Here is a 57671-nt window from a genome sequence, read left to right on the forward strand (position 1 = left end):
GTTGTCGATATATTATTTCTAGAGTTGTAGTCTTACCATTTCTAGAGGCCGCTGACAGACCAATTATAAATTTCAAGGGTACTGTCTGTTCATCAGGATAATACTATAGGATGCAGGAAAATCCACCACAATGGTCTACTTACAGATATTCATTATATCTTCTTATGATAAGATCTGGAGAAGTCGCAAGTCAGCGAGCGCATCCATAACGACGGGACGAGAGAGGAAACAAGGCTGCGTGGTCCTTGTGGAGGTCAGGATCAGGGAGGCCAACACCACGTTATCTAATCAACTAGGGCTATGCTTTTCTTCCTCGTGATAGGTAAGGAGTGTCTATCTTGAGCTTGTCAAGGTTTGGTTTCTGTTCACGTTTTTAATGGAAAGTATTAGAAGAATTACTTAATTATTTTAATACACACCAAAGTACTTGAGATTAACGTGACCTACAAAGATGAATACAATAAAGGAAGTTTTAAAATATTGGTCCAGCGTCGTTCTCTTCTGCAATTTCATACAAAACAGTTAACTAAACTATAAAATATAAATTTATATTTATATAACCATATATAAAATATTTTTATATATTATATTTATAAATTTTATTCAACTATTTATTTTATTAATTTTTCATGAAGGATATAATCATTCTATGAACTGTCCAATTATAATACTTGCCCAACAATTAATCCGTATTCCTTCTATTAGTCCAAATGATGCTGGTTGTCAAGATTTACTAATTGCACATTTAAAAAATATAGATTTTAAAATAGAATTAATGAATTTTAATAATATTCAGAATATATGGGCAACACGTGGTGAAGGTAAAACGTTAGCATTTGCTGGACATACTGATGTTGTACCTCCTGGTGATATTAGTTGTTGGATGTATCCTCCGTTTCAAGCCACTATTTATAATGGTAAATTGTTTGGTCGAGGTAGTGCTGATATGAAAGGTTCTCTAGCTGCCATGATCATAGCCACTGAACGTTTTGTTGCAACTTATCCTAACCATAAAGGACGTATAGCATTTTTAATTACATCTGATGAAGAAACTAATGCAACAAATGGTACGTTAAAAGTAGTAGAAACACTAATGAAACGTAATGAACAATTAGATTATTGCTTAATAGGCGAACCATCTAGTAGTAAAATAATTGGAGATGTAATAAAAAATGGACGCCGAGGATCAATAACAGGCAATTTAACTGTACATGGAATACAAGGTCATGTAGCTTATCCTCATTTAATAGATAATCCCATTCATCGTACTATACCAGCTTTAAATGAACTTTTAGCAACCGAATGGGATAAAGGAAATAATTTTTTTCCACCTACTAGTATGCAAATTGTTAATTTACAGTCAGGAATATTCGATATACATAACGTTACACCTAATAAACTATTTGTACAATTTAACTTTAGGTTCAGTAATGAGTTAAGTGATAGTTTAATCAAAACTAGAGTAACTAATATATTAAATCAATATCAATTATGTTTTTCGTTAACATGGAATATTTCCGCTCAACCATTTTTAACAACTCAAGGTCTGTTAACTGATACTGTAATTAATTCAGTTAGACATTTTAGTAAAGTAAAACCTATATTATCAACTACCGGTGGTACTTCTGATGGTAGATTCATTACACATATGGGAGCGCAAATTGTAGAATTAGGTCCAGTTAACAATACTATTCATAAGATTAATGAATTTGTAAAAATATCAGATTTACAGATACTAAGTCGTATATATGAAAATATTTTACAGCAATTGATTGCTTAATATAAGTATAAAAATTTAAATATAAACTCATTTAAGTTTTCAATATAAACAAATAATACAATGTATCGATTATTAATTAATATATTTAAGATTTAAATCTTATTCATAAAATAAAATTTAAATTTAATTAATTTTTAATCCTAATCGACAAGAAATTTCTTCGTATGATTCAATTAATCCATCCATATTATGACGAAAAAGATCTTTATCCATTTTCTTCATAGTAGCTTTATCCCATAAACGTGCAACATCTGGCGAAAATTCATCACCTAATACTAAATAATCTTTAAATAAACCAAACTCTAACTTAAAATCTACTAACATTAGATTAGCTTCATCAAATATTTTACTTAAAATTATATTAATTTTATTACATAATTTATGTATTTGTATCAAATTTTGCTTACTTATCCAGCCAAATGTTTCACAATAAGATGAATTAATCATTGGATCATGTTCTTTATCATTTTTTAAAAAAAATTCAAATATTGGAGGATTAAGTGATAATCCTTCTTGTATATTTAACCGTTTTAATAGCGAACCTGCAGCATAATTTCTTATTACAAACTCTATCGGTATCATTTCTAATTTTTGTACTAAACTTGTATTATCTGATATAAGGGAGTTAATATGTGTGCTAATACCTGTTTGTTGTAGTTTATTCATAATAAAATAATTAAATTTATTATTTAAAATACCTTTACGAGCAAATTGTGAGATTTTCTCACCGTTTCCCATCGATGTATCATCACGAAATTCAAGAACTAATAATTCTGGATTATCAGTATAATATAGAGTTTTCGCTTTTCCACGATATAACTCAGTTCTTTTTTCCATCTTCTATACTCCATATATTTTATAACTTTATTTTATCATTGCTATATAATGTTACTTTGAAAGTACATTATATACATATAAATATAGGAATTAATTCATTTATTATAAATTATAATAATACATTTAATCAGATAATATCATTTATATCTAAGTGAAACTATACAAGTTGATTACGAATTTTATTACTTTTTATGTATTTATATATTTAAGCATGTATCACTACATTATATATAAACGTTAACAGATACATGCCATAATATTAATTATTTATTTTAACTCTTATTTTATGATAAATATCAATTTGTAACATTATTTTATAAATTAATCTTTTATCTTGATAAAATTAAATTTATTTAAACCAACAATTATATTATTTAACATATAAACAGTATAAAAATGAGTTTTCACTGGAGAATTAATTATTTTATCTGCTTGTTTAAGTTCTAATAAATATATTTTTAGAACTTGATAATTAACATAATTTTTTAAAATTATTTTATAACGTCCTTGATATGGTTCATTTTCATCAGCACGATTCCATAATATCCAATCAGTAATTAATTCTTTTGATATCTTATTACATTTTATTAGCGGTAATTTATAGTAATTTATTACTTTAAGTACTTCTATCCAAAGATTATTTTTAGAATTTCTAATTGTAAGTTTTTCAATATTATTAGTTACTTTAATAGCATAACCATTTATTATTGATAATGGTTGTATGGGTGGGCGAATATCTAATTTTTTACCTATTTCACCATTAATATAATTATGATAAATATCTCTATATTTATCTTTAATTGGTAGAACTATGTCACTAGGAGATTTTAAATGATAAAGTGTAGAATTTTTTAAATATACTTCATCACCATTAGCTTGATGTTTGTAGTTTTGTCTATAAGTACATGCTGATATCATCAGCATAAACGTCCCAAATATAAAAAATAATGTATGCTTTGTCAAATAACTCATTAATACTCCTTTTTTACATATAACCCTGCTTTAATAATTGCTTGAATCATTTTATTCTGGCCTTTTTTTGTTAAAGGTGTCATTGGTAAACGTAATGTATCTTCTATTATTAATCCTAGATATTTTGCAGCCCATTTTACGGGTATAGGGTTAGTTTCACAAAATAATGTTTGATGTAAAAGCATCAAGCGTTGATTTAAACGACGTGCTTCAAAAAACTTTCCCTGTTGCGCTAATATACAAAGTGTAACCATTTCACGTGCTGCAATATTAGCTGTAACTGAAATTATACCTGTGCTACCTAATTGCATTGAATCTAAAGCAGTAATATCATCACCACTTATTAATATAAAATCTTTATTAACTAAATCTCGAATTTGGCTAATACGTGATAAATCTCCTGTAGCTTCTTTAATCCCTATAATATTTTTGATTTTGGATAAACGTGCAATAGTTTTTGGCAATATATCGCAACCTGTACGTGATGGAACATTATAAATAATCTGTGGTAAATCAGTACTTTCTGCAATAATTTTAAAATGTTGATACAATCCTTCTTGTGTTGGCCTATTATAATAAGGAGTAACAGTTAAACAACCTATCACACCCGTATTAGTAAGACGTTTTGTGAGTAATACTCCTTCAGCAGTAGCATTTGCGCCAGTTCCAGCAATTATTGGAATACGACCGTCTGCTAAATCTAATGTCATTAAAATTACATCGCTATGTTCTGAATGACTCAAAGTTGCAGACTCTCCGGTAGTACCGACAGAAACAATAGCTGAAGTACCACTATACACGTGATAATCAATTAGTTTTTTTAAACTTTTACGACAAACATTACCTTGATAATTCATTGGTGTAATGAGTGCAACAATACTTCCAGTAAACATAAGTTACTCCATTAATAAATAAGTGTCTTATGTTACTTTTTAATTCAAAAGAAAATCAAGCTAACTAAATTGTTATAATGCTTATTAGCAATTTTTGTACTTTTAAAATTAATTGACTATTTTTTAAGTAAAATATTATGTTTCTATTATTATATTAAATTATTATAATGTAGTTTTTTAAAAAACGATATAAGATATTAATTTATATAAAATAATATGATATAATGAGATTATTTGTATTTAAATACATTTATTAAAATAATATTTATTTAATAGTTGCACTGTAAATATAGATATAGTTTGTATAAGGTATTTGTCTTATATTTAATGCAAAAAATTTTTTTAACATGACTAATTGTAGTTTAAAATAATTTATTAAAATAGAACTTATCTGATTTATAAATAAAATGATATTAATCAAACTAATAATAAATTGATAGTATCTATATCATATGGACGGGGAATTAATATGATTAATTTATTAAAAATAGGCGACATTGCACCTAAATTTAGTTTACCAGATCAAGATGGTGAACAAGTAAGTTTAACGGATTTTATAGGGCAACGTGTAATAATCTATTTTTATCCTAAAGCTATGACACCTGGCTGTACTATTCAAGCCTGTGGATTACGTGATAATATAGATAAACTTAGAAAAGCAAAGGTAGAAGTATTAGGAATTAGTACAGATAATCCGGAAAAATTATTAAAATTTGCTGAAAAAGAATTATTAAATTTTACATTATTATCAGATAAAGATCATAAAGTATCTAAACAATTTGGAGTTTGGGGCAAAAAAACTTTTATGGGTAAGAGCTATGAAGGTATCCATCGTATTACTTTTTTAATTGATCAAAAAGGTCATATAGAGAAAATATTCGATAACTTTAAAACAGTTAATCATCATAATATTATTTTAGATTATTTATCTATCTTATAGATATAACAATATTATAATCATTAATATAATGATATGTTAAATATCACTTATTGTGATTAACTAATTGAATATTATATAAATATTTACTTTGATATTTATCAATTGATCTTAAATATCATACTTTTATAGATTAAATTAATAATTTAATAATAAATATTTTTTCTAAAAAATTAAATTTTTGATAAAATCAATATGTTAAATTTTCATGTTTTGGATATTTAAAACCTTATAATTTGTGATTTAATCTTCGATTTTTATATTATTTTCTTTAACTTATTATTATAATTATTGAATGTATAGTAATTTAAATTTTAGATTAATACCTAATAATTTTAGATTGAATTCAATATTTACTATTAAAATTATTAGATATTAATAATTAATTTCTAATATATAATGTAACATTATATATTTAGGATGACTATTTATAAATCAATATTTAATTTAATGTATTATCTTATTATATATCAAATCAACAGTTTTAATTAATTCTAAACTTTTAAAAATAAATTATAAATATTTCTATATCAGATAGTTAATTGACTCATATAAATAATAATACATGTATAACCAATATCTACAAAGATACATAATTTTTCTAAATTCAAGCTACAGTTAACTAACTTCGTAAATATTAATAAAAGATTATTTATAAAGAACAAATAAAGAGCAATCTTATTCAAAATAAACTATCTAAATTTTATTTTTTTTTCTAAATAGAATTTAGAATCAATTTGTATTAACATATTTATAAATATCTTATAAAATCATATAACCTTACACAAGGTTATATGATTTTAAATATTTATTAACTTAATTTTATTACCATTATTATGACTAATTAACTGTATTAATTTAATAATTGTTATTAATGATTTTATAGATCGATCATATAGTTAATGTTAATTTATTATTTTTAATTTTCTTATTAAAAATAAATTAATCATTATTAAATAATTTTAATATAAATTATTTAATAATTTTAAGTATCTTAATAAGTATTATTGTATATAATAATGTATACTAGATATGAATATTTTATTTTTTAATACATTATGATTTTTATATCATTATTTTGTTTCTAAAGATTTCTAAAATTTGATTTTTTACTCACTAATTTTAAAAATTAAATTTATGTATTAAATTAAATTAAATTTATCTTTAGTACTATCTATAACTAAATAGGAATTTTAGTAGTGATCTATAAGCACTATTTAAGCTATAAAGACGCAGGTGTCAATATAAGCAATAGCAATATCTTAATTAATAATATAAAGAATATAGCAAGAAAAACTTATCGAACAGAATTAATCAATAATCTAAATGATTTTAGTGCACTTTTTGCCATACCTCAAAAATATAGAGAACCAATATTAGTTTCTAGCACCGATGGGGTAGGAACTAAATTAAGGTTGGTAATAGATTTTAAACGTCATGTAAGTATTGGTATTGATTTAGTCGCAATGTGTGTTAATGATATAATTACACAAGGTGCTGAACCAATTTTCTTTCTTGATTATTATGCTAGTAACAAAATAAATATTGATGTAGCTTCATCGGTAATTAATGGTATTGCTAATGGTTGTTTGCAAGCCGGTTGTGCCTTGATAGGAGGTGAAGTTGCCGAAATGCCAGATATGTATAAAAATGGAGATTATGATATAGTAGGGTTTTGTGTAGGTATAGTGGAAAAATCAAAAATCATAAGTAGTTCTCAAGTACGAGAAGGTGATGTATTAATTGCATTAGGATCTAGTGGCTTACACTCAAATGGATACTCACTAGTACGTAAAATAATTGAAATAAATCAAATTGATGTTAAGACAGAAGTATTAGATCATCAAACACTTATTGATAATCTATTAATGCCTACTCGAATTTATGTAAAAAATATATTACAATTAATTGAAAAAATAGATATACATGCTATTGCACATATAACCGGTGGTGGTTTTTGGGATAATATTCCAAGAATTTTACCAAAAGGTACACAAGCAATATTAGACGAAACTAGTTGGCAATGGCCATCTATATTTAAGTGGATACAAAAAATGGCTAACGTAAGCTACTATGAAATGTATCATACTTTTAACTGTGGAGTAGGAATGATTCTTGCTTTAAGTCAGCAAAATGCGAATCAAGCTATTCATTTTATGAAAAATGTAGGTGAAGAAGCATGGGAAATAGGAAAAATAAAAAGATCTACTAATACAGAAATAAAAAATAATGTAATTTTTACTTCATGAAAAAATTAGTTGTATTAATATCCGGAAATGGTACTAATCTTAAATCCATTCTTGTGGCGTGTGAAAATAAGTATATTAATGGCAATGTTGTTGCTGTATTTAGTAATACACCTAAAGCTTATGGTTTAATTTATGCAATAAGAGCAAATGTTCCTTATCATATTTTGACCATTAAAGATTTTGTTAATCGTAAAAAGTTTGATCAACAGTTAATTAAAAAAATTGATTTTTATTCACCTGATTTAGTAGTGCTTGCAGGATATATGTTAATTTTGAGTAAAGAATTTGTTGAACATTATTATAAACGTTTAATAAATATACATCCGTCTTTACTTCCTAAGTATCCTGGTCTTTATACTCATCGCCAGGTTTTACAAAATGGCGATAATGAACATGGCGCTACTGTACATTTTGTAACTGATAAATTAGATAGTGGCCCAATTATTTTGCAAACTAGAATACCTATATTAACAGGTGATACAGAAATAGAAATTATTAAAAAAGTACAACATAAAGAGCATATTATCTATCCTTTAGTAATTAAATGGTTTACAGAAGAACGTCTAAAAATGCATAAAAACAAAATCTGGTTAGATGATCTGATTATTCCTATTACTGGACTGGTTATATAATATTGATATAATTTATTGTTTAAATTGATTTAATCATTTATTATAACTTTAATGTAATTAAAGCTCAAAACTATGATGTATATATTATGTTTATTCGATTAAAATCATAAGGATTCTATTTTTCATCATTGCTCTTTGATAAAAATTTTAAAATAAAAGCTATGTAATATATTACAATTGATTATATAGGGAACAATTAAGGTATTTTATAAAAAATACCCTGAAATATACTTAATAACTTCTTTAATAATATAATATATACATGTTTTTAAACATTGTTATTAATTCACTCCCACTCAATTGTTGCTGGAGGTTTACCAGAAATATCATAAACTACTCTAGAAATACCATTGACTTCATTAATAATACGGTTTGAAACAAGTTCTAAAAAATTATAAGGTAAACGAGCCCACTGTGCTGTCATAAAATCAATAGTTTCAATAGCACGTAATGCAATAACCCAATCATATTTACGACTATCGCCCATAATTCCAACAGAACGTATCGGTAAAAATACAGCAAACGCTTGATTTATCTTATTATATAAATCTGCTTTATGCAATTCTTCTATAAAAATAGCATCAGCATAACGTAATAGATCACAATACTCTTTTTTTACTTCACCTACTATACGTACAGATAATCCTGGTCCTGGAAAAGGATGACGATATAAAATGTGATATGGCAAACCTAATTCTAATCCAATTTTATATACTTCATCTTTGAATAGTTCTTTTAAAGGTTCGACTAATCCTAATTTCATCTCTTTAGGTAAACCACCAACATTATGATGTGATTTAATCAAATGTGCATTCCCAATAGTACATGCTGCAGATTCAATAATATCTGGATAAGTAGTGCCTTGAGCTAACCATTTAACATCAATTAGCTTATTAGCTTCTTCATTGAAGATATCAATAAAAATGCGTCCAATGATTTTGCGTTTAATTTCTGGATCATGTTTGTTTGCTAATGCATCAAGGAAACGATTTTCTGATGAAATATGTAATATATTAATATCAAAATATTCATTAAACATATTCATAATGTGCTTAGCTTCGTTTAAACGAAGTAGGCCATTATCTATAAAAATACAAGTTAATTGATTACCAATAGCACAATGCAGTAAGGCTGCAGTTACTGAAGAATCTATTCCTCCTGATAATCCAAGAATCACGTTATCATTTCCTACCTGTTCACGAATACGATTAATTGTATAATCAATGATTTTAATAGGAGTCCAAAGAGATTTACATTTACAAATATTCTGTACAAAACGTTTAAGTATATATACTCCTTGCGTTGTATGTGTTACTTCTGGATGAAATTGTACACCATAAAAGTGTTTTTTTTCATTAGCTATAATTGCAAAAGGACAATTTTGAGTACGAGCTACGTTAACGAAATGCAATGGAATTGCAGTAACTTTATCACCATGGCTCATCCATACATCTAATAATGGTGAACCATTAGAGCTAACTGTATCTTTAATATCAGTAATTAGCATACTTTGATTAATAATTTCTACTTGAGTGTATCCAAATTCGCGTTTATTAGACTTTTCTACTTGGCCACCTAATTGCATCACCATAGTTTGCATACCGTAGCATATACCTAATACAGGTACACCTGCATTAAATACATACTCTGGTGCATTAGGACTATTTACTTTAGTAGTGCTTTCTGGACCTCCAGAAAGAATGATACCATTAGGGGAAAATTCACGAATTTGATTTTCATTAACTTTCCAACTAAAAAGTTGGCAATAGATACCTAGTTCACGTATATGACGTGCTACTAATTGTGTATATTGAGAACCAAAATCGATTATTAAAATACGATATTGATTAATATCTTCGATCGTCATAAACATTTTTCCAAACAATTGATTAAACCTATGAAAACTTATTTTATATTTAAATAAGTTTTAAATAATATTAAAGTTTTATAAGAAATAGTTAGGTGATTCTTTAGTAATAGTTACATCATGCACATGACTCTCATTAATACCAGCACTACTAATATGAACAAATTCTGCCTTAGTACGTAATTCATTAATGGTTGGACAACCTGTTAATCCCATACAGGAACGTAATCCTCCCATTTGTTGATAAATAATTTCTTTTAAATGACCCTTATATGCTACACGTCCTTCAATCCCTTCTGGTACTAACTTGTCAGTACTATTATTACCTTGAAAATAGCGTTCACAAGAACCTTTAGACATCGCACTTAAAGATCCCATACCACGATATGATTTAAATGCACGTCCTCGATAAAATTCAATTTCACCGGGTGATTCTTCAGTTCCTGCTAACATTGATCCTACCATGACAGCTACAGCACCAGCTGCAATTGCTTTTGCTATATCACCTGAAAAACGGATACCACCATCAGCAATAACTGGAACACCAGTACCTTCTAGTGCTGTCACTGCATCAGATATAGCGGTAATTTGAGGTACACCTACACCAGTAACAATACGAGTAGTACAAATAGAACCTGGACCTATGCCGACTTTAACAACACTTACTCCAGCTCTTGCTAATGCAAGAGCGCCTGCACCAGTAGCTACATTACCACCAACAATTCCTAAATTAGGATATTTACTACGAGTTGTACGAATAAATTTAAGAATATTTTCTGAATGACCATGTGATGAATCTATTAGTAGCAAATCAATTCCGGTTGCAACTAGTACATCAACTCTTTCAATGTTATCTTTTCCAGCACCTACTGCAGCTCCAACACATAATCTTCCTTGAATATCTTTACAGGCATTAGGCTTTTGTTTGGATTTTTGAAAATCTTTAACCGTAATCATGCCTAATAAATGAAAACTATTATTTACAACCAATGCTTTTTCAACACGATTTTCGTGCATTTTTTGCAAGACAACTTCACGCTCTTCATTTTCTTTAACTGTTACTAAACGTTCTCTTGGTGTCATTACCGCAGAAACGAACTTTGTTAAATCAGTTACAAAACGAACATCACGACTCGTGACAATACCTACTAATTTTTTGCTTATGTCAACTACTGGATAACCTGCAAAACCGTTACGTTTAGTTAGTTCTTTAACTTCTTTTAAAGTAGTAGTTGGTAATACAGTTTGAGGTTCAGTTACTACACCACTTTCATATTTTTTTACTTTACGAACTTCATCTGCTTGTTGCTCAATGGACATATTCTTATGAATAAAACCTAAACCTCCTTCTTGAGCTAATGCAATAGCTAGATTAGATTCAGTAACTGTATCCATAGCAGCAGACAGCATAGGAATACTTAGACGAATATCTTTTGTTAGCTGAGTACTAAGATCTACTATATTAGGCAAAGTAGTCGAATAGGCTGGAACGAGCAAAACATCATCAAATGTAAGTGCTTTTTTTATTATTCGTAACATGACAATATCTCAATTTAATTTCAATAAAAACATATGAATATTGCTACTGTATTGTGCAAATAGTAGCTAAAATTCTATTTTTTTTAAAAATTTTATTTTTTATCTAAAATATTAGAGTAATTAATTATATAATTTGTTTATAATTATTCAGTTTGAACTACGAATTATCACTTTTATATTGAAAAATAAAATACGAAAATATATTTAAAAAAATTAAAAGTATTGAATTTGAATAATCATCCAATTTAATATGTAATAAATTTAAAATTTATTATATATTTATATAACAATAAAATTCTATAATTTATCTTTAATAAAGATTATATAGATAATATCTAAATCTAGATAATTGCAATCTAATTTATTAGTAATTAATATATTTAAATTAAAACGAATAAAACTTAATTTCAGTAATGTACTACTTTACTTAATAAAATTGATAGTTTACATTATATTGAAATGTTTATTGTTATATAAATAGTTAATTAATTTGCTTTATAAAAAATAAAGTAACATTTATATTGTCTTATTTTTTATAAAAAATCTTACTTACCATTTTTTTTATGTATAATAAATTTATTATGTTTATGTTGATGCGTATGTTTTAATATATGATTCCTATTAATATAAGGATTTTTGCTCTCTTTAAAATTTATATAGATAGGAGTACCTTTAATATTTAGAGAACGACGAAAATAATTTATTAAAAAACGTTTATAAATTATGGGTATCTTTTTTACTTGATTTCCATGAATGATAATAATAGGTGGATTATGACCACCTATATGTGCGTATTTTAGTTTGATACGATGACCATGTATTAGAGGTGGCTGATGACTTTCTACAGCTAATTTCATTATTCTTGTTAACATCCCAGTATTCAAAGACTTGGTAGAATGTTGATAGCATTCAAGAATCGATTTAAATATTTTATCTACACATTGTTCATATAAAGCAGAAATAAAATGTACTTGTACGAAATCAAAGGAGCTTAAACGATAACTTATTGATTCTTTTATCTTAATTTTATTTTCTTTCGATACATCATCCCATTTATTAACTAGAATTACTAGAGAACGTCCATTATATAAAATAAAACTTAATAAAGATAAATCTTGGTCAACAATACCATTTAATGCATCAAGCATTAATATAACTACATTAGCATCTTTAATTGCTTGTAAAGTTTTTATGACTGAATTTTTTTCAATAGAACTCGTAATTCTGCTACGTTTACGTATACCAGCAGTATCTATAAGAATATATTGCCTACCGTGATATTTCATTGGTATATATATACTATCCCGTGTTGTACCTGGCATATCATAAACTACCATGCGATTTTCTCCAAGAAAACGATTGATAAGAGTTGACTTACCTACATTAGGTCGGCCAATAACTGCTAACTTAATTGGTATATTGTTTTGATTAATATCTTCTTTTTTAAGAAGAAAATATTTTTCTTTTTCCTTATTATTTTTATTTATTTCTAATTTCTTACTTATAGCAATATTTTCTTTTGTTTTTATCCATGGTAAGAGTACTACTTCCATTAAAGTAATTACTCCACTCCCATGTGATGCTGCAATTTGATAACATTTATTCAATCCTAGAGCATAAAATTCTAGACTAGCTATATTTTGATTTATTCCATCAGTTTTATTTACAACTAAAAAAATAGATTTATTAAGTGTTCTTAAATAATTAGCAATCTTTTGATCTTCTGGCATTAAACCATCTTTCGCATCTACCATAAACAGAACTACATCAGATTCTTTAATTGCTAATAAAGATTGATTTATACTATGTTTTTCTATATCTTTTCCATTATCACGAATACCAGCAGTATCAATAATAATAAATTCACATCCCTTTATATTAGCGCAACCATATTGACGATCACGAGTTAATCCTGGAAAATTTGCTACTAGAGCATTAGAGGTACATGTTAATCTATTAAAAAGAGTAGACTTTCCAACATTAGGACGTCCAACAATAACAATTATTGGTAACAACATGCACTTTTCCTTATTTTAAAATTAACACTTTAAATATAAGCTATATTTATTAGCTAAATAAACTAATAAATTATATTTACTATATAAAATAATTACTTATAAAATATATACAATTATATAAGTTATTTATCAGTAATAGCATAGAGCTTACCGTTCTTTGATTGTATAATGATTTTATCATCAACTACTAGTGCTTCACTATGAAATCCATTTTTGTCAAATTTTTGACTTAATATATACTTTCCATTATATTTATTAAACCAATATAGATAACCTTTTGTATCACCAAATATTAAGTAATTATGCATTAATACTGGAGCAGTTAATTGCCGATGAATTAATTTATTTTGTTGCCATAGAGTTAAACCGTCATTAATATTCAATGCTATTATATGATCATATTGATCAGTTAAATAAATATTGTCTGAATCGATAATTAAAGATTTTGCACCATCTATTTTTTTTTGCCATATGATTTTGCCATTAAGCAAATTTAAAGCTGCTAAATTTCCATTATAAGTTACTGCGTAAACTATTCCATTGATAATAATTGGATTTACATCAACATCTTTTATATAGTTATTCTCGGTGGAAGTCATTGAATTAGAAATATCTTGTTGCCAAATAAGCTGACCTTGCTTAATACCAACCAAATTTACACGACCCTTATCATCACCAATAATTATACAATCAAAAGCTACTACTGGAGCCGATTCACCACGCAATGATAACTGAGGCATACCAAGATCAACACTCCATTGAGTTTTACCATTAATTTGATTTAATCCTTGTAGCATTCCATTACTAGTATGTAGTACTACCATTTCATCGCTGACAGCGGGATCTGATAAAATTTCACCGCTTAATTGTGTTTTCCAAGCGATACTACCATCTTTTATATTAAGAGCGTAAATTCGACCTCTTTCGCTACCAATATAAAGATGATCACCATTAATAGTAATGCCACCAGACAATAATGCAGATATACTTTTTGAGAAAAAATTATTTTTTTCCGCAAGATTAATACTCCATTTTTCTTTTCCATCATATTCAGATAATGCTTTTACTATCCCAAATCTATCGGCTGCATATATAATGTTATTATGACAAATAGGATGTAAATTTGAGTCAAAATCACCTATACCTTTTCCTATAGAAGTAACCCATATAGTTTTAGGTGACAGATCATTTTTTAAGTTTGACGATGGAGTAATTTGTTCTATACTTTCTTCACTTCTAAGTAATGAACAGCCACTTATAAATATTAATAAAATTAAATTAAGTAATTTATAATTACGTAATTGCATGTGAGCTCTCTTAATTAATTGAATTTAAATTTATATATTTGTTAAATTGTTATGTACTATGAAAAAGTAAGCAATAAATTGACCATTTTTAAATAAAATATAAGATATAATATGGTGTTTTTATATTGGCTAAATTACCTTAAAAGTAAGGTAAATCCTATAGCGTAAATATACCTTAATACGTTATTTATCTTGTTTTAAATAAATTAATATATAAATATTATTCCTCTATATATAACTAAATATATATACAAGATGTCAAATCTTATTAATTTATATTTATAGTTATGTTATGAATAATTCATTTCTATGTAACTATGTTTATATAAATACTTTATAGATTATTTAATATTAAATAGGGTATGATCTAATAATATTTTTAAAACATTAATGTCTAGATCATTGTTTATTAAAATATTATAGTAATATACGTAAATTTGTTAAAAGATCTCGTTGATTAACGGTCTGTTGAAAACCGGTAAGCATATTTTTTATCAAAATTTGCTCTTTTTTAATTTCATTTTCACCTAAAATTAACACAATTCGTGCACCATATTTATTTGCATTGGAAAATTGTTTTTTTAACTTTCCACCCTCTAAATTAACTATAAGTTTTAATGTAGGCTCAGCATCACGTAATTTTTCTACAAGCTGTATTGCAATAGATTGCATCTTTTGATTTAAAATAATAAAATATATATCAATATTACTTATTAGATTAATGTTTGGTTTGATGATTTTTATGAGTAATACTAAACGTTCTAGTCCCATAGCAAATCCTATAGAATATGTTGTTCTTCCTCCTAATTGTTTTACTAAACCATCATAACGTCCTCCTCCACAAATAGTATGTTGAGATCCAAGCTTTGTAGTAACCCATTCAAATACAGTACGATTGTAGTAATCTAGACCACGTACTAAATTGTTATTAACATGATATTTGATATTCATATCATCTAATAAAGAACATAAATTATTAAAATGTTCTCGAGAATCTGTATCTAAAAACTCATTTAAAGTTGGCATATTTTTTAAAAGTTTTTGTATATCGGGATTTTTACTATCAAGAATACGTAAAGGATTAGTATACATACGACGCTTGCAATCTATATCTAATAGATTCTGATGCTTTTCCAAAAAAGACACTAACTCACTACGATATTTAGTACGTGTTTCTAATGAACCGATAGAATTGAGTTCTAAATCTAGATATTCAGTAATACCTAAAGCTTTCCACCATCTAGCAGTCAGCATAATTAACTCTGCGTCAATACCAGGACCTTGTAAACCAAATATTTCTACTCCTATTTGATGAAACTGACGGTAGCGACCTTTCTGTGGACGTTCATATCGAAACATTGGCCCTATATACCAAAAGCGTTGTTCTTGATTTAGTAGTATTCCATGTTCAATTGCAGCACGTACGCAACCAGCAGTACCTTCAGGACGTAATGTTAAACTTTCTCCATTACGATCCTTAAAACTATACATTTCTTTTTCAACTACATCAGTTACTTCACCAATAGCTCGACTAAATAAAGAAGTATGCTCAACAATTGGTAAGCGAATTTCGCTATATCCATAACTATTTAATATTTGTTTTAAAGTATTTTCAATACATTGCCAAATTGCAGTATCTACGGGTAGATAATCTTTCATACCTCGAACTGCTTGAATATTTTTTGCCACATTAAAATTCCTTTAGCATATATAAGAATATGTATTCTATTAAATAATCAAAAGTTAAAATACATAATACGTGTTATAAATAAAAGGAAATTATTTAATTTATTTATCCAATTGTTGTGTTTTTATAATATTATTCTTATCTATTAGAGCAGCTTTATTTCGAATCAAACCTTCTAGCTGATTAACCATCTCATGATTATCAATGCGATAACACTGACGTACGCCGTTTACATAGACACCACTTGTCTTATGACCTCCTGTTACCCCTAGAGTGGATAACATAGCTTCTCCTGGACCATTGACTATACAACCAATGATAGATACATCCATTGGAGTAGTAATATCTTCTAAACGATTTTCTAGTGCATTGACTGTTTCAATAACATCAAATTCTTGTCGTGAACACGTTGGACAAGCAATAAAATTAATACCACGTAATCGGATTCGTAAAGAATTTAAAATATCATAACCAACTTTCACCTCTTCTATAGGATTAGCTGATAGCGAAATGCGTAGAGTATCACCTATACCTTGTAATAGCAGTAAGCTTAATCCAATAGCTGATTTAACTGCACCTGCACGTGCGTTACCAGCTTCAGTAATTCCAATATGTAATGGTTGTTCAATAGCTTTAGCTAACATATTATATGCTTCAATTGTTAGATAAATATCTGAAGACTTGATACTTACCTTAAAGTTTTCAAAGTTGAGGCGATTAAAATAATCAATTTGTCGCATAGCTGATTCAAATAAATCTTGTGGTTTTAGTTGACTGTATTTTTTTTGAAAATCTTTACCCAAAGAACCAGCATTAACACCAATTCTAACTGGAATATTATAATATCGAGCACAATCTACTACTTCACGAATACGTTGAGTATTACCAATATTACCTGGATTAATACGTAGGCAATCTGCGCCATATTCAGCTGCTTTTAATGCAATTCGATAATCAAAGTGGATATCTGCTACTAATGGTGTATTAATAATTTGTCTTTTAATTAATTTAAATGCTTCAGCTGAAGCCATAGATGGTATAGCTATACGAACAATATCTACACCTACTCGCTCTAAATTACGAATTTGATCGACTGTATTTTCCACGTCTGTAGTAATAGTGTTCGTCATTGACTGAACACTAATTGGTGCATCATCACCAATAGGTACTTTTCCAACATAAATTCTCTTAGATTTACGACGAGTAATAGATCCTAAATGATACATATTTTCACCTATACATAGCAGTTTTAAAAAAAACAAACTGTACGTTATTAAAAAGTTAATTTTAAAATTAGTTAAATATTTTTAATATAAATATTTAAATTAAGTTAATGAATTTAAAAATTTATATTTGTTCAGGAAGGTAAATCAATTTTTAAATGATATGAAAAAATAAAATATATTTAATTGTCTATATATTCAAAATCCTTTAATAATTATTTCGATTAATTTGAATATTTAAAATTAATATAGTATTTTAAACGAATTATTTTATTATTGAGATCTTTTATAATTTTTGCTACTGAATACTGTATTTACAAATTTATTGTTTAATATAGTTATGATTATAAAACTTTACTAAAAAACATATATTACTAATTAAATTTTAATTTAAAGAATTTAATTAATAATATTAAGTACTCTATCAAGAGTAGATACAGTACTTTACGTACTATATTTAGTATATAACTTATTTTAGTTAAATACATGATTATTCAATTGTATTTTAAAAAATTATTTAATTGAGCTTAAATCATAAAAATAATCCTAATTCTAGTATAATTTTATATTTTAAGTTGCATATAGTATATCTACTATATAAGATTTAGATATGAATATATTATATTTTATTTTTTAAAGTAGTACTTAAATATATGTTTTACATACATAAAATTAGTAAAATTTTTTATAAAACATATATAATCTGTTATCTACTGAATAAAATTCAAATTACGCTTAGTCTGTATAAATTACTAATTAGTAAAATTACTGTCATCGATCATAAAAATTCTCAAATAAGCAAAATACATTGTATAATTGATTACTATTTTAATGTAACTATAATTAGTCATATAAGTTAACAAAATAAATTATATATTAAAATTAATCATCACATATTCTTTTATGAAAAAAGATTCAATTATTTTATTTTATGGATGTAATTTTATATATTTAATTTTTAAAATTTAAAATATCAGTTGTTATATGGATTTATATTAAATAATAATAAATTATTTCTATATTATGTTTTCATTAATAAAATTTAATTATTACATATATGTAATATATCTAAATTAATTTTTATTATAGTTATCCATTTGAAATTATTTTCATGTTATTAGATAAAATACGTTCCCTTGTCCGATCTATAATGTTGCCAGCTAATTGACCACAAGCTGCATAAATATCATTACCGCGTATTTTTCGAATAATAGTAATTAAACCGTAGGATGTTAATATTTTTATAAAATTATTAATACGGATATCAGAGCTACATTTATATGTAGCGCCAGGAAATGAATTCCATCTAATTAAATTAATTTTGCATGGAAGATCTTTCAATAATTTTGCTAATTCATGTGCATGATGTATATGATCATTTACCTGATTTAACAGAACATACTCAATAGTAATTCCATTATGATTAGCATTAGATTTATTCATGTAATGTTTTGCTGCATTAAGTAAACTCTCAATGTTATATTTTTTATTAATTGGCATAATTTGATTACGTAATTCGTTATTTGGAGCATGTAATGAGATTGCTAAAGAAACATCTATTAAATCTGCCAACATATTAATAGCAGGTACTATACCAGCAGTAGAAATAGTAATATGACGCTTTGATAAAGCAAAACCAAACTTATCTAGCATAATTTTAACTGCTGGTACTAAATTATGTAAATTTAGTAATGGTTCTCCCATTCCCATTATTACAATATTAGTAATTGATTTTTTTTGAATATTTTTAGAATTATTAATAATTTTACCTGCATTCCAAATCTGTCCAATAATCTCTGAGACTTTTAAATTTCGATTAAATCCTTGTTTTGCTGTTAAACAAAAATTACACTTTAATGGACACCCTATCTGTGAAGAAATACATAATGTTGTATGATTTAATGTTGGAATGCATACTGTTTCTATTAATTGCTCATCTATAAGCATTGCCCATTTAATAGTACCATCGCTAGAATGCTTTTCTTCTATAAATTTTGGAGTATGAATTTCAGCACATTGTGTAAGGAGATTACGTAATGTTTTATTAATATTAGTCATTTGTGTAAAATCATTGCAATAATAACGATATATCCATTGCATTACTTGTGCAGCACGAAACGGTTTTTCTCCAATTTTTAGAAAAAAATTACACATTTGTTGATAATTTAAATTTAAGAGATTAATTTTTTCTTTTTTAGGAAAAATAAATTCAGCAGGGATAAACGATGACATCTTAATTTATTTAATTTACCTACTTTTGATTATGTTTATATATATTACCGTTTAATTATAGAATTTTTATAAGAAAAACATATTTATATATAGAAAATTTAATTTAAAAATAAAATAATTATATTACATATTGTTTTTTAAATTAAATTTTAAGTAACACGCATATAAATTTCTTCTTCACTAAAAAAATAAGCAATTTCACGTGAAGCAGATTCTATTGAGTCAGACCCATGAATTGCATTTTCAGTAATGTTATCAGCAAACTTAGCCCTTAACGTATCAGGTAGTGCATTTTTAGGATTAGTGGATCCCATTAATACCCTTTGGCGATGTATAGCATTTTCACATTCAAGTACAGATACTACAATAGGACCAGAAATCATAAAATTTACTAAATTAGTAAAAAACGAACGATCTTGATGTTCTGAATAAAATCCTTCAGCTTGTTCTTTAGTTAATTGTAACATTTTGATTCCAATAATTTTAAATCCTGAGTTTTCAAAACGATTATAAATAGCACCAATTAAATTTTTAGCAACAGCGTTCGGTTTAATAATAGAAAGAGTACGTTCAATTACCATAATGACCTCTAATTAATGTTTTTAAAAAATTTTATATATATATATATTATCTTTGGTTTTTTATAAATTTAACAGGTTTTTATAAAACTTATTTTATATTTAAAAAATTAAATTTACATTCACTATTTATAAATATTAAATATTATTAGATAATACAGTCACAATTATCAATATAAATTCATTATAAATAAAATTTATATTAACACATAAATTTAGCATATATTTATTATTATAATAAAATAAAAACAATAAATATAATTATTATTTAAATTTATATAATAATCATATTTATAGAAATCTATTTTTAATTTTAAATAAAATTTTTAATTTTATTTAAAATTAAAAATAATTGGATGTTAAATAGTTTAAAGATTGTAGTCGCATAACTGTCTTATTAACTTGATTAACAACATAATCAATTTCTTCTTCAGTATTAAATCTTCCAAAAGAAAAACGTATTGAATTATATGCTAATGATTGTTTAATACCCATAGCTAGTAATACATATGAAGGTTCTAGACTAGCTGAATTACAAGCGGAACTAGACGATAAAGCTAAATCTTTTAATGCTATCATTAATGATTCTGCTTCTATATGTTTAAAACTAATATTAACAATATTAGGTATACACATTTCTAATGAACCATTAATACTAATGTTTTTAAGTTTACTAATACCGTACAAAAAGCGTTCACGCAATAATTTAAATCGTACCATTTCATTTGTTATTTCTTCATGTGCAATACGATATGCTTCACCCATACCAACAATTTGATGAACTGGTAAAGTACCAGAACGTATACCACGTTGATGATCACCACCATGTATCTGAGCGTTAATTTTTATATGCAATTTACGACGTATCCATAAAGCACCAATACCTTTTGGTCCATAAAGTTTATGTGCTGAACAAGATAGTAAATCAATAGGTAAATTACTAACATCAATAGGAAGCTTTCCGATGCTTTGTGTTGCATCTACATGAAATATAATATTATTCGTATGACATACATTTCCAAGAGACTCTATGTTCTGAATTACACCTGTTTCATTATTTACATGCATTAGTGAAACTAATATTGTATTTTCACGTAATGCTGATTTTAGCATATCAGAATTAATTATTCCATCAACTCTAGGTTTTAAAAAAGTTACTTCAAAACCTTTATTCCTAAGATATACACAACTATCAAGTACTGATTTATGTTCAGTTTGACTAGTTATAATATGTACATTACGTGAATTATTAAATTGAGTTATACCTTTAATTGCTAAATTATTAGACTCTGTTGCACCTGAAGTAAAAATAATTTCTCTTGGATCAGCGTTAATTAACTTAGCAATTTGTTGACGTGAAATGTCTACAGCTTCCTCAGCTTGCCATCCAAAAGAGTGAGTGCGAGAAGCAGGATTACCAAAAATTCCATCCACAGTAAGATAACGCATCATTTTATCAACAACTCGCCTATCCACAGGGGTAGTCGCTGCATTATCTAAATAAATCGGCAATTGTATCATATACATACTCCATATAAATATGATTTCTTTTTATTTTAAATAATTCATATTAAATTTTAATTTTAATATTATGTTATAAGTATAATATTTAATAATATAGTATATTACTACAAGCGTAATTAATTTCTTTATTAAGGCAGAAGATACTAATTTTAAAAAAAAATATAATTTATTGACATTACGAATAAATATAGACTGAACATTATGTAATTGATAAAATCATAATAAAAATTGGTATATCTAAATAAGACAACTAACATTTTGTTAAACTTATATCTTTCAGGTAATATTATTACCATGATACATATCATATTATATATATAAATTGAAATTAAGAAAATAATTTAATAATTGACTGTATAGATCAAATTAATCATATTAATTTTATATAAAAAGTTAATTTATTAGTTAAATAAATTTAATACTTAATTTTTTATTAGCTTAGTTAGATATTAACTAAATATTGAGTGAGAAACATTAATGCACCCGATGCTAAACATCGCTGTGCGTGCTACACGTAAAGCTGGAAATTTTATTGTAAAAAATTATGAAATACCAAATTCTATAGAAGACTACTATAATAATCGTAATCATCTTGTTACAAGTATTAATCGTGATGCAGAACACTTAATTATAGAAGTTATTCGTAGATCTTATCCTCAACATTGTATTTTTTCTAAAGTAAATGGTACAATAACTGGACAAAATAAAGATATCCAATGGATCATAGATCCATTGGATGGTACTGCTAACTTTATTAAAAGATTTCCACATTTTTCTATTTCTATTGCTGCACAAGTGAAAGGTCGAACAGAAATAGCAGTTATTTATGATCCAATACGAAATGATCTTTTTACTGCAGTACGCGGCCAAGGAGCTCAGCTCAATGGATGTCGTTTACGCGGAAGTAATATACATGATTTGGAACATACTACTTTAGTAACTGCTTTTCCTAATTTTGATTTAAGACAACAAGCGCAAACTTATTTTAAATTAATTAGCAAATTATTTACTCAATCTGTTGAATTTCGTTGTACTGGAGCATCAGCACTAAATTTAGCTTATGTAGCTTCTGGATGTGTAGATGGATATTTTGAAATTGGTTTAAAACTCTGGAATTTTGCAGCAGGTGAATTATTAGTGCGTGAATCTAGTGGTATTGTTACTGATTTTAATGGCACTCATAACTATATTAGTTCCGGTAATATTGTAGCCGGAAATCTTCGCATCGTAAAAAATTTATTACTAAATATACGATGATAAAATACGTTACAAAAAAGCGGCTATTTAAGCCGCTTTTTTTGTGTAAATCTACTCATCATGACACTCATTTTGATTGAGTTGATTACGTCTACCTATACGTCCCATCATAGCAGCTAAAATTGATTCAATTACTAACATGAAAAAAGCATACCAACTCATTTTTGCGGTAACAGATGTTGCTTGATAAGCTGTTTCACGTGCTGCTTGTTCTGCCTGATGCTTTAATTTATACAGTTTTTCAGATTGTAATTCTGATTTTTCAGACCCTAACATATTTTTAAATTCATTTTGTAAATTATCAACATTAGTATTACGTAATTTTTCTTGTACCATATTGGATATAGGAGAAGCTATAACTGATAAACTACGACCAAAAGCATTTGCACCAGCTCCAATAACATTAAAAGCACTACCAATTAAGTTACTAGCAAGCAAAATTGCTAACCATAATGCAATGATGGTACTAACCCCAAACATTAATAAACCATGTAACGCTCCTTCATGCGGCGCAAGTCTTCCAGCTATATAACTACCAACTACCGTAGAAATTAGCATATTTAAAGCAGTCCAAACTAATGCTCCAATACCAAGATGTTGAAAAGATTTTTGATCTTGATACCAATCAACACTAGTTGCTCCAATAGCAGTGCCAAGTAAAGCTAACAAAATATGCACGATTAAAGCAGCAATCACTCCAGCAAAAATAGCACTCCAAGAAATACGTTTTAAACAGAATCCTGCATTAGTTTCATGGACAGTATCTCTGTTACCATTTTTAATCCAAGTTTCATGCATAATGTTTCTCCTCGTGATGAAGACCAATTAATCATCATTTAATAAAATGATTTTAAATTAGCTACTATTATTCAGCGTAGACAGAGAAATCTATTTTCACCAGCAAATCTGCAATGTTTATTTTTAAATAAACTGTATTTATAAAATAATAATTTAATATTCAAGCTTTAATAAAATATTTTCTTAACTAATTTTAAAAAATTATGTAATTAAAATAATAATAAAATTTTATATAAGTTGTATTAATATTTTAATGGATGAAAAATAAACCATGATTGATATAACATTTATAATATTAAATAAAAACATAAGATTTATTAAGATATTAAATTTATTTAATCTTTATCTATTAAAATGTATCAACTATAAACAGGGAATTTTAAGCAAAGATTTAATACTTTTTGTTTTATAGTATCAATAGCAATTTTATTATTTACATTATCTAGTATATCAGCTATCCAACTAGCAAGTTCCCTAGATTCTGTAATTTTAAAACCACGTCGAGTAATAGCTGCTGTACCTATACGTATACCAGAAGTAATCAAAGGATTTTTGAAATCATCAGGAATACTGTTTTTGTTAATAACAATATTAGCTTTACTCAAAGCACCATTAGCTTCCTCACCTGTTAGGTTTTTATTTATTAAATTCACTAAAAATAGGTGATTATAAGTTCCTCCAGAAACAATAACATAACCACGTTCAAATAATATTTTTACCATTATTTTAGCATTATTTAAAACTTGTTGTTGATATTCCTTAAAATCTATTTCCATTGCTTCTTTAAATGCAACTGCTTTACCTGCAATAACATGCATTAATGGACCTCCTTGTATACCAGGGAAAACTGCAGCATCTAGCTTTTTATATAATTTTTCATCACCATTTTTTGCTACAATTAGTCCACCCCTAGGTCCAGCTAGAGTTTTATGAGTGGTAGAAGTCACAACATGTGCATAAGGAACTGGACTTGGATATAGGTCTGCAACAATTAAACCAGCAATATGTGCCATGTCAACAAATAAATAAGCTTTTATTCCATCAGCTATTTCCCTCATTTTAGCCCAATTACATATACCGGAATAAGCAGAAAATCCTCCTACAATCATTTTAGGCTTATGCATTTGTGCTAAACAATTTAATTCATCATAATTAATTTGACCAGATTTATCTAAACCATAAGAAATAACCTTATATATTTTTCCAGATAAATTTGCTTTAGAACCATGAGTAAGATGACCACCGTGTGTTAAGCGCATACCAAGTATGGTATCGTTTGGTTTTAATAATGCTGCATAAACAGCAAAATTAGCTTGTGAACCAGAATGAGGTTGTACGTTAGCATAATCAGCATCAAATAATATTTTTGCACGATTAATTGCTAATTGTTCAACTATATCAACATACTTACATCCACCATAATAACGTTTATTAGGATAACCTTCTGCGTATTTGTTAGTTAAATGTGAACCTTGTGCTTGCATAACTCGTGGGCTAACATAATTTTCAGAAGCAATTAATTCAATATGTTGTTCTTGACGTATTTTTTCTTGTTCCAATGCTTGCCATAATTCAATATCATAGTTAGCAATATTCATAGTATTTTTTAGCATATTATATCCTAACTTAAATAACTAAAATTCAAAATAATTTGATTTACCTACAGACTAAACTTAGGTCTATAAATTAAATAAATTTAATAAATATATAATATAGATTAAATATTATTTTTAGTAATAATTTTAGTATTTAATTAATATTAAATGCTATATATATCTATGAGTAACAAATTAAATCTTTAATTTACTTTTAAAAAGATTTTAAATTAAATTTAATAAAAAATTACATATTAATATCAATAAAAATTTTAAACAGTTAAGTAATATGATATATAATATCAGTAAATTTAGTAAATCAATTCAATTTTGTTAAAAAATGTTTTTTTAAGATAATATATATTGTTACAATTTATTTTTTAACTTAGATGCTTAATAGCATTACGAAAAATACGCATCCATGGACCATCTTCACCCCATTCTGTTGGATACCAAGAATTATTAATGCTACGAAATACTCTTTCAGGGTGAGGCATCATAATAGTTACGCGTCCGTTTGTATTAGTAACTGCAGTAATACCATTTGGTGAACCATTAGGATTAGCTGGGTAATTTTCTGTTGTTTTCCCAAAATTATCAATAAATCGCATAACTACCAATTTATTTTTTTCTAATTCAAATAGATGCTGATTATTACGAACTTCAACCAATCCTTCAGAATGTGATACTACGATAGGTATACGCGAACCTATCATTCCATCTAATAATAAAGATGGACTATCATTTACTTCTACTAAACTGAAACGTGCTTCAAAACGTTGTGATTGATTAAGTACAAAACGTGGCCATAATTTGCTTCCAGAAATTAATTCTCGTAAATTAGAAAGCATTTGACAACCATTACATACTCCAAGGGCTAACGTTTGTGAACGTTGAAAAAATTTTTCAAATTCATTGCGCACCCGTTCATTAAATAAAATAGACTTTGCCCAACCTTCTCCAGCTCCTAATACATCTCCATAAGAAAAACCACCACATGCTACTAACATATGAAAACTATTTAAGTTATAATTATTTGAGAACAAATCGCTCATATGTACATCAACAGAATTAAAACCTGCACGATGGAATGCAGCTGCCATTTCTACGTGTGAATTAATGCCTTGTTCACGCAATATAGCAATTTTTGGACGTTTTCCTAAAACAATCATTGGAGCAGCAATATCCTGTTCAGGATTAAAACTTAAAAATACGTTTAGGCCAGGGTCACTATTATTTTTTTTAGCTTCATATTCTTGATCAGCACATATTGGATTATCACGTATACGTTGCATCTGCCATGTTGTTTCAGCCCACCAAGTACGCAAAATAGTACGACTCTCATTGTATACTAAATTGCTACCATAACGAATTACAAAATTATCGCCAGGTAAAGCGTATCCAATAACATGAAAATTTGAGATTATTCCATGATTAGAAAAGATTTTTTTAATAAAATAAAGATCATCTTTTTTTATCTGCAATACCGCTCCTAATTCTTCGGTAAAGAGTATTGCTAATATATCACTACCTAATTCTGAAATATCGACCTCAATACTGCAATGACCCGCAAAAGCCATCTCTGCTAATGTCACTAATAATCCACCATCAGAACGGTCATGATAAGCTAATAATTTTTGATTATTTACTAACTTTTGGATCACATTAAAAAAATTAGCTAATTCTAGAATATTACGAACATCAGCTGGTTTATCTCCTAATTGACGATAGACTTGAGATAATGCAGTTGCACCAAGAGTATTTTTTTTACTACCTAAATCTATTAATACTAGAAGATTATCTTTATTTATTTGTAATTGTGGCGTAATACTTCTACGTACATCTTCAATTCGTGTAAATGCAGTAATCACTAATGATAAAGGTGCAGTCATTTCACGTAATTCATTGCCTTGCTGCCAACATGTTTTCATAGACATAGAATCTTTACCAACAGGTATGGTGAGACCTAATGTAGGGCAAAATTCTTCGCTTATTGCTTTTACAGCTGCATATAAACCAGCATCTTCTCCAGGATGACCAGCTGCAACCATCCAATTTGCAGATAATTTTACCTGATTTAATGAACCGATCATATTAGCAGCAAGATTAGTTAAAGCTTCTGCAATAGCTAAACGGCTGGAAGCCTCAAAATCAAGTAGTGCAACTGGTGCTCGTTCACCTATAGCAAATGCTTCTCCATAATAACTATCAAAGCTAGCTGTTGTTATTGCACAATTTGCAATAGGAATTTGCCAAGGACCTACCATTTGATCACGTACAACCATACCACTAACACTTCTATCATTAATAGTTACCAAAAAAGTTTTTTCAGATACACTAGGTAAATGTAATATGCGGTATACAGCATCTTTTATAGTGATATGTTGACGTTGTAATGTATTTTTTTTTGCTTGCTTAGTAATTACATTACGTACTATTTGGGATTGTTTATTTTTGTCTATTAAAATTTTAATAGGTATATCAATTGGTTTATTACAAAAATAATTATCAAGAAGCGTTAAATGTTTATCTTTAGTACTATCACCAATTATTGCATAAGGTGCTCGTTCACGTTGACAAATTAAATCAAATAGCGTTAAATTCTCTGATTTTATAGCTAATACATAACGTTCTTGAGATTCATTACACCATATTTCTAATGGATTCATACCAGTTTCATGAGTTAAAATATCACGTAGATTAAAACATCCTCCACATTTTCCATCATTGATTAATTCTGTTATAGCATTAGAAAGACCACCTGCACCTACATCATGAATAAATATAATTGGATTATCTTCACCCATTTGCCAACAGCGGTCTATTACTTCTTGGCAACGTCTTTCCATTTCTGGATTACCACGCTGTATAGAAGAAAAATCAGCTTCTGTATTAGATTGGCCAGAAATTATAGAGGAAGCAGAACCTCCACCTAAACCAATATTCATTGCTGGTCCACCTAATATAATTAGCTTAGATCCAATAGTAATTATGCCTTTTTTAATATGTTTAGTTTGTATATTGCCAATACCACCTACCAACATAATAGGCTTATGATAACCACGTAGTTCAATACCATTATGACTATTTACTTTTTCTTCATAAGTACGAAAATAACCATTTATAATTGGACGACCAAATTCATTATTAAACGCTGCACTACCTAATGGACCATCAATCATAATATCTAATGCAGTTGCAATATGATTTGGTTTACCGAAAAACTCTTCCCATGGTTGCTTAAAACCAGGAATACAGAGATTAGATACCGAAAAACCTACTAAACCAGCTTTAGGTTTACCACCACGTCCAGTTGCTCCTTCATCTCGAATTTCACCTCCTGCACCAGTTGCTGCACCTAACCATGGTGAAATTGCTGTTGGATGATTATGAGTTTCTACTTTAATTAATATATGAGAAGATTCTTGATGAAAATCGTAATTACCATTTAATATATTAGGATAAAATCTTCCAACTTTTGAACCTTCTATAACTGCAGCATTATCTTTATAAGCAGATAAAATATATTTTGGATGCTTTTCAAAAGTATTTTGAATCATTTTAAATAATGATTTATCTTGTTTTTTACCATCAATAATCCAATGAGAATTAAAGATTTTATGGCGGCAATGCTCAGAATTAATTTGTGCAAACATATACAATTCGACATCATTTGGATTACGACCTAATGTATAAAACACATCTAATAAATAGTTAATTTCATCGTCCGATAACGATAAATTTAATATGCTGTTAGCATCTTCTAATGCTGAACGTCCCATGGACATGATATCAAAATTTTTCATCGGTCGAGGTTGATAATAAGAAAATAATTGGTATGCATCTTCAAAATTATCTAATACATTTTCTGTCATACGATCATGTAAGATATTTAATAAAATTTGGTGCTGTTCTTTAGTAAGATTTTCTGATTCTACATAGAATACTGTGCCTCTTTCTAAACGATTTATTTGTGATAAATTGCAATTATGCACAATTTCAGTAGCTTTAGAGGACCATGGTGAAATGGTACCAAAACGAGGAATAACTAAGAAAAAAAGTCCTTTAAAAAAATTTTTTTCTATAAAAGAAGGTCCATATGTTAGTAATTGCTTTAAACGAATTTGATCTCTTATATTAAGGGATGTTTTGAGATCTACAAAATGAACATATTCAGCATAAATATCACTGATTGGTAAATTAGCTTTTTGTAAAGAATGTAGTATTTTTTTTAAACTAAATGTAAAAAAAACTGGTGAACCTCTTAAAATTTCTATCATCAAAACTTTCTCATTTTTTATCTAAAACTTTTAATTATCTACATTTAAATAGATATCAATAATTATATAACTCAATTTAAATAAATATATTTTAAAATTTTTATACATTTATACTGTATAAAATACATGTTCTTCTATAATTAATTAAATTAGAATCTAAATATTTTGATAATATATAAACGTAAAGATTATATATTAATATTTTATTATATATAATATTGATATTTATTTTTATAGTAATAAATCATATATTTTATATTTAAAACAAAATTATAATTATTTAATGAGATTAAATCTAAAAGTGTATTTTTTTTCTTTCTCGACATAAACGAAAAAAGTTTTTTAAAACTATTGAACATTCATCAGCCATAATATTATGATCAATTTTAATATGATGATTTATATTTAAATTATTTATTAAATCCATTTTTGAGTTCATTAAACTATTCTTTTTATCTTTAGTTCCATAAACAAGACGTGAGATACGGCTATGTATCATAGCTCCCATACACATTAAACAAGGTTCTAAAGTTACATATAATGTAGTTTTAAGTAAGCGATAGTTCTTTAAAATTTTACCACCTTGCCTTAATGCTATGATTTCAGCATGAGCAGTAGGATCATACTGACTAATTCGTTGATTCCAACCTTCACCGATAACTTTTTCATCTTGAATCAATACGGCACCAACTGGTACTTCACCTTGTTTTTGAGCATAGTCTGCTAATTTAAGAGAGTAAATCATCCAATTTATATCAATTTGTGATATCACACAGTTTATTCCTAAATAAATTTAATAAAATTATCTATATAATAGATATTACACAATGAATAAATATAGATATATCTATATTTATTAAATAGTTATAATATAATTGATATTAATATTACTTCTATTATGATATATAGATTCATAATTAATTTTATAATAAAAGTGTAAAAAATACTGAGTTAACTAGTACAATTAACAATTAGTAATATTGGGTTATTTAATTTAAATCTATTTTAAATATAATGTGTTAAATTATATTTAATTTTCAATAATTACAATTGCACAAGTATAACAACGTTCATCACTTAGTGTAATATGAACTTTATTAACTCCTAATTGTTTAGCGATAAATTTCGCTAAGTTTAAAAAACGCAATTTTGGTTTACCTAATATATCATTATATAATTCAAACTGATTAAAATTTATTCCTTTACTTATTCCAGTGCCAAAAGCTTTTGCGGCCGCTTCTTTTGCGGCAAAATGTTTAGCAAGAAAACGTATAGGTTGTGTATTTTGTTTATATAGTTGCCATTCTAAAGTACTTAAGATACGTTTACCCAAACGATCTCCTAAACGTTCAAATATTCTTGCAATACGCTTAATTTCTACAATATCATTTCCTAGTCCAATAATAGCCATCATTATTACCTAACTACTCGAATTAAATTTTTCATATCTTTAATGGCATTACTCATTCCATAAAATAATGCTCGACTAATAATAGCATGGCCAATATTTAATTCATATATTTCAGGTAAAGCCGCGATAGGCTGTACATTATGATAATTTAAACCATGCCCAGCTTTAACCTTTAAATTGAGGCTAACTGCAAATTTTGCCGCTTCATGTATACGTTTCAATTCAGTATGATGTATTTGATGTTTATATGCTTCTGCGTATAAACCGGTATGAATTTCAATATACGTCGCTCCAGCATTAGCTGCTGCCTCAATTTGACGATAATCAGGATCGATAAATAATGATACTAAAATACCCACAGATCTTAATCTTTGTATTGCAATTTTAATTGTAGAGATTTGACCTAATACATCTAATCCACCTTCAGTAGTGATCTCTTGACGTTTTTCAGGAACAAAACAAATAAAATAAGGTTTAGTATAATAAGCAAAATTAATTAGTTCATTTGTTAATGCTATTTCTAAATTCATATGTGTTTGAATTGTACTACAAAGAATATGTATATCACGTTCAGTTATATGACGTCGATCTTCGCGTAAATGAACTGTGATGCTATCAGCACCGCATTGTTCAGCAATAAATGCAGCTTGTACTGGATCTGGATAATGGGTACCACGGGCATTACGTACAGTAGCGATATGATCAATATTAACACCTAATAATAACTCAGCCATGATTATACCTCTATTTAGATAAATATTTATCTATCTCAACTTATACTTGCTGAGTATGATGATATTATAAAAAATATTTTTTAACATTTTCAACATAAATTACTCATAATAAATTTTATTAAAAAAATAGATATAAAAAATGTATTATTTGATTTTATCAAGTTTTTAATTTTATTTAACTAATCTTAAACAAAATTATTTATATAAATATCAATAATAATTAAAAATTTAATTTTTAATTATTAAAATATAAGTTAGTTTTTATATAATATATTGACATAAATTTTACCTGTTAAATTTCTCAATATTATCAGCATTGTAAATATTTATCTATATCTATGAATTTTGATTTCACTTTGACCCATAATGTAAGATAAATTGTTTTTTTAAATATTTCTTCTATATCTTTACGTGCTTCAGTACCAATGATTTTAATTTTTTTACCTTTTTTACCAATTACTATTTTTTTCTGGCTTAGTTGATCAACTACTATCAAAGCATAAATATGACAAGAATCATTTTTTTTGATTAAAAATTGCTCAATTTCTACATTTATAGAATATGGTAATTCAGCTCCTAGAAAACGCATTAATTTTTCACGTATAATTTCAGACACTATAAAATAGTTTGAACGATCAGTAAGATACTCTTTAGGAAATTTATGATTAGCTTTAGGTAAATATTTTCTTACTATTTTAATAAGAAGATCTATATTTACACCTGTTTTAGCAGAGATTGGAATAATCTCAATAAAATTCATTTGTTGACTAAGAAATTTTAAATGAGGCAATAAAAATGATCTATCATAAATATGATCAATCTTATTAACTACTAATAAAACTGGTATGTTAATATTACGTAATTTGTTTACAATCATTATATCATTCTGCATCCAACGTGTACCTTCTACAATAAAAATTATTAGATTAACATAATTAAGATAATCATAAATATTATTTTTTATCAAAGAGTTACACTTTTCTTCTCCATTAATATGTAAGCCCGGAGTATCCATATACACTGCTTGGTACATACCTTCGGTGTGAATGCCTAGAATACAATGACGAGTAGTATGAGGTTTAGATGTTATAATCGATAACTTTTTTCCTAGTAACCTATTAAATAAGGTAGATTTTCCAACATTTGAACGACCTATAATCAAAAGAATACCACAATAAGATTGACTTTCTTTCATTTGAGTCCTATTAATTTAATTAATAAAGTCATACTTTAACTATTAAATAACAAAGTTAATTAATTTAATTAAAGCTTGTTCAGCAGCATCTTGTTCTGCTTTACGGCGACTTGATCCTATACCCACTACTGGTTCTACAATACCAGTTACCCAACAATGAATAATGAATTCCTGATCATGAGTTTCACCATTTACTTGTACTACTAAATAAGTAGGAAGTGGTAAATGACAACTTTGTAAATATTCTTGCAATCTAGTTTTAGGATCTTTTTGTTTGTCACCAGGACTAATTTGTTCTAATCTTGTTTGATACCAATTAAGAATTAGTTTATCAACTATTTGAATAGTACTATCAAGGAATATACTACCAATCAAAGCTTCTATAGTATCAGCTAATATTGATTCTCGCCGAAAACCACCACTTTTTAGCTCACCTGGACCAAGTTGTAAACATTCACCTAAATTAAATTCATGAGCGATTTCTGCTAATGTAGGTCCGCGTACTAATGTGGCTCTCATCCTACTCATATCACCTTCATTTATTAAAGGAAAACGATGATATAATGCATTAGATATAACATAACTAAGAATTGAATCACCAAGAAATTCAAGACGTTCATTATGTTTATTGCTAGCACTACGATGAGTAAGTGCTTGTTGTAACAAATCTAGACAAGTAAAAGTATAGCCTAGTTTATGTTGAAGTTTATTGATTAATATAGGATTCATACTTACTCTTGTATATATACTACAAGTGACGACGATTTTGTAGTTTACTGTTTTATCTGTTTGTTAAAGAAATAAAAGTTTAGTAAAGTTTACCAATACGGTTTAATCTTACACCAGTAGGCCACTGTTTGGCTTGTTTATCAAAGCTCATCCAGATAGCTATTGCTTTACCTAATAGATTTTCTCTAGGAACAAAACCCCAATAACGACTATCAAAACTGTTATCACGATTATCTCCCATCATGAAATATTGGTTGGATGGTACAACCCAAGTGTTATTAGGTTGACCTGATTGATGATAATACCTATTACTTTGAATTTGTGCCTTAGGTATTAGCAAAATACTATGTGTTACATTACCAATAGTTTCTTTACGCGTGCTAAAACGTAATCCATTTAAAATATTTTTATTTTTTGGAATTTGATAAAAATCACCACTTACTTGTTTTCCATTAATTTTTTCAAAAGATAAAACAAATACACTTGGTTCTATGTTAGAATAAGCAATAGGAAATGAATTATTACATTGATTTATATGACAATGAGGATATATTATTATAGTATTATTATGAGCATCTAAAAATACTGTATCACCTGGTAAACCAATAATACGCTTAATATAATTTAAGCTAGGATCTTTAGGGTATCTGAATACTGCAATATCTCCGCGTTGGGGAGAACCTGTTGGAAATATTATTGATTGGGTAATTGGATTTTTAATTCCATAAGCAAATTTTTTTACGAGAATAAAATCACCGACCAACAACGTCGGCATCATTGATCCAGATGGAATTTGAAAAGGTTCAAAAATAAAGGAACGTATAATTAGCACTACTGCTAGTACTGGAAACATGGAAGCAATTGTTTCCATCCATGTAATTTTCGTCGAATTCTCTAATGTTTGATTTTTAAATATTGAACCTCTATTAAATAGATTTATACACCAAATAATGCCAGTGATTAGAGTAGCAATCACTAAAACTAAGGCAAACATATTAGCAGTCATTATGCTTTTTCCCTTTATTAATTATTTTTACCAATATGTAAAATTGCAAGAAATGCTTCCTTTGGTAAATTAACATTACCAATCTGCTTCATACGTTTCTTTCCTTCTTTTTGTTTCTGGAGTAATTTTTTCTTACGGCTAATATCTCCTCCATAGCATTTTGCTAAAACATTTTTACGTAATTGTTTTACGGTTGAACGAGCAATGATACGTTTATCAATTACTGCTTGGATTGTAATGTCAAATTGGTGACGTGGAATTAAATTTTTTATTTTTTCTACTATATCAAGACTACGATGGTATGAATTATCACGATGAGTAATTATAGAGAGTGCATCAATTCGTTCAGAATTAATTAACAAATCAACACGTACCATATTAGATACTTGAAAACGCTTAAAATTATAATCTAATGATGCATAACCACGAGATATTGATTTTAAACGATTAAAAAAATCAATCACTATTTCAGACATTGGGATATCATATGTCAATGCAACTTGTTCACCATAATAAACCATGCTAACTTGAATTCCACGTTTTTCAATACATAGCTGAATCACATCACCTAAATATTTTTTTGGTAATAGCAAATAACATTCTGCAATTTGTTCAAATAACTCTTGAATTTTATTAGAAGATGGTAATTTAGCAGGATTATCTACGAATATTATTTTACCATCAGTAGTTTTTACCTTATACATTACAGTGGGAGCAGTAATAATTAAATCAAGATTATATTCTCGTTTTAAACGTTCTTGAATAATTTCCATATGTAAATTACCAAGAAAACCACAACGGAAACCAAATCCTAATGCTGTTGAGTTTTCTGGTTCATAAAACAAAGATGAATCATTCATTTTTAATTTTCTTAATGCATCGCTAAAAGATTTATAATCTTCCATGTGCAATGGAAACATTCCAGCGTAAACTTGTGGTTTTATTTTTTTTAATGTTGGTAAAGCTTTTTCCGCTGAATTCCCTTGTAATGTTAAAGTATCTCCTACAGAAACACCAAAAGTATCTTTAATTCCACATGTTACCCATCCTACTTCACCGCACTGTAATTCAATACATTCAATTTGTTTAGGCGTAAAAATACCTAACCGATCTATATTGTATATCTGATCAGTGCTCATTATTTTTACTTTATCTTTTTTTTTCAAGTTACCGTTTTTAATACGTATTAATAATACTACACCTAAATAATTATCAAACCAAGAATCTATAACTAATGCTTGTAATGGTGCTTCAGGATTTCCTTGTGGATAAGGAATACTATGTATTAAACTTTCTAAAACTTCAGGAATACCTATTCCAGTTTTTGCTGAACAACATACTACTTTAGTTGGATCAATACCTATAATATTTTTAATTGCTTCTGTTATTCGATTAATATCAGCATTAGGTAAATCTATTTTATTTATAACTGGTAGAATTTCTATATTCATTTCCATTGCAGTATAGCAATTAGCTAATGTTTGTGCTTCAATTCCTTGACATGCGTCTATTACTAATAATGCACCTTCACAAGCAGCTAAAGAACGAGAAACTTCATAAGAAAAATCAACATGGCCTGGCGTATCAATAAAATTAAGTTGATAAGTTTCTCCATTCAATGCTTGATAATTTAAAGAAACACTTTGGGCTTTAATCGTAATACCTCGTTCTCTTTCTAACTCCATTGAATCTAAAACTTGTGATATCATTTCACGATCACTTAAACCATGACAAATTTGAATTAAACGATCAGAAAGTGTTGATTTTCCATGATCAATATGAGCAATAATAGAAAAATTTCGTATTTTTTTCATTTTAAAATTTAAAAAACATAGTCCTGTGTTATATTAAATAATATTAATCTTTGATATGAATGATTCATTTATAATTATCATATATAATCATAATACTAATGTAATTTATTGATAAAATAAAAATAATTTAATTGCTTTTAATCAATCAATATTCTCTTAAATAAACAAATCATCTTTTGCTAAAAAAATAAAATATATCAAAATAAATTTGATAATAATAAAGTGACTAATAACATCGAGTAAAGCTATAAAAGCTGAAGTTAGTTGAATTTAAAAATACAGTTTTCATATTTTATATATTAAAAATAAAATAGATAAAAATAATTATATTATATAGAATAATATAATTATTTTTAAGAAAGTTTTTATCTATAAGCTAAGATATTATTTAAGTCTTAATGATTTTAACTTATTAAATATTGTAAATAACATTTTTATATTTTAACATTATCAGTAATTGTTAATCACTAAAAGTAATCTTTAATATACAATTATTATGAGATCTGTTAATATCTGTAGGTAATTTACTATTACTTTTATTATAATTTATATTAGTTAATAATTCTCTTATTTTTTTACATAGATTGTATCAATACTAAATATATTTATTTATCATTAAAATAAATATATTTAGTGTTTAAAGTATTTTTAATAATCAATTTATTTATCTTAATAAATTGATTATTAAGTTGAAGTATTATTATTATTCCAGTAATGATTATATTTATAATTTTTATTCAAAAATGAAATTATATTTGTTATTTTAAACATTATTTTTATACATGAATGCAATAACTAAGTTAAAATTAGAAATAAAGTTAATCTTAATAATTAATTTAAAATTCTTCATATTTTGTCTAAATCAACTTATTATTAATGGATTTTTATTTTAAAAAATATATATGACATACCTAGCTGATTATTATTGTGATGTTCTTATAATCGGTAATGGTGCTGCTGGTTTATCGTTAGCATTAAGGTTAGCACCATATTATCAAGTAATTGTTTTAAGTAAATCACAAATAAATGAAAGTTGTACTTTTTATGCACAAGGTGGAATTGCTGCAGTATTCGATGAATCCGATAGTATTGAGTCTCATATTGAAGATACAATTATTACTGGTGCTGGATTATGTGATGTCAATATAGTAAAATTCATTGTTACTAATGCGCGTAAATGTGTCCAGTGGTTAATTAATCAAGGTGTATCTTTTGATCAAGAATCACATGATGCTACTAATGGAATAATACGTTATCATTTAAATCGTGAAGGAGGGCATAGATATCGTAGAATTTTACATAATGGTGATTATACAGGTCGTGTTATAGAAACAACACTAATACATCAAGCTATAAAACATCATAATATTCATATTTTTGAACATACCAATGCGATAGATTTAATTATTTCTGATAAATTAGGAATTCTAGGAAAACGTCGGGCATTAGGTGCTTGGATTATAAATAACAATTGTAAAAAAATAAAAACATGTTTTGCACGTGCTGTGGTATTAGCTACAGGAGGTGCAGCTAAAGTGTACCAATATACTACTAATCCAAATGTAATATCAGGTGATGGGATTGCTATGGCATGGCGTGCTGGTTGTCGTGTTGCAAATCTAGAATTTAACCAATTTCATCCTACGTGTTTTTATTATCCTCAAGCTCAAACATTTTTACTAACAGAGGCTTTGCGTGGAGAAGGAGCATGGTTATTAAGACCTGATAATACACGTTTTATGCCTGATTTTGATCACCGTGCTGAATTAGCCCCCAGAGATATTGTAACACGTAGCATTTACTATGAAATGCAAAGATTAGGTGTAAATCACATGTATCTTGATATAAGTCATCAATCAAAAAATTTAATTTGTAAGTATTTTCCAACTATTTATAAAAAATTACTTACTTTTAATTTAGACTTAACTAAACAACCTATTCCAATAGTTCCTGCAGCACATTATACTTGTGGCGGTGTAATTGTCGATCTTCATGGTAAGACTGATGTTGATAATTTATATGCTATAGGTGAAGTAAGTTACACAGGTCTTCATGGAGCAAATCGTATGGCATCAAACTCATTACTGGAATGCTTAGTATATAGTTGGTCAGCATCGGAAGATATTATCAATAATTTACCTAATTTTACTAAAATTAAATCACTACCAGATTGGAATAATGTTCAAGATATTAATAAAGAAGAATTAACTATTATTAATAATAATATGCATGAATTACAATCACTCATGTGGAAGTGTATGGGAATAATACGTACTACTAAGCAATTAGAGCATGCTATAAATAGAATTTTATTCTTACAACAAGAAATCGGAAAAGATTATATTAATTTTCATTTTTCAAAAAATTTGCTAGAATTACGTAATATACTATTAGTTGCTAAATTAATGGTCCAGTGTGCATTAAAACGTCAAGAAAGTCGTGGACTTCATTATATTTTAGATTTTCCGAAATTATCCAAAATAGCTATACCAACAATTCTCGTACCTTAATTTTATAAAGAAAAATAAGTTTTAAATTTTTAATGTTTCTTATACATATAAAATCTTTATTGTTTAAATCCTTTTAACATAAAATAAAATAATAAATAAAATTAAACAACAAAATTGTTTATGCAATTATACAACTCTAGAGTAAAAGATAATATCTTTATGATAATAATAAATAAATTACTTAATGATAGATAATAAAATGTGTTAAATTGTTGTAATGAATATTAAATTAAGCTAATCATATAGTATTATACTAATGTATAGGCATGTAATAATGACTAAGAATATCACCTGGAATGATGTCTTAACTGAAGAAAAGAAAAAACTTTATTTTATTAATATTTTAAAATCTGTATCTAATGATCGTGCATCAGGTATCGTAGTTTACCCTTCTGAGAAGGATGTATTCAATGCATTTCGTTTAACTGAACTTTTTAACGTTAAAGTAGTAATTTTAGGTCAAGATCCATACTATAAAGCGAACCAAGCACATGGTTTGGCTTTTTCCGTACTCCCTAATATTCCTATTCCTCCCTCATTAATAAATATTTATAAAGAACTTGAGCAAGATATTCCTAATTTTATTTTACCTCAACATGGTTTTCTTAAAAGTTGGGCTACACAAGGAGTGTTTTTACTAAACAGTATACTTACTGTTAAAGCAGGAAAGCCCCACTCCCATGCTCATTTAGGTTGGGATATATTCACTGATAAAGTCATTAGTATCATTAATCAATATTGTAAAAATATTATTTTTTTATTTTGGGGTGTGCGATCTCAGCAAAAAATTAATATTATAGACAGGAATAGGCATTTTATTCTAAAGACCTCCCATCCTTCTCCCTTGTCTGCACATCGTGGTTTCTTTGGGTGTAAACATTTTTCACAAACTAATATTTTACTTTGTCAAAAACAAAAGAAACCCATTGATTGGAGTTCCATATCTAAATATAAGCCAATTGCATAATAAATATCATTCTAAATTAGATAAAATATGGTTAATTTTTAAGTTTACTAACTGTAACAATCGCAGGTCGTAATAATCTTCCATTAAGACTATAACCACGTTGTACTACCATTAAAACGTGATTTGGAGCTATATCTTCTGATTCCACCATTGATATAGCTTGATGAATATCTGGATTAAATGGTATATTTATATCATTAATTACTTCTACGCCAAACTTACTAACGGCATTTAAAAGAGATTTTAATGTTAGTTCAATCCCCTCAATTGTAGAAATTAATTCAGGATTAGATTTATGTGTAATTTCTACAGCTCTTTCTAAACTATCAATGACTGGTAACAATTCATTAGTGAATTTTTCTAAAGAAAATTTATGCGCTTTTACTATATCCATTTCAGTACGTCGACGAATATTTTCAATTTCTGCTTGACTACGTAATTGTATATTACGTATATCATTTTGTAATTGTAATACTTCTGCTTCTAATAACACAATGCGATCTGCATATTGATTTTTTTCATTTTCCATAGACGTGTTATGCGAAAAATCAGTATCCTTAATACAATCATTACGTCCTTGTACCTCAACTTTTGTTTCTATAGTATCTAAATGTTGTTGATTCTTTTGAATTGTATCTGAAACGTGCTCGTTTAGAGTATCCTGTTCTTCTGTATTCATGAATTTCTCCACGTTTTGTACATTTATTTCGTATGTGCTTTTATTATGGGGGTCAGTTTTAAGCTTTCAAGTGAAGTTGATATATCATCATTACCTCTTTGGATTATTAAGGAATAAACTGATAAATGAATAAATATTTTAAATGCATTGGAATTGTTGGATATCCTCGTCATCCAACTGCATTAACTACTCATAAGATGCTTTGGCAATGGCTAACAACAAAAGGTTATGAGGTATTAATTGAAAAAGAAATTGCTCAAGATTTAAATCTTAAAAATGCTCAAGTTGCTAATTTAAGCAATATTGGGAAATATGCTGACTTGGCTATTGTTGTTGGAGGAGATGGTAATATGCTTGAAGCAGCACGCGTTTTGGCACAATATGATATCAAAGTGATAGGGATTAATCGCGGAAACTTAGGATTTCTTACTGATCTTGATCCGGATAGTGCACAAGATCAGTTGAATAATGTTTTACGTGGTCATTTTTTTGTAGAAAGTCGTTTTTTATTAGAAGCAGAAGTATGTAAATATCAAGAAGTTTGTTCACAAAATATTAGTAGCAGTGCTATTAATGAAGTAGTCTTGCATCCAGCAAAAGTTGCACATATGATTGAATTTGAAGTATATATTGATGATGTTTTTGCATTTTCATATCGTTCAGATGGTTTAATCGTTTCAACACCAACTGGATCAACTGCTTATTCACTATCAGCAGGAGGACCAATTTTAATGCCATCTTTGGAGGCAATTACCCTTGTTCCAATGTTTCCACATACTCTTTCCGCTCGACCTATTGTAATTAATAGTAGTAGTACCATCCGTTTACGTCTATTATCATTATGTAATGATTTAAAAATTAGCTGTGATAGTCAAATTAGTTTACCCATTAGAAGAGAAGAGGATGTATTAATTCGCCGTAGTGCCAATTACCTTAATCTTATTCATCCAAAAAATTATAATTATTTTAATGTATTAAGTAATAAACTTGGATGGTTAAAAAAAATATCATAAGCTATTAAAACTTCATAAGTATTTACTGTGAATTATGAATTAATTTTATTAGCTAAATAATTATATATGCTATAAGCACTGTATTTTTGATATTATATTGAATGTTCAATAATTAATAATTAGAAAGCACTTAATGTATTAGTGAATATATATATATATTACTGATCTAGTTAGTAATATTGAAAGATTGCTCGATATTTATATTCAATTAATTTTTTTAAATTATCAATTATATATTTATTACATAATATATAGTTTTATTGTATTAAAAAATTAATTCTTGCATAATATATCAAAATTAATTTGTATTTTCATATAATTATATATAAAAGGAATATATTATATATGTTTTATAAAAAATTTACGATTACTGTAATAATATGCTTAATAATTATGAATGGATGTTCTATTTTTGAACATATTATATATAATCCAAGTGTCAGTGAAGGTAACTATTTAGTAATTCAAGATTGGAATAAAATTCATATTGGTATGACACAACAACAAGTTGAATACGTACTTGGTACACCCATGATGCATAATCCCTTTGGAAGTAATATTTGGTATTATATATATAGATACGTGTCTGTTCATAAACACGTGAAACAACAATCTTTAATATTAACCTTTAATAATAAAGATATATTAGTTAATATTAAAAAATATAAGTTAAATTAGCTATTTAAATATCATGATAAACGTCATTAATACATTAATTTTTAATTAATATATTATCCTTTATTTCAATATTTGAATTTTTTACTATACGTTTATAACGTAGTTCTTTTGAATGACTGATTAAAGGCCTATAGATCTCAATGCGATCACCATCTTGTACTAAATTAGTAAGTTTAATTAATTTACCAAAAATACCAACTTTATTTTTTCTAAGATCGATTTCTTTACATAATATAAGTATTCCTGAAGCTTTAATTGCTTCTTCTATAGTTGTTTCTAATTTTAACTTCATATTAAGTATATATTGCTTTTTTATTAAAGCATACACTATTGTAACATTGATGTGAGTCATAATATTTCTCTTTTTGATTTCTAAAATTGATAATTCAATCTTAGTATAAAATAAATTTTTTAAAATTAACAAAGAATATTAAAATTTAATATTAGATTAATTACAGTAATATTAATTTTATTAGATAATATCTAATTTATACTTATAAATGATTATAAATAACACTATATGTATTACTAATAAATTAACATTTTATTAGTAGTAATTCTTAAAACTAATTGTGAATTATGTACATGATTACTAATAATCAAATTAATAAAATCATTAATTTGATTATTAGTATCTTTAAGAAATAAATATAATTTATAGTATACTAATACTACTTAATTAATATACTTGATATAAATTAATAAAATGCATAACTATATTAATTTATAAACTTTTTACTAACAAGTTTATATTAGTAATATATTTATTTATAATATCTATAATGTAAATTAATTTAATACCATGATAAAAAATCAATTCAATAAATTTAATTTCAATACAAGTGCTATTATTAATAAAACTGCTCGTTACGAGTACTTTATTGAAAAAGAATTTGAAGCAGGGATAGTGCTACATGGATGGGAAATAAAATCTCTCCGTGCCGGAAAAGTTAATATTAAAAATAGTTATATATTATTGAAAAATAGTGAAGCTTATTTATTTGGTTCTCACTTTGAACCTCTTCTAGCTGCAACTTCAGATATGATATATGACCCAACACGTAATCGTAAATTATTATTACATAGAAGTGAATTGGATTCACTTTATGGTTATGTAAATAGGAAAAATTATACAATAATAGTATTAGCAATTTTTTGGAAGAATTGTTGGGCAAAACTAAACATTGGTACTGCATATGGTAAAAAACAGCATGATAAGCGTGATAACGTTAAAGAACGTGAATGGAAAATACATAAAGAACGTATCATGAAATCTAATAGATAATTCAATACTAGATTTAGTGTTTATTTTTCGTTATAATTAAAAATTCATAGGGGCTGATTATGGATTCGACGAAATTATCAAACTTTAAAGTGCATGCCGAGGTACGGTGGCCTCGTTAAAAACCGTAAAAAATAGTCGCAAACGAAGAAAACTACGCTTTAGCAGCTTAATAAACTAGTTAAAGCCCTTTTTCCCTAACTATGCTCTTAGCCTAGGGAATATAAAGGTTAAATTTAAAAGAGATCGCGTTAATTAATTTACTTGAGATTAATACGTTAAATTTAATCAAGTTAGTTTGTTAGTAGCGAGTCTGAACGCAGCTGATAAGCAAATATTAAAGATCAGACTAAGCATGTAGTACTTAGGAGGTAGAAGTTTCGGACGCGGGTTCAACTCCCGCCAGCTCCAATACCAAATATAATTTTTTGATATAGATAACTTGAATTTTATTTAAAAATTAGATTCTTAAGAAAATTTATGGGTAATTTTGTAGAACGTTGTAAAATATCATTACCTAATGGTCATGATAAAGTATTATTACATTCATGTTGTGCACCTTGTTCAGGTGAAATCATGGAAGCAATGTTCGCATCTAATATTAATTATACAATCTTCTTTTATAATCCTAATATTCATCCATTTGAAGAATATAAATTACGTAAAGAAGAAAATGTACGTTTTGCCAAGAAATATGGCATATCATTTATTGATGCTGATTACGATAAAGATACTTGGTTTAATCGTGCTCATGGTATGGAAAGAGAACCAGAAAGAGGTATACGCTGTACCATGTGTTTTGATATGCGTTTTGAAAAAACTGCTTTGTACGCATATGAGCATGGTTTTTCAGTGATTACTAGTTCACTAGGTATTTCGCGCTGGAAAAATATGCAGCAAATTAATGAATGTGGATTACGTGCTGTTCAGCCTTATTCAAATATGATTTATTGGACATTTAATTGGCGTAAAAATGGTGGCTCAGAACGTATGATCGAAATCAGTAAAAGAGAATGTTTTTATAAGCAAGAATATTGTGGCTGTATATACTCTTTACGAGATACTAACCAATATCGAATAATTCATGGACGTGAACGTATAAAAATTGGTAAGTGTTATTACAAATCTAAAAATTAATAATTTATTAATTAGTAGGAATTAATATATTTTCTAAATTTAATTGATTATCAAATATTTTGATAATTATTATAAATATTATTTAAAATGATTGATAAATTGATATATTAATATTTTATGAAGTAGATTTAAATCTACGTCTATTTATACATCTTAACTGTATATAATGTATATAATAATAATATAATTCGTATTACAAAAATAATAAATGCATCGGGATTTAATGATATATTGATGAAGCTTTTCATAAAGATGTATATAATATAGTATACACATACTGTATTATGCTGAGTTTTAGCTTTAGGATGAAGATCAATATCAGACAATTTAATGTATATTAATAGATAATTTCTTAATTTTTATCTTAGTATCTTAAATATCTTTTATATTACTCATTATAAGTGTATAGTATACCAGATAGATATAGTAAACATGCTAATTTTGCATCTAATCTAATTTAACTTTGATTATATATTTTATATATCTTAAAAATTACTACATCAAATTTTTAAATAATAATTTAAGCAATATAATTATATATAATACTAAAGAATTAATTTTAATTAACTTAAATAAAAGTTAATACTTTAATAGTATTGAAGCTATATTATAATAATAACGTTAATTCTTATATAAGAATACATATTCTACACATTATTAAGATTCTTAAATAAATACAAAGGCGATTTGATGTTATCTAAATTTAGATTTAAATTTAATAAATTTAATAAGCATCAACAATACCTTGCACAATTACCTAAATTATCACAGCCGATATTAGGGGTAGTTACTCTTTATTCTCCATCAGAATTTTTTAATGCCTTGATAACCGCAATATCTGAAGCAAAGAAACGTATTTGTATTACCGCCCTGTATTTAGAAAACGATACAGCTGGTCTTAGAATAATGAAAGCGTTATATGCTGCTCGCCAAGCCCATCCAAAATTGGATATTAGTATCTTAGTAGATTGGCACCGTGCTAAGCGTGCACGTATTGGATCTAAAATAGATTGTTTAACTAATGCTGAGTGGTATTCAGAAATAGCATCTCAACATCCAGATATTGTAATTCCTATTTATGGAATACCAATAAATATCCATGAAGCATTTGGTATATTACACCTTAAGGGTTTTATTATTGATAATAAATTATTATATAGTGGTGCTAATTTAAATAACGTTTATTTACATCAATATGATACATATCGCTTGGATCGTTATCAAATAATTTGTAATTCTCAATTAACAGATATTATGTATGAATGGATTTGCAAAATTATTAAGCAACCAAATGTAAATAATCGACTTGATCAGTTGACCACACCTTCCTCCTGTTCATTTATTAAAAATAAAACTCGTCAATTCCGTGAAGCTTTACGAAATTGTAATTATCAGTTTGTAGGTAATACAGGAAATGAAGAATTGGCCGTAACTCCATTGGTAGGTTTAGGTAAACATAGTTTATTAAATAAAACTATTATTAATTTAATAATATGTACTAAATATCAGCTTACGTTTTGTACACCTTATTTTAATCCACCTGCTATTTTAATACGTAATTTTATTTATTTATTACGTCAAGGAAAAAAAGTCGAGATTATTGTAGGAGATAAAACTGCTAATGATTTTTATATCCCTTTAGATCAAAAATTTGAGTTAATTGGCGTGCTACCTTATCTTTACGAAATTAATTTACGTAAATTTATTAACCGTTTGCAATATTATATTTCTAATAATCAACTTATAATTCGTGTGTGGAAACATAAAAATAATAGCTACCATTTAAAGGGTATTTGGGTTGATGATAAATGGATGATGATAACTGGTAACAATTTAAATCCTCGTGCTTGGCGCTTTGATTTAGAAAATGCAATACTTATTCATGATCCTTTGAAGGAATTAACTGAACAAAGAGAAAAAGAACTTAAATCAATTCACAATCATACCATAGTAATACATCATGTTTCTGAAATAGAGAGAATCACAGATTATCCAATCAAAGTAAGAAAATTGATTAAGCTTTTACGTCGTATTCGTATAGATCGTTTAATAAGTCAACTAATTTAAATAACAACAAAAACTAATATATTTAGTTAAATTAGTTAGTTTGGCAGGGACGGAGGGACTCGAACCCCCAATATCTGGTTTTGGAGACCAGCGTTCTGCCAATTGAACTACGCCCCTTAATACTTAATATAACAGGTAAAAATCATCGCAACACCATAGAACATTATTTAGTTAGTGATTAATCTTTATATCCTTTAATATACTTTTCACTCATGATAGCATGGGGATTGCTTTCTGTATGCACACTAAGTTCAATTTTCTGCTTTCTACTAAAATTAGTTGATAATTAGTTTAATCTTCTATTACATGTTAATTTATTGCATATCTGAATTAAGATTTATTGAGATATATGACCAACATTTCTGAAAACACTCTAAATGTAATTTTCTTTTATAGACAGAAGCTAATATTACTAGCTGTATTTCACTAGTTCCAATGTTTTAGTATTAATTATTCTATGTTCTCTTAAACTAAGAAGAGTTACCCTCCTACTAATTAGGTAGTAACAGCAGTAGTTACTGTGTCTCCTAGATTAATTAATATCTTCTAAATATATCTTGATATGAGGTATGGATAAAATTTTCTGTTAGTTTGATAATATTATCAATATCAATAATTATTTTATCTTCATCCAACTGATAATTTTACCAGATATAACTAAGTATAAATAAATGATGTTTAAATAACAAGCGCTTTCATTTTATCATTTGAATTATACATTAAATTTGCTTCTAACGTTAATCTGAATCATGAATAAATTATTAAATTAAATTTAAATTAATTTTAATTTATTGTTTTGATTTATATTAAAAAATATATATTTTATCTGGATAAACAATAAGTTATTATAATATTGAACAATATAAATATTAATACTAACGATTTTAATGTATATTTTATGATGAATTTTTAAAGAGCAATATAATAAATCTTAATATGTCTAATTATTTTACGACTAAGATGTTGTATACCACTTTTTCATTGTATGGTGTTAAATGTTTTAGAAATTTTTTCTATTTTATTGATATATATTTAATTCATTATTTTGTAAATCTATTTTAATAGATTTGTCTCTCACTAAAAACCCTGAAAGAATATTTTGGGCTATAGGATTTTCAATTTGTTGCTGAATTGTACGTTTTAATGGACGTGCCCCATAAGATGGATCATAGCTATGTTTACATAATCTTTGTAATACTTTATCAGAAATATCTAATTTATAACCTTTGTTTTCTAAGCGTTTATATAAGCTTCTTAATTGAATTTGCATAATTAAAGCAATATGTTCTTCTTTTAAAGGATGAAAAACTACTACTTCATCAATACGATTAATAAATTCTGGACGAAAATGAGAACTAACAACAGACATGACAATTTTTTTAATTTCAGAATAATTTAATGAACAAAAACGTTCTTGAATTAAATCAGAACCTAAATTAGAAGTCATAATTATTATAGTATTACGAAAATCAATAGTACGTCCTTGTCCATCAGTCAAACGGCCATCATCTAGCACTTGAAGTAATATATTAAAGATATCCGAATGTGCTTTTTCAATTTCATCTAGCAGAATCACTGAATAAGGTCGCTTACGTACAGCTTCTGTTAAATATCCTCCTTCTTCATAACCAATATAACCTGGTGGAGCTCCAACTAAACGTGAAATAGAATGTTTTTCTGCAAATTCAGACATATCAATACGTATCATCGCTGCATCACTATTAAATAAGAAATTGGCTAATGTTTTACATAGTTCAGTTTTACCGACACCGGTAGGTCCTAAAAATAAAAATGAGCCAATTGGACGACTTGGATCTGATAAACCTGCTCTATTTCTTCGAATGGCATGTGATACTGATTCAACTGCTTCATTTTGTCCAATTACCTGACTATGTAAGTAATTTTCCATACGTAAAAGTTTATCACGTTCATCTTCCATTATGCGCGATACTGGTATACCAGTCCAGCGCGCTACTATATCAGCAATTTCCTCATCTGTTACACAATTTCTCAATAGTTTCATATTATTATATTCTAATTGTAATGATGATAATTGTGCTTCTAGCGCTGGAATTTTACCATATTGCAATTCAGACATTAATTCTAGATCACCTATACGTCTTGCTTGTTCTAATGAAATTCGAGCATGTTCAAGTTGAGTTTTTATGTGTTGTGTATTAGATAAAGATTTTTTTTCCTCTTTCCATTTGTTTTCTAGTTGTGCATATTCCTGCTCTTTTTTATTAAGGTCAATTTTAAGCATATCAAGACGTGTTATACTGGCTGCATCTGACTCTTTTTTCATTGCTTGTTGTTCCAATTTCAGTTGAATAATTCTCCGTTCAAGACGATCCAATAATTCTGGTTTAGAGTCAATTTGTAGCCTAATATTTGATGCTGCTTCATCAATAAGATCAATGGCTTTATCTGGTAGCTGACGGTCAGTAATATAACGGTGTGATAATATAGCAGCAGCTACGATTGCTGGATCTGTGATTTGAACATGATGATGTAATTCGTAACGTTCTTTTAAGCCTCGTAAAATAGCAATTGTATTTTCAACCGTTGGTTCTGAAATAAAAATTTTTTGGAAACGACGTTCTAATGCAGCATCTTTTTCAATGTAATATTTATATTCGTTTAATGTAGTAGCACCTACACAATGTAATTCTCCGCGTGCTAATGCAGGTTTAAGCATATTACCAGCATCCATTGCTCCATCTATTTTTCCAGTCCCAACCATAGTGTGTAACTCGTCTATGAATAGAATAATATTGCCTTCTTCTTTAAATAATTCCTTTAATATACTTTTTAAGCGTTCTTCAAATTCACCTCGATATTTAGCACCTGCTATTAATGCGCTCATATCTAAAGCTAACACACGTCGTCTTTTCAATCCTTCTGGAATTTCACCATTAACAATACGTTGTGCTAAACCTTCAACAATAGCTGTTTTACCTACTCCTGGTTCTCCTATAAGTACTGGATTATTTTTTGTACGGCGTTGCAACACCTGTATTGTGCGACGAATTTCATCATCACGACCAATTACTGGATCAAGTTTTCCTTTTTCTGCTTGTCGTGTAAGATCAATAGTAAATTTTTTTAAAGATTGATGTTGTTCTTCATCTCCTGGCTCTTTCACGTTTTGTCCTTTTTGTAAGTGTTTAATAGGTTAACAACATTTTTCTATAGTTAAACTAGTAGTTTTAAGAAAAGTTGCTAGTAAAATATCTAAATTAACAAATGATAATATAAATAATTCAGATGATATAAAATTATTACTATAATTCGTTGCTATTTGATTACAAGTATTAAGTATTTTGATTAGATCAATCGATAATTTTATATCGATATTAATATTTTCTACTTGAGGTAGCAGACAAATATCTTTTTCAATATTACTACGCAATCTAGTAATATTAACATTAGCTATATTAAGTAATAAACATATAGTTCCATTTGTTTGAGTTAGTAGTGCAATCATCATATATAATGGATCTATGTATTTATGTTTTGTTTAACGTAAGTAATTGCGCATTATTAGTGTTTAACTGAAATTTATTAGTAAAATTATTCAAATGCATAATATTTCCAATATATAGTTTTTAGGTATACTAAACATGTTTATTTAATTTTAGTTATTATTGCGAGTGTAATAACATTTTTACAAATCAATTGAATGATTTTTATAAAAGTTACATTAGTTAGATTAATATATTATCTTGGACTTAATTATAAACTAAATTTTTTAATAAAAATAAAATAAAGAATATTATTCTATAATCTTTGAATCTTTAATATTTTAAATAAAACACTTTATTTCAGCAATAATACTTATTTAAAAGCAAAAATAAAATTATAAATTTATAAAAAAATGTTTTAGACACTTACTCAATTAAGAAATTGATACAATATTATCAAAAGTAATATTAATTATAATTTAATATTATTTATTTGAAATATTTATTATTTTATAGATACAATCAATAAATTATATGCACTTAATATATTAATACTTAATAGCTAATAAACTTAATGAAGTGAATCAAAATTCCAACAAAAATATCTATTTTGTTGATAAGTAAGTTACTTTACTAAATTTATCCATATCATTTTTAATTGCATTGATCAATTGATTCATATCATTTGGTAATGGCGCATACCACTCCATTTCAATATTAGTAATAGGATGATGAAACCTCAATGATATGGCATGTAGTGCCTGACGTTTAAAATTACGTAAGATTTCAATAAATTTATCAGATGCACCTTTTGGTATACGGGGTGGCCAGCAGCCATATTTAAGATCGCCTACTATAGGATGATTTATATAAGCCATATGTACGCGAATCTGGTGTGTACGTCCAGATTGTAAGCGCAAACGTAACTGAGTATGTGCACGAAATCGTTTAACGATGCGATAATATGTAATAGCTGATTTTCCCATTTCGCATACACACATATGAGTACGTTTAACTAAATGACGCGCTATAGGTCTATCTATTAGACCTCCTGCAATCATATTACCAGTTACTATTGCTTCATATTCTCTTATAATTTCTCTTAATCGTAATTTTTTCAAGAGATTATTTTGAGCCAACATAGTTTTAGCTACTACCATTAACCCAGTAGTATCTTTATCAAGGCGATGTATAATTCCAGCACGTGGTATATTGGAAATTGCAGGATAATAATAAAGTAACGCATTCAATATCGTATTGTCAGGATGACCAGCTCCAGGATGTACAAGAATATTACTTGATTTATTAATTATTAAAATATCTTCATCTTCATATATAATATCTAAAAAAATATTTTGTGCTTTATTTTGTTGTACTTTTTCGCTTTCAACATTAATTATGATTTTATCATAATCCAATACTTTTTTGTCTGGTTTATCTATAATAATCCCATTAATACTAACAAGACGTTTAATAATCCATTCTTTAATACAAGAGCGTGAATACTTGATAAGTAGTTCTGTTAAAACTTTATCTAACCGTTTTCCACATTGTTCCTTAGGAACTGTTATAGTAAGTTGAAATTGTTGTTTCATAAGTAATATTTTATTTAGAATTTAAATCTAAAGACATTGGATTTAAAATGTAAGCTTATATATAATGCCCCATAATATATTTATTATATAAAAATCACTAAAATATTTTTATCTATTATAAAGCTTTTATTTTGAGGATTATTATTTATCATGATATATATCAGATTCTTACTGATAGTTACTATATTAAATCTATCATTAATAAGTTGTTCTAATACATCTTCTATATCAAAATTACCACCTTCTGAACTTTATAATAAAGCACAACAAAACCTACAAATGGGTAAATTTCGTGTAGCTATTAAACAACTAGAATTATTAAGTAATCTTTATCCAGCTGGAACTTATTATCAACAATCTCAATTAGATTTGATATATGCATATTATAAAAATTTGAATTTATTAAAATCACAGTCCACTATTGAAAGATTTATGCGTTTTAATCCTACTCATCCAGATATTGACTATGTTATTTATATGAATGGGTTAACAGAATTAGCATTAAACAGAGTTGTTTTACAAGGATTTTTCTATATTAATGCTAACCATTCTGATCGTGATCTTACTCATGTTCAGCATGCTTATGAAAAATTTATAAAATTAGTAAGTGATTATCCAAACAGTTTATATGCAGCCGATGCTCAAAGACGTTTAATTTTTATAAAAGAAGGTTTAGCCAAACATGAATTACTAATAGCAGAATTTTATAATAAACGAGAAGCTTTTATATCAGTTATAAATCGTGTTGAAGAAATGATTAAAAATTATCCAGACACACGATCTACATTTAAAGCATTAACTCTTATGGAAAATGCTTATAGAAAATTGCAATTACAATCAGAAGCAGATAAAGTATCTAAAATTATTGCTATAAATTCTGCTTATTTTCATTAAATTGAGAAAATCTTTAAATTTTAAAAGTGATTTGTATTTTACGTTACAAAAATTTATCTTAGATATTATTAATATTTTCATATGTACTCGGTGTACATAGACTGCTATTTGAAATAAATATGTATATTTTCTAATGTGTATTAATATCCAGTTATTATTTAAAATAATAAAAAAATTTAACAAAATATCTTTATTTAATTTTAAATATATAATTTAAATTAATTACTTTTAAAAAAAAGTAATGCAATGCAAATATTTATATATTTAATTATATATTTTTAATAAAATTAATTCCGATATATAGATAATTTTCATTACTAATATAAATATATACTTTTAAAACTATAATTAATATTTATTAAATATAGTTTTAATGTCATTGTATGACAATACTTAATAGGTATATATATGCAATATAAACAGTTTGATATAAGTAAAAATAATAAAATTACAATAATTGATAAAAAATCATTAATTTTGTTAGCTACATCTAATTCAGAAGAAATTAAAATAGCAGAATCAAAAATTGATATACTTTATACAATTAATAATAAAAAAGTTGAATATGAAATCCTTGAAAAATTAATTAATTTAGAGCCAACATATCAATTTGATTCACATCACATCACATCTTTATTTCAGATTATTAATAATAATATGCACCTCCAGCAAGAATTATTAAAGGAACAATATAAGCATCTACATACAAACATACCAAAAATAGCTTTTCTTGGGCCTAAAGGTTCGTATTCACATATTGCAGCACGTAAGTATGCTAATCATTATTTTAATAGCACTTTAGAAATAGATTGTGCAAAGTTTCATGATATTGTAGATAAAGTTAAGCACGGACAAGCTGATTATGCATTATTACCATTTGAAAATACTAGTTCTGGTTATATTAATGATGTTTACGATATTTTGCAACATACTAACCTATCTATTATAGGAGAATTAACTCTTCCTATTGAACATTGTTTACTAGTCAATGGTTCAACAAATTTACAACAAATCCAAACTATTTATAGTCATCCACAACCATTCCAACAATGCAGTAAATTTATTCATTGTTTTCCACACTGGAAAAACAAATATACAGAAAGTACAGCTGCTGCAATGAAAAAAATTTCTATAGTAAATTCTCCAAAATTAGCTGCTTTAGGTAGCGAGGCGGGTGGTAAATTATATGGACTACAAGTATTAAAAAGAAATCTATCTAATCAACAACAAAATCGCACACGTTTTATTATATTATCTCGTACACCAATTAAATTTTCTAGCCACATTTCAGCTAAAACTACATTAATAATTTCTACAAAACAACAAATTGGAGCATTAGTGGAAATATTATTAATATTACGTACTCATAATTTAATTGTAAGCAAATTAAAGAATGGGACTCTTGATCATAATATAAGGCAGAAAATGTTTTATATTGATATACAAGCTCATTTAGAATCAGAAAATATGCAAATAGCATTAAAAAAAATAAGAAAATTAACACATTTCCTTAAAATATTAGGATGTTATCCATCTGAGAATATTGTTCCAATCTAAGAAATTTAACTTCAATTAAAATATAGTTTTATCTTTTTGTTAAAGATTATCATTAGCAAAATGTAACATATTTTGGCTCTCTGATAAAAACTGTTTTGCATAATCTCCAAACCAATTTGCTACATATTTAAAATTTTTAATAAACGCCTGCTTATCACCATTTTCTAACATACATAGAGCTTTACCAAAACATGTATAATAACGCTTAATTAAGGGTAAATTATTTTCAGACTGTATAATAATATCTGCGTATAATTGTGCATCTTGTGCAAATAGTCGTCCTACCATTATCAATTCAAGGCGATAAATAGGAGAAGATAATAATAATAATTTTTTTAGATTAATTTTTTCTTCAGCTAAATGTAATCCATAAGCAAAAGTTGCAAAATGACGTAATGCTTGAATAAAAGCCATATTTTGATCGTGCTCAATATTATTAATAAGATATAAACGAGCTCCCCATATTTTCATTTGCTCAATAAACCACTGATAAGCATGTGGTTTGCGCCCATTACACCAAATGATTAATTGTTTGGCTAAACTACCTACATCCGCTCCAAACATAGGATGAATTCCTAATACTGGTCCAGTATGTGCAGATAACATGGCTTGCATTGGAAGTCGCTTTATTGAGCATAGATCCACTAAGATACAATCCTGTGGTAAAGTAGGAAGTTTTTTGATGATTTTTTCTGTTAAATGAATAGGAACACTAATAATGACCATTCCTGGATTATGCAATAATTCTTCTGAACGTTCCCAATCATCTTTATCTAGTATATTAACCTGATAACCTGATAAAATCAGCATTTTTCTAAACAGAGAACCCATTTGTCCATAACCACCAATAATAACTATGGAACGTAATGCCGGATATAAGGTTTTAAAACCTTTGTTATTTTCATGAATGTAAGATTCACGCATTAAACGACGTAATAAATCTTCAATTAGGTCGGGAGAGATACCTAGACTTTTAGCTTCTTGACGTCGTGAAGCCAGCATACTAGCCTCACGTTCAGGATCATAAATAGGTAAACCATGTTCACTCTTAAATTGACCTACTTCTGAGACTAACGAGAGCCGTTTTGCTAATAATTGAATAATCATTTTATCAAATGTATCTATTTTATTACGTAGCAAATTTAATTTTGCTTCCATAATTTATTGAACCTCATATAATAAACGCGTTGATAGTACTCCTTGTAATTGGAAATAAACTTTACGTAATAAGAGAACGGTAGTTTCCCAACTAATGCATTCATCTGTTACTGATATACCATATTGCATTTCACTACGAGGTTGATCTGCACTTTGCTTACCTTCATAAAGGTTGCTTTCTAGCATGAAACCGATAATGGAACGATTACCGTTTTTGATTTGCATTACAAGTGATTCAATAACGTCAGATTGTTTTTGATAATTTTTATTAGAATTACCATGACTGCAATCTATCATTAAAGTAGGACGCAATCCAGCTTTTAACATTTCTTTTTCACATTTTATAACATCTTTTGGATTATAATTTGGCGCTTTACCACCTCTAAGAATTACATGACCATCAGGATTACCTTGCGTTTGTAATAAGCAAACCTGACCTGCTTGATTAATGCCCATAAATCGATGCGGCATGGCAGCTGCACGCATTGCGTTAATAGCTGTATCAAGGCTTCCATCAGTACCATTCTTAAAACCAACTGGCATAGAAAGACCAGAAGCCATTTCACGATGTGTTTGAGATTCAGTAGTACGAGCGCCTATTGCTGACCAACTAAATAAATCTCCAAGATACTGAGGACTATTAGGGTCTAATGCTTCAGTTGCTAATGGTAATCCAATTTCTAATAGATTTATTAATAGTTGACGAGCTATATGTAGTCCAGATTCCATATCAAATGAATTATCCATATAAGGATCATTAATTAGTCCTTTCCATCCTATGGTAGTACGCGGTTTTTCAAAATAAACACGCATTACAAGATACAATTGATCCTTTAATTGTTCAGCAAGTTTTTTTAATTTATGAGCATAATCAATAGCTGATTTAGTGTCATGAATCGAACAAGGACCACAGACTACTAATAAACGTGAATCTCGACCTGCAATAATATTAGCAATAGTTTTGCGAGAATTTGAAATCTGAATTTCCTGTTTTATATTGAGTGGAAACTTATTTTTTAATGCTTGAGGAGTAATTAAAATTTGTTCATCAGTAATATGTATATTATTCAACGCATCTTTTTGCATAATATCAACCTATTTTCCGTTTATGTAATTTTAGTTTTAAAAACTAAAATTATCATACTATATTTAGTATGTAATCACTTGTATATTTAAATTTATAAAATTATCTCCGTTCATATTTATATATAAAAATAAAATATATTCTAAAAAATATTTAATATTAAACAAATATCAATTAGCTATTTATCTTGCAAGCAATATTTAATAAAAATTAACATAAATTCTTTTATAATTTGACATAACTTATTATTTATTTTTATAACAACTATAAATAATAAGTTATTTATTTTTGTAAATAAAAAGTAATTATTTCTGATATTAACTTAATTTTATATAGATAAACAAAATAACTTTGCTTTTAAAGAAAATATTTAGTTTTAACTAATTAGTTTAAATAATAAAAATATAAAATAATAATAATAATATGTATTATTAGATCATTTTATTTTTTTTAGTATTCTTAAATTAAAGAATATTTAATTGATACGTTCTT

At 27.0% G+C, this 57671-nt stretch carries 42 protein-coding genes, 1 tRNA gene, 1 other RNA gene and 1 pseudogene (1 of these 45 running past the window's edge); 15 read left to right on the forward strand and 30 right to left on the reverse strand.

Going from position 1 to position 57671, the window contains the following annotated elements; genetic code table 11:
- The first annotated feature begins 649 nt into the window (after positions 1 to 649).
- On the forward strand, positions 650 to 1780 hold the full coding sequence (gene dapE, locus FD727_RS02860) for a succinyl-diaminopimelate desuccinylase (protein ID WP_159938658.1): 1131 nt from the start codon (positions 650 to 652) through the stop codon (positions 1778 to 1780).
- 123 nt (positions 1781 to 1903) lie between these two features.
- On the opposite strand, the gene purC is transcribed toward dapE, so the two are convergent.
- The 3 genes from purC to dapA form a co-directional block, all read right to left on the reverse strand.
- Positions 1904 to 2617, reverse strand: coding sequence for a phosphoribosylaminoimidazolesuccinocarboxamide synthase (purC, locus tag FD727_RS02865; protein WP_159938659.1), 714 nt, complete (start codon positions 2615 to 2617; stop codon positions 1904 to 1906).
- Positions 2618 to 2938: 321 nt separating this feature from the next.
- On the reverse strand, positions 2939 to 3589 hold the full coding sequence (gene bamC, locus FD727_RS02870; RefSeq protein WP_159938660.1) for an outer membrane protein assembly factor BamC: 651 nt from the start codon (positions 3587 to 3589) through the stop codon (positions 2939 to 2941).
- On the reverse strand, positions 3589 to 4482 hold the full coding sequence (gene dapA / locus FD727_RS02875) for a 4-hydroxy-tetrahydrodipicolinate synthase (protein ID WP_159938661.1): 894 nt from the start codon (positions 4480 to 4482) through the stop codon (positions 3589 to 3591). The genes bamC and dapA overlap by 1 nt, the downstream gene beginning before the upstream one ends.
- Positions 4483 to 4954: 472 nt before the next feature.
- On the opposite strand from dapA, the gene bcp reads away from it, so the two are divergent.
- The 3 genes from bcp (at position 4955) to purN (ending at position 8300) form a co-directional block, all read left to right on the forward strand.
- Complete coding sequence (gene bcp, locus FD727_RS02880) at positions 4955 to 5422, forward strand: thioredoxin-dependent thiol peroxidase (protein ID WP_159938699.1); 468 nt, start codon at positions 4955 to 4957, stop codon at positions 5420 to 5422.
- 1196 nt (positions 5423 to 6618) lie between these two features.
- The gene (purM, locus tag FD727_RS02885) at positions 6619 to 7668 is read left to right on the forward strand and encodes a phosphoribosylformylglycinamidine cyclo-ligase (RefSeq protein WP_159938662.1); all 1050 of its coding nucleotides are present in this window, start codon (positions 6619 to 6621) and stop codon (positions 7666 to 7668) included.
- Positions 7665 to 8300, forward strand: a complete 636-nt coding sequence (gene purN / locus FD727_RS02890) for a phosphoribosylglycinamide formyltransferase (protein ID WP_159938663.1) — start codon at positions 7665 to 7667, stop codon at positions 8298 to 8300. Before purM ends, purN begins: the two co-directional genes overlap by 4 nt.
- A 286-nt stretch (positions 8301 to 8586) precedes the next feature.
- On the opposite strand, the gene guaA is transcribed toward purN, so the two are convergent.
- From guaA to FD727_RS02935, 9 genes are all read right to left on the reverse strand, one after another.
- A complete protein-coding gene (gene guaA, locus FD727_RS02895; protein ID WP_159938664.1) occupies positions 8587 to 10167 on the reverse strand; it encodes a glutamine-hydrolyzing GMP synthase in 1581 nt (526 codons plus the stop codon).
- Positions 10168 to 10245: 78 nt separating this feature from the next.
- On the reverse strand, positions 10246 to 11706 hold the full coding sequence (guaB, locus tag FD727_RS02900) for an IMP dehydrogenase (RefSeq protein ID WP_159938665.1): 1461 nt from the start codon (positions 11704 to 11706) through the stop codon (positions 10246 to 10248).
- A gap of 545 nt (positions 11707 to 12251) precedes the next feature.
- Entirely contained in the window at positions 12252 to 13721 is a 1470-nt protein-coding gene (gene der / locus FD727_RS02905) for a ribosome biogenesis GTPase Der (protein WP_159938700.1), read from the reverse strand.
- Positions 13722 to 13846: 125 nt separating this feature from the next.
- Positions 13847 to 15031 (reverse strand): outer membrane protein assembly factor BamB, encoded by a 1185-nt coding sequence (gene bamB / locus FD727_RS02910; protein WP_159938666.1) that lies wholly within the window; start codon positions 15029 to 15031, stop codon positions 13847 to 13849.
- A 417-nt stretch (positions 15032 to 15448) separates the two neighbouring features.
- Positions 15449 to 16720, reverse strand: a complete 1272-nt coding sequence (gene hisS / locus FD727_RS02915; protein ID WP_159938667.1) for a histidine--tRNA ligase — start codon at positions 16718 to 16720, stop codon at positions 15449 to 15451.
- Positions 16721 to 16819: 99 nt separating this feature from the next.
- Positions 16820 to 17944: a flavodoxin-dependent (E)-4-hydroxy-3-methylbut-2-enyl-diphosphate synthase gene (gene ispG / locus FD727_RS02920; RefSeq protein WP_159938668.1), complete on the reverse strand. Its 1125-nt coding sequence runs from the start codon at positions 17942 to 17944 to the stop codon at positions 16820 to 16822.
- A gap of 1086 nt (positions 17945 to 19030) precedes the next feature.
- On the reverse strand, positions 19031 to 20173 hold the full coding sequence (rlmN, locus tag FD727_RS02925) for a 23S rRNA (adenine(2503)-C(2))-methyltransferase RlmN (RefSeq protein WP_159938669.1): 1143 nt from the start codon (positions 20171 to 20173) through the stop codon (positions 19031 to 19033).
- 149 nt (positions 20174 to 20322) lie between these two features.
- A complete protein-coding gene (ndk, locus tag FD727_RS02930; protein WP_159938670.1) occupies positions 20323 to 20754 on the reverse strand; it encodes a nucleoside-diphosphate kinase in 432 nt (143 codons plus the stop codon).
- Between the two features lie 339 nt (positions 20755 to 21093).
- On the reverse strand, positions 21094 to 22269 hold the full coding sequence (locus tag FD727_RS02935; protein ID WP_159938701.1) for an IscS subfamily cysteine desulfurase: 1176 nt from the start codon (positions 22267 to 22269) through the stop codon (positions 21094 to 21096).
- Positions 22270 to 22752: 483 nt separating this feature from the next.
- Here FD727_RS02935 and suhB point away from each other — a divergent pair, with 483 nt between their 5' ends.
- Entirely contained in the window at positions 22753 to 23532 is a 780-nt protein-coding gene (gene suhB / locus FD727_RS02940) for an inositol-1-monophosphatase (RefSeq protein ID WP_159938671.1), read from the forward strand.
- Positions 23533 to 23583: 51 nt separating this feature from the next.
- On the opposite strand, the gene FD727_RS02945 is transcribed toward suhB, so the two are convergent.
- From FD727_RS02945 to lepA, 10 genes are all read right to left on the reverse strand, one after another.
- A complete protein-coding gene (locus tag FD727_RS02945) occupies positions 23584 to 24330 on the reverse strand; it encodes a hypothetical protein (protein WP_159938672.1) in 747 nt (248 codons plus the stop codon).
- Positions 24331 to 24689: 359 nt separating this feature from the next.
- On the reverse strand, positions 24690 to 25943 hold the full coding sequence (glyA, locus tag FD727_RS02950; RefSeq protein ID WP_159938673.1) for a serine hydroxymethyltransferase: 1254 nt from the start codon (positions 25941 to 25943) through the stop codon (positions 24690 to 24692).
- A 362-nt stretch (positions 25944 to 26305) separates the two neighbouring features.
- Positions 26306 to 30205, reverse strand: a complete 3900-nt coding sequence (gene purL / locus FD727_RS02955; protein WP_159938674.1) for a phosphoribosylformylglycinamidine synthase — start codon at positions 30203 to 30205, stop codon at positions 26306 to 26308.
- A 295-nt stretch (positions 30206 to 30500) separates the two neighbouring features.
- Complete coding sequence (tadA, locus tag FD727_RS02960) at positions 30501 to 30974, reverse strand: tRNA adenosine(34) deaminase TadA (RefSeq protein WP_370515967.1); 474 nt, start codon at positions 30972 to 30974, stop codon at positions 30501 to 30503.
- Positions 30975 to 31235: 261 nt separating this feature from the next.
- A complete protein-coding gene (gene acpS / locus FD727_RS02965; RefSeq protein WP_159938703.1) occupies positions 31236 to 31616 on the reverse strand; it encodes a holo-ACP synthase in 381 nt (126 codons plus the stop codon).
- 5 nt (positions 31617 to 31621) lie between these two features.
- The gene (pdxJ, locus tag FD727_RS02970; protein ID WP_159938675.1) at positions 31622 to 32350 is read right to left on the reverse strand and encodes a pyridoxine 5'-phosphate synthase; all 729 of its coding nucleotides are present in this window, start codon (positions 32348 to 32350) and stop codon (positions 31622 to 31624) included.
- Between the two features lie 310 nt (positions 32351 to 32660).
- Positions 32661 to 33545, reverse strand: a complete 885-nt coding sequence (gene era / locus FD727_RS02975) for a GTPase Era (protein WP_159938676.1) — start codon at positions 33543 to 33545, stop codon at positions 32661 to 32663.
- A 42-nt stretch (positions 33546 to 33587) separates the two neighbouring features.
- Positions 33588 to 34274: a ribonuclease III gene (rnc, locus tag FD727_RS02980; protein ID WP_159938677.1), complete on the reverse strand. Its 687-nt coding sequence runs from the start codon at positions 34272 to 34274 to the stop codon at positions 33588 to 33590.
- Between the two features lie 79 nt (positions 34275 to 34353).
- The gene (gene lepB, locus FD727_RS02985) at positions 34354 to 35280 is read right to left on the reverse strand and encodes a signal peptidase I (RefSeq protein WP_159938678.1); all 927 of its coding nucleotides are present in this window, start codon (positions 35278 to 35280) and stop codon (positions 34354 to 34356) included.
- Positions 35281 to 35297: 17 nt separating this feature from the next.
- The gene (lepA, locus tag FD727_RS02990) at positions 35298 to 37094 is read right to left on the reverse strand and encodes a translation elongation factor 4 (RefSeq protein WP_159938679.1); all 1797 of its coding nucleotides are present in this window, start codon (positions 37092 to 37094) and stop codon (positions 35298 to 35300) included.
- A 902-nt stretch (positions 37095 to 37996) separates the two neighbouring features.
- Here lepA and nadB point away from each other — a divergent pair.
- The gene (gene nadB, locus FD727_RS02995; RefSeq protein ID WP_159938680.1) at positions 37997 to 39604 is read left to right on the forward strand and encodes an L-aspartate oxidase; all 1608 of its coding nucleotides are present in this window, start codon (positions 37997 to 37999) and stop codon (positions 39602 to 39604) included.
- Positions 39605 to 39878: 274 nt separating this feature from the next.
- Complete coding sequence (gene ung / locus FD727_RS03000; RefSeq protein ID WP_159938681.1) at positions 39879 to 40571, forward strand: uracil-DNA glycosylase; 693 nt, start codon at positions 39879 to 39881, stop codon at positions 40569 to 40571.
- A gap of 31 nt (positions 40572 to 40602) precedes the next feature.
- Here the strand turns inward: ung and grpE are convergent, their stop codons facing one another.
- Positions 40603 to 41250 carry a nucleotide exchange factor GrpE gene (gene grpE, locus FD727_RS03005; protein WP_159938682.1) on the reverse strand — a complete coding sequence of 216 codons (648 nt, stop codon included), beginning with the start codon at positions 41248 to 41250 and terminating at the stop codon, positions 40603 to 40605.
- 125 nt (positions 41251 to 41375) lie between these two features.
- On the opposite strand from grpE, the gene nadK reads away from it, so the two are divergent.
- On the forward strand, positions 41376 to 42263 hold the full coding sequence (gene nadK, locus FD727_RS03010; protein WP_159938683.1) for an NAD(+) kinase: 888 nt from the start codon (positions 41376 to 41378) through the stop codon (positions 42261 to 42263).
- Positions 42264 to 42608: 345 nt separating this feature from the next.
- Positions 42609 to 42941, forward strand: coding sequence for an outer membrane protein assembly factor BamE (gene bamE, locus FD727_RS03015; protein WP_159938684.1), 333 nt, complete (start codon positions 42609 to 42611; stop codon positions 42939 to 42941).
- A 34-nt stretch (positions 42942 to 42975) separates the two neighbouring features.
- Here bamE and FD727_RS03020 read toward each other — a convergent pair whose 3' ends face one another.
- Positions 42976 to 43293 (reverse strand): RnfH family protein, encoded by a 318-nt coding sequence (locus FD727_RS03020; protein WP_159938685.1) that lies wholly within the window; start codon positions 43291 to 43293, stop codon positions 42976 to 42978.
- Between the two features lie 450 nt (positions 43294 to 43743).
- On the opposite strand from FD727_RS03020, the gene smpB reads away from it, so the two are divergent.
- From smpB to pssA, 4 genes are all read left to right on the forward strand, one after another.
- Positions 43744 to 44226, forward strand: a complete 483-nt coding sequence (gene smpB, locus FD727_RS03025) for an SsrA-binding protein SmpB (protein WP_159938686.1) — start codon at positions 43744 to 43746, stop codon at positions 44224 to 44226.
- A gap of 49 nt (positions 44227 to 44275) precedes the next feature.
- Positions 44276 to 44637, forward strand: a transfer-messenger RNA (tmRNA) gene (gene ssrA / locus FD727_RS03030).
- A gap of 66 nt (positions 44638 to 44703) precedes the next feature.
- On the forward strand, positions 44704 to 45360 hold the full coding sequence (locus tag FD727_RS03035; protein WP_159938687.1) for an epoxyqueuosine reductase QueH: 657 nt from the start codon (positions 44704 to 44706) through the stop codon (positions 45358 to 45360).
- 687 nt (positions 45361 to 46047) lie between these two features.
- Positions 46048 to 47427 (forward strand): CDP-diacylglycerol--serine O-phosphatidyltransferase, encoded by a 1380-nt coding sequence (gene pssA / locus FD727_RS03040; protein WP_236393568.1) that lies wholly within the window; start codon positions 46048 to 46050, stop codon positions 47425 to 47427.
- 41 nt (positions 47428 to 47468) lie between these two features.
- Here pssA and FD727_RS03045 read toward each other — a convergent pair.
- The 3 genes and pseudogenes from FD727_RS03045 to rluD all read right to left on the reverse strand — a co-directional run bounded on the left by FD727_RS03045 (position 47469) and on the right by rluD (position 52486).
- Positions 47469 to 47544, reverse strand: a tRNA-Trp gene (locus FD727_RS03045).
- 901 nt (positions 47545 to 48445) lie between these two features.
- Positions 48446 to 51014 (reverse strand): annotated as a pseudogene (gene clpB / locus FD727_RS03050) (ATP-dependent chaperone ClpB).
- A 482-nt stretch (positions 51015 to 51496) separates the two neighbouring features.
- On the reverse strand, positions 51497 to 52486 hold the full coding sequence (gene rluD / locus FD727_RS03055; RefSeq protein ID WP_159938689.1) for a 23S rRNA pseudouridine(1911/1915/1917) synthase RluD: 990 nt from the start codon (positions 52484 to 52486) through the stop codon (positions 51497 to 51499).
- 150 nt (positions 52487 to 52636) lie between these two features.
- Between rluD and bamD the strand changes: the two genes are divergently transcribed.
- Both bamD and FD727_RS03065 read left to right on the forward strand, forming a co-directional pair.
- A complete protein-coding gene (gene bamD, locus FD727_RS03060; RefSeq protein WP_159938690.1) occupies positions 52637 to 53380 on the forward strand; it encodes an outer membrane protein assembly factor BamD in 744 nt (247 codons plus the stop codon).
- A 408-nt stretch (positions 53381 to 53788) separates the two neighbouring features.
- Entirely contained in the window at positions 53789 to 54937 is a 1149-nt protein-coding gene (locus FD727_RS03065; RefSeq protein ID WP_159938691.1) for a prephenate dehydratase domain-containing protein, read from the forward strand.
- Between the two features lie 39 nt (positions 54938 to 54976).
- Here the strand turns inward: FD727_RS03065 and tyrA are convergent, their stop codons facing one another.
- From tyrA to rplS, 3 genes are all read right to left on the reverse strand, one after another.
- Positions 54977 to 56095: a bifunctional chorismate mutase/prephenate dehydrogenase gene (gene tyrA / locus FD727_RS03070; protein WP_159938692.1), complete on the reverse strand. Its 1119-nt coding sequence runs from the start codon at positions 56093 to 56095 to the stop codon at positions 54977 to 54979.
- Positions 56096 to 56098: 3 nt separating this feature from the next.
- Positions 56099 to 57181, reverse strand: a complete 1083-nt coding sequence (locus FD727_RS03075) for a 3-deoxy-7-phosphoheptulonate synthase (RefSeq protein ID WP_159938693.1) — start codon at positions 57179 to 57181, stop codon at positions 56099 to 56101.
- 473 nt (positions 57182 to 57654) lie between these two features.
- Positions 57655 to 57671, reverse strand: partial view of a 50S ribosomal protein L19 gene (gene rplS, locus FD727_RS03080; protein ID WP_159938694.1) — the 3' end only. Its footprint extends 331 nt past the window's final position; 17 of the gene's 348 nt are visible here — the last part of the coding sequence; its start codon lies beyond the right edge, outside the window; the stop codon is at positions 57655 to 57657.

Source organism: Pantoea sp. Mhis (assembly GCF_009830015.1).

Coding starts and splice junctions, on each gene's coding strand:
- dapE (WP_159938658.1), top strand. CDS start 650: ATGAACTGTCCAATTATAATACTTGCCCAACAATTAATCCGTATTCCT.
- purC (WP_159938659.1), bottom strand. CDS start 2,617: ATGGAAAAAAGAACTGAGTTATATCGTGGAAAAGCGAAAACTCTATAT.
- bamC (WP_159938660.1), bottom strand. CDS start 3,589: ATGAGTTATTTGACAAAGCATACATTATTTTTTATATTTGGGACGTTT.
- dapA (WP_159938661.1), bottom strand. CDS start 4,482: ATGTTTACTGGAAGTATTGTTGCACTCATTACACCAATGAATTATCAA.
- purN (WP_159938663.1), top strand. CDS start 7,665: ATGAAAAAATTAGTTGTATTAATATCCGGAAATGGTACTAATCTTAAA.
- guaA (WP_159938664.1), bottom strand. CDS start 10,167: ATGACGATCGAAGATATTAATCAATATCGTATTTTAATAATCGATTTT.
- guaB (WP_159938665.1), bottom strand. CDS start 11,706: ATGTTACGAATAATAAAAAAAGCACTTACATTTGATGATGTTTTGCTC.
- bamB (WP_159938666.1), bottom strand. CDS start 15,031: ATGCAATTACGTAATTATAAATTACTTAATTTAATTTTATTAATATTT.
- ispG (WP_159938668.1), bottom strand. CDS start 17,944: ATGTATCATTTAGGATCTATTACTCGTCGTAAATCTAAGAGAATTTAT.
- rlmN (WP_159938669.1), bottom strand. CDS start 20,173: ATGTCATCGTTTATCCCTGCTGAATTTATTTTTCCTAAAAAAGAAAAA.
- ndk (WP_159938670.1), bottom strand. CDS start 20,754: ATGGTAATTGAACGTACTCTTTCTATTATTAAACCGAACGCTGTTGCT.
- suhB (WP_159938671.1), top strand. CDS start 22,753: ATGCACCCGATGCTAAACATCGCTGTGCGTGCTACACGTAAAGCTGGA.
- FD727_RS02945 (WP_159938672.1), bottom strand. CDS start 24,330: ATGCATGAAACTTGGATTAAAAATGGTAACAGAGATACTGTCCATGAA.
- glyA (WP_159938673.1), bottom strand. CDS start 25,943: ATGCTAAAAAATACTATGAATATTGCTAACTATGATATTGAATTATGG.
- purL (WP_159938674.1), bottom strand. CDS start 30,205: ATGATAGAAATTTTAAGAGGTTCACCAGTTTTTTTTACATTTAGTTTA.
- acpS (WP_159938703.1), bottom strand. CDS start 31,616: ATGGCTATTATTGGACTAGGAAATGATATTGTAGAAATTAAGCGTATT.
- pdxJ (WP_159938675.1), bottom strand. CDS start 32,350: ATGGCTGAGTTATTATTAGGTGTTAATATTGATCATATCGCTACTGTA.
- era (WP_159938676.1), bottom strand. CDS start 33,545: ATGAAAGAAAGTCAATCTTATTGTGGTATTCTTTTGATTATAGGTCGT.
- rnc (WP_159938677.1), bottom strand. CDS start 34,274: ATGAATCCTATATTAATCAATAAACTTCAACATAAACTAGGCTATACT.
- lepB (WP_159938678.1), bottom strand. CDS start 35,280: ATGACTGCTAATATGTTTGCCTTAGTTTTAGTGATTGCTACTCTAATC.
- lepA (WP_159938679.1), bottom strand. CDS start 37,094: ATGAAAAAAATACGAAATTTTTCTATTATTGCTCATATTGATCATGGA.
- nadB (WP_159938680.1), top strand. CDS start 37,997: ATGACATACCTAGCTGATTATTATTGTGATGTTCTTATAATCGGTAAT.
- ung (WP_159938681.1), top strand. CDS start 39,879: ATGACTAAGAATATCACCTGGAATGATGTCTTAACTGAAGAAAAGAAA.
- grpE (WP_159938682.1), bottom strand. CDS start 41,250: ATGAATACAGAAGAACAGGATACTCTAAACGAGCACGTTTCAGATACA.
- nadK (WP_159938683.1), top strand. CDS start 41,376: ATGAATAAATATTTTAAATGCATTGGAATTGTTGGATATCCTCGTCAT.
- bamE (WP_159938684.1), top strand. CDS start 42,609: ATGTTTTATAAAAAATTTACGATTACTGTAATAATATGCTTAATAATT.
- FD727_RS03020 (WP_159938685.1), bottom strand. CDS start 43,293: ATGACTCACATCAATGTTACAATAGTGTATGCTTTAATAAAAAAGCAA.
- smpB (WP_159938686.1), top strand. CDS start 43,744: ATGATAAAAAATCAATTCAATAAATTTAATTTCAATACAAGTGCTATT.
- FD727_RS03035 (WP_159938687.1), top strand. CDS start 44,704: ATGGGTAATTTTGTAGAACGTTGTAAAATATCATTACCTAATGGTCAT.
- rluD (WP_159938689.1), bottom strand. CDS start 52,486: ATGAAACAACAATTTCAACTTACTATAACAGTTCCTAAGGAACAATGT.
- bamD (WP_159938690.1), top strand. CDS start 52,637: ATGATATATATCAGATTCTTACTGATAGTTACTATATTAAATCTATCA.
- FD727_RS03065 (WP_159938691.1), top strand. CDS start 53,789: ATGCAATATAAACAGTTTGATATAAGTAAAAATAATAAAATTACAATA.
- tyrA (WP_159938692.1), bottom strand. CDS start 56,095: ATGGAAGCAAAATTAAATTTGCTACGTAATAAAATAGATACATTTGAT.
- FD727_RS03075 (WP_159938693.1), bottom strand. CDS start 57,181: ATGCAAAAAGATGCGTTGAATAATATACATATTACTGATGAACAAATT.